This window comes from Denitraticella aggregata, from assembly GCF_048158365.1.
GTDB lineage: Bacteria > Pseudomonadota > Gammaproteobacteria > Burkholderiales > Rhodocyclaceae > Azoarcus_F.
Genome location: NZ_JBLLNL010000006.1, coordinates 57672 through 115179, shown reverse-complemented (window position 1 = coordinate 115179; position 57508 = coordinate 57672). Strand labels below are relative to the sequence as shown.

Annotated in this window: 53 protein-coding genes (2 of these 53 only partly in view); 19 read left to right on the top strand and 34 right to left on the bottom strand. The window is 63.5% G+C overall.

All coding sequences use genetic code 11. The annotated features are described in order from the left end of the window. The 3 genes from ACKVEX_RS09350 to ACKVEX_RS09340 form a co-directional block, all read right to left on the bottom strand. On the bottom strand, window positions 1–325 hold the 5' end (the start) of the coding sequence (locus tag ACKVEX_RS09350; protein ID WP_473215448.1) for an energy-coupling factor ABC transporter permease. Its footprint begins 341 nt before the window's first position; the window shows 325 of its 666 coding nt (coding positions 1–325); it begins with the start codon at window positions 323–325; the stop codon falls past the left edge of the window. Between the two features lie 31 nt (window positions 326–356). Next, window positions 357–1289 (bottom strand): electron transfer flavoprotein subunit alpha/FixB family protein, encoded by a 933-nt coding sequence (locus tag ACKVEX_RS09345; RefSeq protein ID WP_473215447.1) that lies wholly within the window; start codon window positions 1287–1289, stop codon window positions 357–359. 90 nt (window positions 1290–1379) lie between these two features. After that, the gene (locus ACKVEX_RS09340; RefSeq protein WP_473215446.1) at window positions 1380–2129 is read right to left on the bottom strand and encodes an electron transfer flavoprotein subunit beta/FixA family protein; all 750 of its coding nucleotides are present in this window, start codon (window positions 2127–2129) and stop codon (window positions 1380–1382) included. 167 nt (window positions 2130–2296) lie between these two features. Between ACKVEX_RS09340 and ACKVEX_RS09335 the strand changes: the two genes are divergently transcribed. Then, entirely contained in the window at window positions 2297–2935 is a 639-nt protein-coding gene (locus tag ACKVEX_RS09335; RefSeq protein ID WP_473215445.1) for a TetR/AcrR family transcriptional regulator, read from the top strand. Here the strand turns inward: ACKVEX_RS09335 and ACKVEX_RS09330 are convergent. The 8 genes from ACKVEX_RS09330 to ppx all read right to left on the bottom strand — a co-directional run bounded on the left by ACKVEX_RS09330 (window position 2915) and on the right by ppx (window position 11399). Further along, window positions 2915–3676, bottom strand: a complete 762-nt coding sequence (locus ACKVEX_RS09330; RefSeq protein ID WP_473215444.1) for a TatD family hydrolase — start codon at window positions 3674–3676, stop codon at window positions 2915–2917. The genes ACKVEX_RS09335 and ACKVEX_RS09330 overlap by 21 nt on opposite strands. An 84-nt stretch (window positions 3677–3760) precedes the next feature. Then, a complete protein-coding gene (locus ACKVEX_RS09325) occupies window positions 3761–4561 on the bottom strand; it encodes an enoyl-CoA hydratase (RefSeq protein ID WP_473215443.1) in 801 nt (266 codons plus the stop codon). A gap of 126 nt (window positions 4562–4687) precedes the next feature. Then, window positions 4688–6340, bottom strand: a complete 1653-nt coding sequence (locus tag ACKVEX_RS09320) for an acyl-CoA synthetase (RefSeq protein ID WP_473215442.1) — start codon at window positions 6338–6340, stop codon at window positions 4688–4690. A 52-nt stretch (window positions 6341–6392) separates the two neighbouring features. Next, window positions 6393–7013 carry an ABC-type transport auxiliary lipoprotein family protein gene (locus tag ACKVEX_RS09315; RefSeq protein ID WP_473215441.1) on the bottom strand — a complete coding sequence of 207 codons (621 nt, stop codon included), beginning with the start codon at window positions 7011–7013 and terminating at the stop codon, window positions 6393–6395. A 17-nt stretch (window positions 7014–7030) separates the two neighbouring features. Further along, window positions 7031–7984 carry an MlaD family protein gene (locus ACKVEX_RS09310; RefSeq protein ID WP_473215440.1) on the bottom strand — a complete coding sequence of 318 codons (954 nt, stop codon included), beginning with the start codon at window positions 7982–7984 and terminating at the stop codon, window positions 7031–7033. Next, window positions 7984–8766, bottom strand: coding sequence for an ABC transporter ATP-binding protein (locus ACKVEX_RS09305; protein ID WP_473215439.1), 783 nt, complete (start codon window positions 8764–8766; stop codon window positions 7984–7986). The genes ACKVEX_RS09310 and ACKVEX_RS09305 overlap by 1 nt, the downstream gene beginning before the upstream one ends. Next, window positions 8763–9884, bottom strand: coding sequence for an MlaE family ABC transporter permease (locus ACKVEX_RS09300; protein WP_473215438.1), 1122 nt, complete (start codon window positions 9882–9884; stop codon window positions 8763–8765). Before ACKVEX_RS09300 ends, ACKVEX_RS09305 begins: the two co-directional genes overlap by 4 nt. Before the next feature lie 18 nt (window positions 9885–9902). Further along, a complete protein-coding gene (gene ppx / locus ACKVEX_RS09295; RefSeq protein WP_473215437.1) occupies window positions 9903–11399 on the bottom strand; it encodes an exopolyphosphatase in 1497 nt (498 codons plus the stop codon). A 311-nt stretch (window positions 11400–11710) separates the two neighbouring features. Here ppx and ppk1 point away from each other — a divergent pair, with 311 nt between their 5' ends. Beyond that, window positions 11711–13792, top strand: coding sequence for a polyphosphate kinase 1 (gene ppk1, locus ACKVEX_RS09290; RefSeq protein ID WP_473215436.1), 2082 nt, complete (start codon window positions 11711–11713; stop codon window positions 13790–13792). A gap of 13 nt (window positions 13793–13805) precedes the next feature. On the opposite strand, the gene ACKVEX_RS09285 is transcribed toward ppk1, so the two are convergent. Further along, window positions 13806–16007 (bottom strand): RelA/SpoT family protein, encoded by a 2202-nt coding sequence (locus ACKVEX_RS09285; protein ID WP_473215435.1) that lies wholly within the window; start codon window positions 16005–16007, stop codon window positions 13806–13808. Between the two features lie 108 nt (window positions 16008–16115). Between ACKVEX_RS09285 and ACKVEX_RS09280 the strand changes: the two genes are divergently transcribed. From ACKVEX_RS09280 to ACKVEX_RS09270, 3 genes are all read left to right on the top strand, one after another. Then, a complete protein-coding gene (locus ACKVEX_RS09280) occupies window positions 16116–17015 on the top strand; it encodes a DMT family transporter (protein ID WP_473215434.1) in 900 nt (299 codons plus the stop codon). Continuing rightward, a complete protein-coding gene (locus tag ACKVEX_RS09275) occupies window positions 17008–17772 on the top strand; it encodes a M90 family metallopeptidase (RefSeq protein ID WP_473215433.1) in 765 nt (254 codons plus the stop codon). Before ACKVEX_RS09280 ends, ACKVEX_RS09275 begins: the two co-directional genes overlap by 8 nt. Window positions 17773–18063: 291 nt before the next feature. Next, window positions 18064–18504: a host attachment protein gene (locus ACKVEX_RS09270; protein WP_473215432.1), complete on the top strand. Its 441-nt coding sequence runs from the start codon at window positions 18064–18066 to the stop codon at window positions 18502–18504. 115 nt (window positions 18505–18619) lie between these two features. On the opposite strand, the gene thpR is transcribed toward ACKVEX_RS09270, so the two are convergent. Genes thpR through ispD form a run of 3 tightly spaced genes read right to left on the bottom strand, consistent with a single transcriptional unit; the run spans window position 18620 to window position 20387 of the window. Further along, window positions 18620–19183 (bottom strand): RNA 2',3'-cyclic phosphodiesterase, encoded by a 564-nt coding sequence (thpR, locus tag ACKVEX_RS09265; protein ID WP_473215431.1) that lies wholly within the window; start codon window positions 19181–19183, stop codon window positions 18620–18622. Then, the gene (gene ispF, locus ACKVEX_RS09260) at window positions 19173–19679 is read right to left on the bottom strand and encodes a 2-C-methyl-D-erythritol 2,4-cyclodiphosphate synthase (protein ID WP_473215430.1); all 507 of its coding nucleotides are present in this window, start codon (window positions 19677–19679) and stop codon (window positions 19173–19175) included. Before ispF ends, thpR begins: the two co-directional genes overlap by 11 nt. Before the next feature lie 6 nt (window positions 19680–19685). Further along, window positions 19686–20387, bottom strand: a complete 702-nt coding sequence (gene ispD / locus ACKVEX_RS09255; RefSeq protein ID WP_473215429.1) for a 2-C-methyl-D-erythritol 4-phosphate cytidylyltransferase — start codon at window positions 20385–20387, stop codon at window positions 19686–19688. Window positions 20388–20608: 221 nt separating this feature from the next. Here ispD and amrB point away from each other — a divergent pair, with 221 nt between their 5' ends. From amrB to ACKVEX_RS09195, 12 genes are all read left to right on the top strand, one after another. After that, window positions 20609–21442: an AmmeMemoRadiSam system protein B gene (amrB, locus tag ACKVEX_RS09250; protein WP_473215428.1), complete on the top strand. Its 834-nt coding sequence runs from the start codon at window positions 20609–20611 to the stop codon at window positions 21440–21442. Continuing rightward, the gene (amrA, locus tag ACKVEX_RS09245; RefSeq protein ID WP_473215427.1) at window positions 21420–22031 is read left to right on the top strand and encodes an AmmeMemoRadiSam system protein A; all 612 of its coding nucleotides are present in this window, start codon (window positions 21420–21422) and stop codon (window positions 22029–22031) included. Before amrB ends, amrA begins: the two co-directional genes overlap by 23 nt. After that, a complete protein-coding gene (gene amrS, locus ACKVEX_RS09240; RefSeq protein WP_473215426.1) occupies window positions 22028–23104 on the top strand; it encodes an AmmeMemoRadiSam system radical SAM enzyme in 1077 nt (358 codons plus the stop codon). Before amrA ends, amrS begins: the two co-directional genes overlap by 4 nt. 45 nt (window positions 23105–23149) lie before the next feature. Further along, a complete protein-coding gene (locus tag ACKVEX_RS09235; RefSeq protein WP_473215425.1) occupies window positions 23150–23785 on the top strand; it encodes a hypothetical protein in 636 nt (211 codons plus the stop codon). Window positions 23786–23882: 97 nt separating this feature from the next. Next, complete coding sequence (mfd, locus tag ACKVEX_RS09230) at window positions 23883–27359, top strand: transcription-repair coupling factor (protein WP_473215550.1); 3477 nt, start codon at window positions 23883–23885, stop codon at window positions 27357–27359. A gap of 43 nt (window positions 27360–27402) precedes the next feature. Continuing rightward, on the top strand, window positions 27403–28461 hold the full coding sequence (locus ACKVEX_RS09225) for a hypothetical protein (protein WP_473215424.1): 1059 nt from the start codon (window positions 27403–27405) through the stop codon (window positions 28459–28461). Between the two features lie 65 nt (window positions 28462–28526). Continuing rightward, a complete protein-coding gene (locus tag ACKVEX_RS09220) occupies window positions 28527–29606 on the top strand; it encodes a 3-deoxy-7-phosphoheptulonate synthase (protein ID WP_473215423.1) in 1080 nt (359 codons plus the stop codon). Then, window positions 29603–30433 carry a phosphoserine phosphatase SerB gene (gene serB, locus ACKVEX_RS09215; protein ID WP_473215422.1) on the top strand — a complete coding sequence of 277 codons (831 nt, stop codon included), beginning with the start codon at window positions 29603–29605 and terminating at the stop codon, window positions 30431–30433. Before ACKVEX_RS09220 ends, serB begins: the two co-directional genes overlap by 4 nt. A 178-nt stretch (window positions 30434–30611) precedes the next feature. Then, window positions 30612–30917 carry an RtcB family protein gene (locus ACKVEX_RS09210; RefSeq protein WP_473215421.1) on the top strand — a complete coding sequence of 102 codons (306 nt, stop codon included), beginning with the start codon at window positions 30612–30614 and terminating at the stop codon, window positions 30915–30917. 264 nt (window positions 30918–31181) lie between these two features. Further along, entirely contained in the window at window positions 31182–33413 is a 2232-nt protein-coding gene (locus tag ACKVEX_RS09205) for a Lon protease family protein (protein WP_473215420.1), read from the top strand. Further along, the gene (locus tag ACKVEX_RS09200) at window positions 33388–33996 is read left to right on the top strand and encodes an isochorismatase family protein (RefSeq protein WP_473215419.1); all 609 of its coding nucleotides are present in this window, start codon (window positions 33388–33390) and stop codon (window positions 33994–33996) included. The genes ACKVEX_RS09205 and ACKVEX_RS09200 overlap by 26 nt, the downstream gene beginning before the upstream one ends. Further along, window positions 33993–35378, top strand: coding sequence for a nicotinate phosphoribosyltransferase (locus ACKVEX_RS09195; protein WP_473215418.1), 1386 nt, complete (start codon window positions 33993–33995; stop codon window positions 35376–35378). The genes ACKVEX_RS09200 and ACKVEX_RS09195 overlap by 4 nt, the downstream gene beginning before the upstream one ends. A 300-nt stretch (window positions 35379–35678) precedes the next feature. Here ACKVEX_RS09195 and ACKVEX_RS09190 read toward each other — a convergent pair whose 3' ends face one another. From ACKVEX_RS09190 to rpsB, 19 genes are all read right to left on the bottom strand, one after another. Then, entirely contained in the window at window positions 35679–37052 is a 1374-nt protein-coding gene (locus ACKVEX_RS09190; protein WP_473215417.1) for a UbiD family decarboxylase, read from the bottom strand. A 17-nt stretch (window positions 37053–37069) separates the two neighbouring features. Beyond that, entirely contained in the window at window positions 37070–38236 is a 1167-nt protein-coding gene (locus tag ACKVEX_RS09185; RefSeq protein WP_473215416.1) for a M14 family metallopeptidase, read from the bottom strand. Window positions 38237–38291: 55 nt separating this feature from the next. After that, window positions 38292–39077, bottom strand: coding sequence for a peroxide stress protein YaaA (yaaA, locus tag ACKVEX_RS09180; RefSeq protein ID WP_473215415.1), 786 nt, complete (start codon window positions 39075–39077; stop codon window positions 38292–38294). 142 nt (window positions 39078–39219) lie between these two features. Then, the gene (locus ACKVEX_RS09175; protein WP_473215414.1) at window positions 39220–40014 is read right to left on the bottom strand and encodes a TrmH family RNA methyltransferase; all 795 of its coding nucleotides are present in this window, start codon (window positions 40012–40014) and stop codon (window positions 39220–39222) included. Window positions 40015–40035: 21 nt separating this feature from the next. Further along, complete coding sequence (gene rnhB, locus ACKVEX_RS09170; protein WP_473215413.1) at window positions 40036–40638, bottom strand: ribonuclease HII; 603 nt, start codon at window positions 40636–40638, stop codon at window positions 40036–40038. After that, entirely contained in the window at window positions 40635–41843 is a 1209-nt protein-coding gene (lpxB, locus tag ACKVEX_RS09165) for a lipid-A-disaccharide synthase (RefSeq protein WP_473215412.1), read from the bottom strand. The genes rnhB and lpxB overlap by 4 nt, the downstream gene beginning before the upstream one ends. A 3-nt stretch (window positions 41844–41846) precedes the next feature. Next, window positions 41847–42617, bottom strand: a complete 771-nt coding sequence (gene lpxA, locus ACKVEX_RS09160) for an acyl-ACP--UDP-N-acetylglucosamine O-acyltransferase (protein WP_473215411.1) — start codon at window positions 42615–42617, stop codon at window positions 41847–41849. Further along, window positions 42614–43051, bottom strand: coding sequence for a 3-hydroxyacyl-ACP dehydratase FabZ (gene fabZ / locus ACKVEX_RS09155; RefSeq protein ID WP_473215549.1), 438 nt, complete (start codon window positions 43049–43051; stop codon window positions 42614–42616). The genes lpxA and fabZ overlap by 4 nt, the downstream gene beginning before the upstream one ends. 5 nt (window positions 43052–43056) lie before the next feature. Then, window positions 43057–44079, bottom strand: a complete 1023-nt coding sequence (lpxD, locus tag ACKVEX_RS09150) for a UDP-3-O-(3-hydroxymyristoyl)glucosamine N-acyltransferase (protein ID WP_473215410.1) — start codon at window positions 44077–44079, stop codon at window positions 43057–43059. Between the two features lie 10 nt (window positions 44080–44089). Beyond that, complete coding sequence (locus ACKVEX_RS09145) at window positions 44090–44530, bottom strand: OmpH/Skp family outer membrane protein (protein WP_473215409.1); 441 nt, start codon at window positions 44528–44530, stop codon at window positions 44090–44092. 97 nt (window positions 44531–44627) lie between these two features. Next, window positions 44628–46958: an outer membrane protein assembly factor BamA gene (gene bamA, locus ACKVEX_RS09140; RefSeq protein WP_473215408.1), complete on the bottom strand. Its 2331-nt coding sequence runs from the start codon at window positions 46956–46958 to the stop codon at window positions 44628–44630. Window positions 46959–46965: 7 nt separating this feature from the next. Continuing rightward, window positions 46966–48333, bottom strand: coding sequence for an RIP metalloprotease RseP (gene rseP / locus ACKVEX_RS09135; protein WP_473215407.1), 1368 nt, complete (start codon window positions 48331–48333; stop codon window positions 46966–46968). Continuing rightward, a complete protein-coding gene (gene ispC / locus ACKVEX_RS09130) occupies window positions 48333–49532 on the bottom strand; it encodes a 1-deoxy-D-xylulose-5-phosphate reductoisomerase (protein WP_473215406.1) in 1200 nt (399 codons plus the stop codon). The genes rseP and ispC overlap by 1 nt, the downstream gene beginning before the upstream one ends. Before the next feature lie 11 nt (window positions 49533–49543). Then, complete coding sequence (locus ACKVEX_RS09125) at window positions 49544–50371, bottom strand: phosphatidate cytidylyltransferase (protein WP_473215405.1); 828 nt, start codon at window positions 50369–50371, stop codon at window positions 49544–49546. Beyond that, window positions 50364–51185 carry a polyprenyl diphosphate synthase gene (uppS, locus tag ACKVEX_RS09120; protein WP_473215404.1) on the bottom strand — a complete coding sequence of 274 codons (822 nt, stop codon included), beginning with the start codon at window positions 51183–51185 and terminating at the stop codon, window positions 50364–50366. The genes ACKVEX_RS09125 and uppS overlap by 8 nt, the downstream gene beginning before the upstream one ends. A 46-nt stretch (window positions 51186–51231) precedes the next feature. Continuing rightward, window positions 51232–51789, bottom strand: coding sequence for a ribosome recycling factor (frr, locus tag ACKVEX_RS09115; RefSeq protein ID WP_473215403.1), 558 nt, complete (start codon window positions 51787–51789; stop codon window positions 51232–51234). 10 nt (window positions 51790–51799) lie between these two features. Further along, window positions 51800–52516: a UMP kinase gene (gene pyrH / locus ACKVEX_RS09110; protein ID WP_473215402.1), complete on the bottom strand. Its 717-nt coding sequence runs from the start codon at window positions 52514–52516 to the stop codon at window positions 51800–51802. Window positions 52517–52525: 9 nt separating this feature from the next. Then, the gene (gene tsf / locus ACKVEX_RS09105) at window positions 52526–53416 is read right to left on the bottom strand and encodes a translation elongation factor Ts (RefSeq protein ID WP_473215401.1); all 891 of its coding nucleotides are present in this window, start codon (window positions 53414–53416) and stop codon (window positions 52526–52528) included. Window positions 53417–53477: 61 nt separating this feature from the next. Then, complete coding sequence (gene rpsB, locus ACKVEX_RS09100) at window positions 53478–54233, bottom strand: 30S ribosomal protein S2 (protein ID WP_473215400.1); 756 nt, start codon at window positions 54231–54233, stop codon at window positions 53478–53480. A gap of 306 nt (window positions 54234–54539) precedes the next feature. Between rpsB and map the strand changes: the two genes are divergently transcribed. Together map and ACKVEX_RS09090 are read left to right on the top strand one after the other, a co-directional pair. Then, window positions 54540–55361 (top strand): type I methionyl aminopeptidase, encoded by an 822-nt coding sequence (gene map, locus ACKVEX_RS09095; protein WP_473215399.1) that lies wholly within the window; start codon window positions 54540–54542, stop codon window positions 55359–55361. 6 nt (window positions 55362–55367) lie between these two features. Further along, window positions 55368–57508, top strand: partial view of a [protein-PII] uridylyltransferase gene (locus ACKVEX_RS09090; protein ID WP_473215398.1) — the 5' portion only. 442 nt of this gene lie beyond the right edge of the window; 2141 of the gene's 2583 nt are visible here — the first part of the coding sequence; it begins with the start codon at window positions 55368–55370; the stop codon falls past the right edge of the window.

Here is a 57508-nt window from a genome sequence, read left to right as displayed (position 1 = left end):
TCGGCCATGCCCACCACTCGATCGCACCGTTCAGCGTGATGCCCGCCAACGCAAGCGCCAGGGCGACGATCGCCAGTTGCGGTCCGAGCGCGAGTGTCGCGGCCATCGCGCCGAGTAGATGCAGATTCAGGCCGGGCATCACGCCCGCCTTCATGCTCCACATCAGGGCCAGCCCGACCGCAAAACCAAACAGAAGGTTGAGCTGCGTCGTCTGGCGCAGACGCCCCCATGGAGCCGATCGCACCTGTCTATACAACGCGACCAGCGCGACCAGCAACGAAACCCATAACCAGCTCGACGGAAACAGCGTCGCGGGCAGATTCATGGCTTTCGCCCCAGCCCAGTGAACCGGCTTCCTAGCCGACCGACGACGTCAGCTCGGGCACGGCCTCGAACAGGTCCGCGACCAGGCCGTAATCAGCGACCTGGAAGATCGGCGCTTCCGGATCCTTGTTGATCGCGACGATCACCTTGGAGTCCTTCATTCCAGCCAGATGCTGGATCGCCCCGGAAATCCCGATCGCGACATAGAGTTGCGGCGCGACGATCTTACCGGTCTGACCGACCTGGTAGTCGTTCGGCACATAGCCGGCGTCGACTGCGGCACGCGAAGCGCCCAGCGCGGCACCCAGCTTGTCGGCCAGAGGCTCGAGGAGCTGGTGGTAGTTATCGCCGCTACCCAGACCGCGACCGCCCGACACGATGATCTTCGCTCCGGCCAGCTCGGGACGTTCCGACTTGGTCAGCTCGCGCCCGACGAGCTGGCTCAGGCCCAGGTCCGGTCCGGCCTCGAGCGCCTCGACTGCGGCCGAGCCGCCCTCGCCCGCCGCCTCGAAGCCGGTGGTTCTTACCGTGATGACCTTGACCGGATCTCCGCTCTTCACGGTCGCCAACGCATTGCCGGCATAGATCGGACGCACGAAGGTATCCCCGGACTCGACGCCTACGATGTCGCTGATCTGCGCGACATCGAGCAACGCGGCCACGCGCGGCATCATGTTCTTGCCGTAGGATGTCGCCGGCGCCAGGATATGGCTGTAACCACCGGCATTTGCCGCGACCAGCGCAGCCACGTTCTCGGCGAGCTGTTGCTCGTAGTGCGCCGCATCCGCCACCTTGACCGTGGTCACGCCGGCGATCGCCGCGGCGGCCTGACCGACCGAGGCACAGCCGCTGCCGGCGACCAGCACATGGATGTCGCCGCCGAGCGCGGCCGCCGCAGTAACCGTGTTCAGGGTCGATGCCTTGATCGACTGATTGTCGTGTTCAGCAATAACAAGAATGGTCATGACGCCCTCCGCCAGGCCGTCTCAAGGAGGGTGTCCGCCCCCGTGGGGGGCAATGCAGCGGTGTAAGCCGCAAATGTGAGGGTAGTCATCTCAGATCACCTTTGCTTCGTTCTTGAGTTTCTGGACCAGTTGCGCCACATCGGGCACGCGTTCGCCCGCACTGCGCTTGGGCGGTTCGCCGACGCGGACGGTCTCCAGCCGGGGCGCGACGTCCACACCCAGGTCATCCGGCTTGAGCGTCTCGAGCGGCTTCTTCTTCGCCTTCATGATGTTGGGCAGCGTCGCATAGCGCGGCTCGTTCAGGCGCAGATCGGTGGTCACCACGGCCGGCAGGCTCATCTGGAGCGTTTCCAGACCGCCATCGATCTCGCGAGTCACCGCTACCTTGCCGTCGGACACCGCGACCTTGGACGCGAACGTGGCCTGCGGCCAGCCCATCAGCGCGGCCAGCATCTGCCCGGTCTGATTTGCATCGTCATCGATCGCCTGCTTGCCGCACACGACGATCTGCGGCTGCTCCCTGTCGCACAAGGCCTTGAGCAGTTTCGCCACCGCCAGCGGCTGGAGTTCGACATCGGTCTCGACCAGGATGCCGCGGTCTGCACCGATCGCCATCGCCGCGCGCAGCGTCTCCTGGCACTGCGTCACGCCGCAGGACACCGCGACCACTTCGGTGGCCACACCGGCCTCCCTGAGCCGGACCGCTTCCTCGACCGCGATCTCGTCGAACGGGTTCATGCTCATCTTGACATTGGCGATATCCACGCCGCTGCCGTCGCTCTTGACGCGCACCTTGACGTTGTAATCGACTACGCGTTTGACAGGTACAAGTATCTTCAAAGCCGCGCTCCTTTGATTGGAATCGTGTTGGTTGTGATTGTCGGACGATTATCGCATCGCCCGATCTGGATTGACACCTTGACCGAGGGCGGAAAAAAGCGTTCCATACCTATCGGTATGGGAGCGTACGGTAGCGTATGGCCCGTCTTTCGTCAATACTCATCCGTATGGAAAACGTCTTGAACAAGCCCAGAGTGCCACTGGACCGCGACGCCTGGATACAGGGCGCGATGGATGTCATGGCCGAGGAAGGCGTCGCCGGACTTCGTGTCGAAGTCCTGGCCAAGCGCCTGAAGGTCACCAAGGGGAGTTTCTACTGGCACTTCCATGACCGGAGGGATCTCCTGATGGCGGTCCTGGCGGTGTGGAAGGATGGCCGGATCCGGGACATCATCAAGCAGACCCGAATCCAGCACCCGGGCGAGGAACTGGATCGCATCCACCATGTGATCGACGTCTACAGCGCCGGTCGCAACCGGCGCGGGATGCTGATCGAACTCGCGGTGCGCGACTGGGCCAGACGCGACCCCGACGCCGCAGCGATCGTGGCCGAGGTTGACGACATCCGCCTGCGTTGCGCCCGCGACCTGTTCCTTGCGTGCGGCGTACCGTTCGACGAAGCGTCCAGCCGATGCATGCTGCTCTACGCCTACGTGTTCGGCATCTCCTTGATGGTGTATGACCGCTTCGACGGGGATATTGCCCGGCTCAAGCGTGACATCTCCGACCTGATCGTCCAATCCTCGAGCAATAGGAACGAGGATCGAACTCAGGACAGGGGCGGTTTAAAGCTTGCCCAGCACTGACTCTGCGTTGCGTGAGGTCACCGCCTCCACCTCTCGCTCGCTGATGCCGCGAAGCGCGGCCAGTTCGATTGCGAACCGACGCAGGTTGGCGGGCTCGTTCCGTCTGTTGGCAGCCCATGCGGGCGGGATGTCGGGCGCGTCGGTTTCCAGCACGATCGCTTCCAGCGGCAGTTCCGCCGCGAGCTGCCGGATGCGCGTCGAACCGCTGAACGTCATGGATCCACCGAAACCCAGCTTGAAACCCATCGCGATGAACATGTCCGCCTGCTGACGACTGCCATTGAACGCGTGTGCAATGCCGCCGGGCACTTCCAGCCGGCGCAATTGCTTCAGGATCGCGTCGATCGCCCGACGCACATGCAGGATGACCGGCAGGCCGAAGCGCCGGGCGAGTTTGAGCTGCTCGACGTAGTAAAAACCCTGCGTGTCCGGGTCGATATCGGTGACGAAGAAATCGAGTCCGATTTCCCCCAACGCGATGGCGCGCCCGTCGGTCAGGCGTTCGGCAAGCAGATCCAGATCACCGGCTTCCGCTTCGCCGACATAGAGCGGATGAATCCCCAGTGCATATCTGACGGAACCGTACCGGACCGCGAGCGACTCGATTCGATCGAAGCTCGCACGGTCCACGCCCGGGACTATGAACCGCCCGACGCCCGCCTTCAGGGCCGCCGTGACCAGCGCGTCACGGTCGGCATCGAACTCGACTGCATCGAGATGAATGTGTGTATCGACCAGCATCAGCGCGACCCCGATCGGGACATCCGTTACGTGTGCGTCAGAACGTTCGGCGGGACGGGGACCACCAGCACCGCGATAACCGCGTCAGCGTCCCGTCCATTCCGGCTTGCGCTTGGCCACGAAGGCGTCGATGCCCTCGGCCGCGTCGTCGATCATCATGTTGCAGGCCATCGTCTCGGCCGCGACCTGATAGGCGGCATCCATGCCCATCTCCAGTTGGCGATAGAACATCTGCTTGCCCATCTTGATCGCCAGCGGCGACTTGGCACAGATCTGTGCAGCGAGCCGGCCGACCTCTTCGTCGAGCCGTTCGAGCGGCACGACCCGATTCACCAGTCCACGGCGCTGCGCTTCGGTAGCGTCGATGAAGTCACCAGTGACCAGCATCTCGAAGGCCTCCTTGCGACCCATGTTGCGGGACAGGCCGACGCTGGGGGTGGCGCAGAACAGTCCGACATTGATCCCCGATACCGCGAAGCGGGCCACGTCGGCCGCCACAGCAAGATCGCACATCGACACCAGCTGGCATCCGGCAGCGGTGGCGATGCCATGCACCCGCGCGATCACGGGCTGCGGCATTTCGGTCAGCTTCGTCATGAACCTTCCACACAGGCGGAACAGGTCCTGCTGGAACTGCAGGTTGCGGTTGTTGCGCATTTCCTTCAGGTCATGGCCTGCACAGAAGGCCTTGCCCTCGCCGGCGAGCACCACCACGCGGACGCCACGGTCTGCGGCGATCACGTCGATCTCCGCGATAAGGGCTTCCAGCATGGCCCGTGAGAGGGAGTTAAACTGCGCCGGTCGGTTCAAGGTGAGCCGGGCTACCCCACCGTCGTCGCTTCGAAGCAGGATCGGTTCATCTGCCTGGTTCAAGACTGCACTCATGTCGTTCTCCATCTGTCTGTCGTGCGGACCCTGTTCACACATGGCCTCACTGCACCTTGCGGTCGCTGCGTCCGTCCGGTGAGCCTGCGCGTCGATCAGCCGGCCCTCCACGTCGGTGCCCGGGATTCAATCTATTGCCGCGGCCGAACGTGCCTGTTCGCGCAGCACGAACTTCTGGATCTTGCCGGTGGAGGTCTTCGGAAGAGTGGTGAACACCACCTTTTTCGGCACCTTGAAGCCGGCCAGATGCTGACGGCAGTGTGCGATCAGTTCGTCCATGGTCACGCTCGCGTCGTCGCGCAACTCGACGAAGGCGCACGGCACCTCACCCCATTTCTCGTTCGGCGTCGCGACCACTGCAGCGGCCATCACGGCCGGGTGCTTGTAGAGCGCATCCTCCACCTCGATCGACGAGATATTCTCTCCGCCGGAAATGATGATGTCCTTGGAACGATCCTTGATCTTGACGTAACCGTCAGACTGCATCACCGCAAGGTCGCCGGTGTGATACCAGCCGCCCCGGAACGCCTCCTCGGTCGCTTTCTCGTTCTTCAGATAGCCCTTCATGACCAGGTTGCCGCGGAACATGATCTCACCCATGGTCTGGCCATCGGCCGGCACGCACTCCATCGTGTCGCCGTCCATGACCGTGAGGCCTTCCTGGGCGTGGTAGCGCACGCCCTGGCGACCATTTTTGGCCACCTGTTCGGACAGCGTCAGGGTGTTCCATTCGTCATGCTTGGCACATACGGCAGCCGGACCATAGGTCTCGGTCAGACCATAGACATGCGTGATGTCGAAGCCGATCCGGGCCATGCCCTCGATGACGGCCGCCGGCGGCGGTGCGGCCGCGACCAGGCCGGAGACCTTGTGGTCGATGCCCTCGCGCCATTGTTCGGGGGCGTTCGCGAGCATGGAGTGGACGATCGGCGCGCCGCAATAATGCGTCACGCGGTGCGCCCGGATCTGCTCGAATATCAGACGCGGCTCGACGCGGCGCAGGCATACATTCACCCCTGCATTGGCGGCCATGGTCCATGGGAAGCACCAGCCATTGCAGTGGAACATCGGCAGCGTCCACAGGTAGACCGCTTGCGGTGGCATGCCCCAGGACACGATGTTGGACATCGCATTGAGATAGGCGCCGCGATGATGATAGACCACGCCCTTGGGATTGCCGGTCGTACCGGACGTGTAGTTCAACGAGATCGCGTCCCATTCGTCTTCTGGCTGGATGAAGTCGAAATCCTGCTGTCCGGTCGCAAGCAGGGCTTCGTACTCCATGCTGCCGATGCGCTCGCCCGGACCCGTGTACTCGGGATCGTCCACGTCTATGACGATCAGGTCGGAACGTCCGGTCAGCTCCAAGGCCTGTGCAACGGTGCGGGAATACTCACGGTCCGTGAGCAACACCTTCGCCTCGCCGTGATTCAGGATGAAGGCGATCGTCTCCGCATCGAGACGGGTATTGATCGTATTGAGCACGGCCCCGCTGCCAGGCACCCCGAAATGACATTCGAACATCTCGGGCGTGTTGTTCAGCACCACCGCGACCGTATCGTTCTTCCCGACACCGAGTCGTACCAGCGCCGAAGCCAGCCGCCGGCTGCGGTCGTAACACGCCCCCCAGGCGAATCTGCGCTCGCCGTGAATCACCGCGACCCGGTCCGGGTAGATGCTCGCCGAGCGCTCGATGAAGGTCAGGGGTGTCAGCGGCACATAGTTAGCCGCGTTCTTGGCGAGCCCCTGGTCGTAGGGTGATGCTGGCGTCGTCGTCATTCTCGCTCCTCGGAATCGATTGCGTGCATGGCCAGGCTGAAGGCCCCTGGCCTCAGCCCCCGCAGCGCTGGGTGAGATTCAAGCCCTGCCCAGTCGCACCGTCAAGCGTGCCCAGCCAGGTTGCGATCTCGGCCACCAGCTGGCGGCTGCCGTCGCGGTGTGCAAAGACGCCCCCGCGTGCGTCCGGGGTCGGCGCCGGCACCGTCACGACGATACGCCGGCTCGCCAGCACGGTCTCCTCGCGCGGGGCAATCAACGCGACGCGCGCATGCACTTCTGCCTGGCTCTGCCCGGAAGATGCGAAGGCCTGCACGAACTCGTCCAGATCGACCCGGAGACGACAGGCGCCACTGCCGGATCGCCCCGCGCCGAGCCGGGCAGTGAGCAACCGTTGCAACATCTCGGATGGATGGCCGGCCCAGCGACTCTCCGCAAAGACCTCGCGACTGGCGGGTGCGACATAATCGAGTCGGTAGTGCATTGCACTGTTGGCCAGCCAGGTCGGCGCACGCACCTCGACGATGCCGGGAACGAGCGGAGACTCCAGCGGTGGTTCGGATGCCACTGGCCCGAAATCGTAGACCATGAATGCCGTGGGTGCGGTCACCAGGCTGGTGCATGCCGCGAGCAGCAAAGTACTCAGCGCCGCCACAGCGGTTCGAAACTTCATCATGCCGAATCTCGACTCCATCATCTCTGAACCTGAAAACCGGCCTCACCAGGGCCCGGCCTGCGTTCGCTGCGCCCGGTGATCAACATCTGCGGCGTTGCATCGATCTCGTCGATCAGGCGTCCGAGCCGCGCGGAAGTATCGGTCAATTCGATCAGCAGGCTGTTGAGCTGCGGCAGGGTCACGTCCATGACCGTGTCGCCGGTCGCCTGAGCGAGATCGTCGACGTTCCCGAGCACCGCATCGAGGCGAACCAGCAATGCCCGGATTTCGCTCGCCATCGGTCTGGTCTCGCGGCTGACGTCCTCCAGGTTCGCAAGGATGGCGGTCAATCTGTCCAGATTCTGCTTGCTCATCAGCTGGCTCATCGTGTCCCGCAGCGCGGCCAGCAGTTCGGGCGCCTCCTGGAAGGTCCGGTCAACGCCCTGCGCAGCCGACTCCAGCGTCGCGAGCATGCCCCTGAAACGCCCGAGGTTCTCGTCATCGAAGAATGTCCCGACCCGATCAGACAGTTCCCTGAAGCGCTGCATCGCGTCCATCGCGGTGTCGCTCAACTGGTCGATCAGGCCGGCCTCCAGCGCGATCCGCGGCGGACGGCCGTCCACCGCGCTCAGCGGTGTCGGATCCAGACCACGGTCGTCCAGTTGAATGAACGCCAGTCCAGTCACGCCCTGATAGCCGAGGCTCGCCCGCGTACCGCGCGTCACCGGCAGATCCGCGTTGATGCCGATCGACACGACGATGGTGCGCGGGTCGTCCGGATCGATGCGGATGCTGTTGACCTTGCCTGCCGAAATCCCGCGGAAGCGCACCACCGCCTGAGGATTGAGTCCGCCGACGCTTCCGGTCGAGACGAGGTGATAGGTTCGCAACTCCTCGCGCGTGTCCGAAAACCACCATAAAGCGAACACGACCGCTGCGCCCAGAAGCAGCGCGAACAGACCGGCAGCGAGCGCATGGGCGCGGTTTTCCATCAGCTGACATCTCCCGAATGGGCGGCGAGCGCGCGTTGGCCCTGTTTGCCGCCGAAAAAGCGTTGAATGAACGGATGATCGACCGTCATCGTCTGTTCGAGTGTCGCATAGCTGACGATCGTACGATCGGCCAGGACCGCAATTTTCGTCGACAGCGCCGCAAGCGTATCCACATCGTGCGTGACCAGCACCACGGTCAGTGACAGTCTGGCCTGCAGTGCGCGAATAAGTTCGACGAATGCAGCACTACGGTCAGGATCGAGCCCGGCCGTCGGTTCGTCGAGCAACAGCAGTTCCGGTTCCAGCGCGAGGGCGCGCGCCAGTGCGACCCGCTTGATCATGCCGCCCGACAGCTCGGCCGGCATCAATATCGCATGCTCGGGTTCGAGTTCGACCATCGCCATCTTCTGTGCGACGATATCAATCACTTCGTCCTTGCGAGCGACACCCAGCTCGCGCAACGGAAAACCAATGTTCTCGGCCACGTTCAGCGCGGAGAACAGCGCCCCCTGCTGGAACAGCACGCCGAAGCGCCGCCGCCTAGCGCGCTGCTCCCGGATGGAGCCCGAAAACAACGGTTCGCCAAAAAGTATGACCGAACCTGCCTGCGGCCGGGTCAGGCCGATGATGTGGCGCAGCAGGGTCGTCTTGCCGCTGCCCGATCCGCCCATCAAGGACACCATCTCACCGGTATTCACCGTCAGGCTCAAGCCGTCATGGACGGTCGTGCGTCCGAAGCGCGTCACGATGCCGTCAAGCTCGATGATCGGCACGCCGCTCATATCGGCAGTCCGATCGATCGGGTCGCTATCGCGAACACCGCGTCGGCCAGGATGACCACCGTGATCGACACGACCACCGCCGCGGTGGTGTTGGCCGACAGGCTCTCGGTATTCGGACGTACGCGCAGGCCGAAATGGCACGCGATCAATGCGATCAGCAGGCCGAATACCAGACCCTTGGTCAATCCGATGTAGAGGTTCGCGGTGGGCACCGCCCGCGGCAGCGCGTCGATGAAGAACAGCATCGACAGATCCATCTGTACCCACGCGGCCAGCATGCCGCCGAACAGGGCCATGCCCGAGGTCCACAGCACGAGCAGCGGCATCGCGATCGACAGCGCGATCACCTTGGGCAGGACCAGTCTCAGCGTGCGCGAAATGCCCATCGCCGACAGTGCGTCGATCTCTTCGGTGACACGCATGACGCCGAGCTGGGCAGTCATTGCAGAACCCGAGCGTCCGGCCACCAGAATCGACACCAGCACCGGTCCGAGCTCCCTGATGATGCCGAGCCCGAGGATATCCACGATGAAGATGTCCGCCCCGAAGGCCTGCAACTGCAGTGCCGACAGATAGGACAACACCACGCCGATCAGGAAGCCCACCAGCGCAGCTACAGGCATCGCCTTCACACCCATCTTGAACAGGTTGGCCGAGATCTCCTTCAAGGGTGTGTCGGCCGGATGCTTGAACAAATAGAGCACGTCCAGCCAGAGCTGACCGACCAGCCGCACAAGGTCGAAAAAGTGGTTGAACAGTCCGATCATGCCGGCGCCGATCGCGGCGACCATGTCCCCCGGGCGGTAGGGCGCCGGACTGGGCAGCGAAACGGCGGACGCACGCGCCACGTCCTCGATGACGCTGCGGTGCGCTTCAGCGAGACTCAGCCGATCCGGCCAGGCACGACCCCATGCATGCCACAGCATGATGGCTCCGAAGCTGTCGAGACGGTTGATGCCGTCGAGTCGCCAACGGGTCGTCGGTCCCGTCCGCGACAGGGCGGTACGCAGCTTCTCGAGATCCGGTTCGAGCGAGCGGATGGTCCAGTCCCCTGCCAGCACCACCGTTGCGGCATTGTCCCGGTCTGCTCCGATCGAAGGCGCCTGCTCAGACACCATGCGGTCCGACGCGCCGATTCACTTCGTCGCCCCCTCGCTGAGTTCGATGACCAGGTCGCGATCGACCGACTGCCACTGGCGCTGCTCCTCCGCAAGCGCAGCGGCGGTCAGCGGCAGCTTCTTGAGCCAGCCCTGACGCAGCAGAACCGCGAAACCGTTGTTCTTGTGGACGATCGATATCGGCGGCATACCCCGTCCGTCCCGAGCCCGGTGCAGGATGTAGGCGAGCCGCAGGCATGCGATCAGCATCCAGTCCGGGCTGTGCTCATCGATCGTCGAGACGCGGGCCAGCTTGCCGCGATGCGCGAGCACGATGCGCGCGAGTCGAGCCTGATCCATGCGCGAGAACCCCGGCATGTCCGCATTCGCCAGAATATAGGCACTATGCTTATGATAGCTGGAATGTGCGACCGAGACCCCGATCTCGTGCAGCATCGCAGCCCAGTTCAGGAACAGACGATCGGGATGGTCGCACACGGCCGCCTCCGGTTCGACGCACTCGAGCAGATGACAGGCGGTACGGGCGACGGCCGCGGCATGTGCGCGCTCGATCTGATAGCGGGCCATGAAGGAAGACACCGTCGCATCCCGCAAGTCATGGTGATGGTAGCGGCCCAGCAGGTCGTAGAGCACGCCAAGCCGCAACGCGCCCTCGGAAAAGACCATGCGCTCGAGTTCGAACTCCCTGAAGACAGCCGACATGATCGCAAAACCACCGAGCATCACCGGCAGCCGGTCACCCTTGAGACCGGCCAGTGCGAGCCGGTCCAGCCGACCCGCCTGCAACAGAATGATCCTGAGCCGTTCAAGTCCGTCACGGGTGATGCCGCCATCGGACAGACCGTTCTGCTCCAGCAGGTCGACGATCGCCTTGGCGGAGCCGCTCGAGCCCACCGCCTCCTCCCAGCCGAGCCTGCGATAGGCATGCGCAATGCCCTGCAGCTCGCGCCGTGCGGCAAGCTCGGCCCCCTTCAACGCCTGTTTGTCGATACGACCATCCGGGAAATATCTCAGGCTGTAGGTCACGCAGCCCATGTACAGCGATTCGAGCGCCATCGGCTCGAAGCTCTTGCCGATGATGAACTCGGTCGAGCCACCACCTATATCCACCACCAGTTGCTGGCGATGCGGGTCGGGCAGTGAATGCGCGACCCCGACATAGATCAGGCGCGCCTCCTCACGGCCGGCGATCACCTCGATCGGCACGCCGAGCGCAGCTTCCGCCTGAATCAGGAACTCCGGCGCATTCTTCGCGACCCGCAGCGTGTTTGTCGCCACCGCGCGCACAGAGTCGGGCGCGAAACCCCGGATACGTTCGTTGAAACGCCGCAGCGCGTCCAGGGCGCGCTGCTGTGACGCGACGTCTAGCAGTTTATCCCCCGACAATCCTGCCGCCAGGCGTACCGGCTCCTTGATGCCGTCCAATGGATAGATCTGATCGTTCACGATGCGTCCGACCTGAAGACGAAAGCTGTTGGAACCAAGATCGATCGCTGCGATCAGTTCATGCTTCATGAGGGAGCGTGGCGACGTACGCCGGGTCAAGGTGAGCCGCATTCTAGCATTCGACACGCCAACGATCTTCCCCGGGGCAGCACGCTGGGCGACGCAATCAGCAGCGGGCAGCGGATACCGATGACGTCCCACGATCAGCAGTGGCCTCCCGGCTAGGGATTCGTTAATCTGGTAATCGTAGGCTGCGACGACACCAGATCGTGCAGGACCGTCACCTGGTCGCGAAAGGCAAGGCCGGTATGCATGTTTTAATGAGATCGCAATACATTTGATACAGCATCCGCGGTTACCCCGGACGCCGAGAGAAGCCGATGAGAACAGAACGAAAACAACAGGACTATCCGACCGACCATTTCATCAACCGGGAACTCTCGCTGCTGGGTTTCCAGCGACGCGTGCTTGCACAGGCGGCCGACAAGAACGTGCCGCTGCTGGAGCGCCTGCGTTTCCTGTGCATCGTGTCGAGCAACCTGGACGAATTCTTCGAGATCCGGGTTTCCGGTATCAAGGAGCAGATCCGCCTGGGCAGTCTTATTGCGGGCTCCGACGGTCTGGCGCCGGTCGAGTTGCTGGAACGCGTCAGCAAGGAGGTGCACTCCATCATCGCCGAGCAGTATGAATTGCTCAACGATGACATCCTGCCGGCGCTTGAGGCAGAAGGCATCGCCTTCCTGCGCCGCGGCGCATGGACCGAGGCGCAGGCCGCCTGGATACACCAGTACTTCCAGCGCGAGGTGAGCCCGGTACTGACCCCCATCGGTCTGGATCCGGCCCACCCGTTTCCGCGGGTGCTGAACAAGAGCCTGAACTTCGCGATCGAGCTCGAAGGCCGAGACGCCTTCGGACGCGATTCCGGCGCCGCGATCGTGCAGGCGCCGCGGGCGCTGCCGCGCGTGATCCGGCTGCCGCGCGACATCTGTCAGCGCGAATACAGCTTCGTGTTCCTGTCGTCGGTGCTCCATGCCCATGTGGCAGAACTTTTTTCCGGCATGACCGTGCTCGGATGCTACCAGTTCCGGGTGACGCGCAATTCCGACCTGTTCGTGGACGAGGAGGAGGTCAAGGACCTGCGCACGTCGCTCAAGGGCGAACTGCAGCAAAGGCACTTCGGTGACGCGGTTCGTCTGGAGGTCGCCGACACCTGCTCCGAGAAGATGGAGGCCTTCTTGCTGCAGCACTTCATGCTCGCGAGGCGGGACCTCTACCGGACCCCGGGGATCGTGAATCTGGTACGACTCATGCAGGTCCCGGATTGGGTCGCGCGACCCGACCTGAGCTATCCGTCCTTCCTCCCCGGCGTCCCCAAGGGGCTGGAGAAAAAACGCGACGTCTTCGCCGCGATCCGCAAGCAGGACATCCTGCTGCACCACCCTTTCCAGAGCTTCAATCCGGTCATCCAGCTGTTGCGCGCAGCCGCGGACGATCCACAGGTGCTCGCGATCAAGATGACCGTTTATCGCACCGGCACCGACTCGGTGCTGATGGAGCACCTCGCCCGTGCCGCACAGAAGGGCAAGGAGGTCACGGTCGTGCTCGAACTGATGGCGCGCTTCGACGAGGAAGCGAACATCACGCTGGCCAACCGTCTGGAAGAAGTGGGCGTCCACGTCGTGTACGGTGTGTTCGGGTACAAGACCCATGCCAAGATGCTGATGTTCGTCAGGCGCGAGGAGGGCCAGTTGCGCCGCTACGTCCATCTCGGCACCGGCAACTATCATCCCCGCACCACGCGCTTCTATACCGACTTCGGCCTTCTGACCTGCAACGAGGAGATCGGCGAGGACGTCGCCGAGGTCTTCAAGCAACTCACCGGCCTCGGCACCGCGACGACGCTGCGCCACCTGTGGCAGGCGCCGTTCACGCTGCACCCGAACGTCGTCGCGGGCATCAAGGCCGAGGCGGCCTCGGCTGCGGCCGGGCGCAAGAGCCGCATCATTGCCAAGATGAACGCGCTGCTCGAACCGGAGGTCATCGAAGCGCTGTACGAGGCCTCACGGGCCGGCGTCAGCATCGATCTGATCATCCGCGGACCGTGCGCACTCAAGCCGGGCGTGGTCGGACTGTCGGAGAATATCCGGGTGCGATCCATCGTCGGCCGCTTCCTGGAGCACCACCGGATCTTCTATTTCTACGCCGATGGCGAGGAGAAGATGTATCTGTCGAGCGCCGACTGGATGGACCGCAACTTCTTCCGGCGTATCGAGATCGCTTTCCCGGTGCTCGACCCGCGCCTCAGGCGCCGGGTGATGCGCGAGGGTTTGCGCGCCTACATCGGCGACAATGCACAGTCCTGGGACATGCTCGAGGACGGACGCTATCGCCGACGCTCGTCACGCAGCACGCGTCGCTCGGCCCAGGCGCTGCTGTTGTCGGATCTGGCCGGGTCGAGTTGAGAGAAGCGACCCCTCAGCGCCGCCGAGCATCGACCACATCCGGGACCTCGCGGATCAAGGTGGTCGCGCGCCGGATCTGCGCCCCGCCATTGACCTCCATCGTGAACCGCATGTAGGCCTTGCCCTTCTTGGTCAGCGTATTGACCGCAACCACGTTGAGCTTCTCGCGCGACAGGACTTCCGAGATATCGCGCAACAGCCCCTGGCGATCGGCCGCCTCGACCTCGATGTCGACCGGAAACACCGAGCCTGAACCCTCGAAAGCACTCCCTCCCCACTCGGCCTCGATGACCCGTTCCGGCTCCTTTGCCACCAGGCGCTGAAAATCCGGGCAATCGGTGCGGTGTATCGACACGCCCCGGCCCCGCGTCACGAAGCCCTGGATCGCATCCGGCGGCGCCGGCTTGCAGCAGCGGCTCAGCGATGTCATCAATTTGCCGACGCCGACCACCAGCACCTTGTCGCTGCTGTCGCCCGATCGGCTCCGACCGACGACGAACTCGGGTTCCGCGACCGGCGTCTCCGGCCCGACCCCGTCCCGCAGTGCATTCTGCACCGCGCGCGGACCGACCTCGCCGCGGCCGGCCGCGACAAAGAGGGCGTCCGCGTTGCGAAACCCGAGCCGGGCCGCGAGGTCCTCGGTGTTGGCCTGCGACTGTCCCTCGCGCTGCATCTCGCGCGTGACGAAGCTGCGTCCCCGCACGAGCAGTTCGTTCTCCTCGAGTTGGCTGAAATACTGCTTGATCTTGTTGCGCGCACGGCTGGTCGCGACATAGCCCAGCTGCGGATTCAACCAGTCGCGCGACGGCCCTCCCTCCTTGGCTGCGGTAATGTCGACCGTCTGACCATTCTCCAGTCGGGTATTGAGCGGCACGAGATGACCATCCACCTTGGCACCGCGGCAGTGATGACCGAGATCGGTATGGACCCGGTAGGCGAAATCCACCGGCGTCGCGCCCTGTGGCAGGTCGATGACCCGGCCCTGCGGCGTCAGCAGATAGATCGTGTCGTCCAGTGACGCGCGTCGAAACTGTTCTATCCAGTCGGCAGAATCCGCAATCTCGTCACGCCATGACAGCAGGCTGCGCAACAACGCGATCTTTTCGTCATATTCAGCGCCGTGACCCGTACCTTCCTTGTAGCGCCAGTGTGCAGCCACACCGAGCTCGGCGTGACGATGCATGTCGCGGGTGCGAATCTGGACCTCGACCGAACGCCCGTCGCCGGCCAGGACGGCAGTGTGAAGCGACTGGTAGTTGTTGCCCTTGGGCTTGATGATGTAGTCGTCGTACTCTTCCGGAATCGCCTTCCAAAGCCGATTCACGATGTCCAGTACCGTGTAGCAGTCCTCCACCCTGTCCACCAGCACCCTCACTGCGCGGATGTCGTATAGCTGCGAGAAATCGAGCTTCTTGGCCCGCATCTTGTTGTAGATACTGTAGATGTGCTTTGGCCGACCCTGCACCTCGCCCTTCAGACCGGCGGCGGCCAGTTCGCGCTCCAGGGTCTCGATCGTATCCTGGATGAAGGCTTCGCGCTCGGACCGGCGTTCATCGAGCATCTTCGCGATCCGTCGATAGGTATCCGGTTCGAGAAAGCGAAACGACAAGTCCTCGAGCTCCCATTTCAGCTGCCACACACCCAGCCGATTCGCCAGCGGCGCGTAGATGTCCAGGCTCTCGCGCGCGACATCGACCCGCATGTCGATCGGGTTCTCGGTGAAATAGCGCAGGGTCTGCGTGCGCGATGCAAGGCGCAACAGCACCACGCGAATGTCCGCCACCATGGCCAGCAGCATCTTGCGCAGCACCTCGGTCTGGGCGCGAATCTCGGGTGCAGTGGCCCGTGCGGTCATGCGGGTCAGCAGCCGCAGTCCGTTGAGCTTCTTCAGCCCGTCGACCAGATCGGCGGACACCGCGCCGAAGCGCGCGGGGATCACTTCCTGCGTCTGATCCATGTACTCAACGGCCCCGAAAAGCAGCGCAGCGACCCGGCTGTCGGCATCGAGCTTCAGCGACGCACAGATCAGCGCCATCCCCAGCGCATGGGTCCACACCGACTCGCCGGTCCCGAGCACATGCCCCTCGTAGACTTCTTCGGCGAGCGTCAGGGCGTCGGCGATGCGCTTCTGCTCGTCGACACTCATCCCCTCCGCCAGCAGTTCGAGCGGCGGTGCGGCGTCATCGATGGATACGGCGTGTGTGACGGAGACCATGGGCCGATTATCCCATATCCGTGCGAACGGGATCCGGTCCGAAGAGACCGACTTTGCGCACCGTCACTGCGGTAACATCCATGCCTCGACCATCGACAGAATCCGACCGTGCGGCCGTTCCTGACCCACCCCAACCCCTACCTGCTGCTGACCCTGACGGTGCTGTTCTGGTCGGGAAACATGGTCATTGCGCGGGGCGTGCACGAGGCCGTTCCACCGATCGCACTCGCCTTCTGGCGCTGGCTGATCGCGCTCGGGCTGGTGTTGCCCTTTGCCCTGCGCCATGTCAAGTCCCAGTGGCCGGAACTTCGCCGCAGCTGGCGTACGCTGGCGCTGCTCGGTTTGCTCAGTGTCGGCGGCTACAACACCTTCGTCTATATCGCGCTTCAATCGACGACCGCGACCAATGCGACGATGCTCAATTCCTTCATTCCGGTCGCCACGATCGGGTTCGCGTTCCTGCTGCTCGGCAAGCGGCTGAGCCGGGTCGAGGCATTCGGCGCGCTGCTGTCACTGCTCGGCGTGATGACCATCGTGGCGCGGGGCGACATCACTACCCTGCTCGGGCTCAGCCTGAACACCGGTGACCTGTGGATGCTGCTTGCGGTGCTGACCTGGGGCCTGTACACGGTCGGTCTGCAATGGCGGCCGGCGGGTATTCATCCGATGCTGATGCTCGCCGCGCTGACCGTGGTCGGGCTTACCGCCCTGGCTCCGTTCTATGCCTGGGAGCTCGGGCAGGGGCGACAGATCGAGCCCGGGACCGCAACCCTGGTCGCGATCGCCTACATCGGTATCTTTCCCGGCTTTCTGGGTTACGTCTTCTACAATGCGGGCGTTGCAGCCGTCGGCCCGAACCGAAGCGCGCTGTTCATCCACCTGATGCCGGTATTCGGCACGATTCTGGCCGTGCTCTTTCTGGCGGAACGTCCATCGTGGTTTCACTTCGCCGGTATCTTCATGGTGTTCGCTGGAATTTTCCTGACCACGCGCAAACCGCATGCTTGATCGATTGCGCAACTGGCTTCGAAGGCGCAGGCTCGCACGTGTCCAGGTCCCGGCGCGCATGTGGGACGAAGTCGAGGCGCGTCTGCCCTTCCTGAATCATCTGGAACGCGACGACCGGGCCAGATTGCGGCTGCTGGCGCGCGAATTTCTGGCCGAAAAGGAGTTTCACGGCGCGCACGGCATGGCCGTGGGCGACGCGATGCGGCTGTCGATCGCGCTTCAGGCCTGCCTGCCGATTCTCAACATCGGCTTGCGTGCGTACCGGAGCTGGGTCGGCGTGATCGTCTATCCTGGCGATTTCATCGTCCCGCGCAGCCGGCTCGACGAAGACGGTGTCGTACATGAGTACGAAGACGAGGTGCTGGGCGAGGCCTGGGAACAGGGTCCGGTGCTGTTGTCATGGCAGGACGAAGGGACCCAGCCGGTCGGCATGAACGTGGTCATCCACGAGTTCGCGCACAAGCTCGACATGTCCAACGGCGAAGCCGACGGCTTTCCGCCGCTCCCTCCACACATGTCCAGACAGGATTGGGCCTCGGCCTTCAGCGACGCCTATGCGCGACTGTGCGAGCAGTTCGACCGGGGCGAACCCACCGCACTCGACCCATACGCGACCGAGCATCCCGCGGAGTTCTTCGCGGTGGCCTCGGAGTCCTTTTTCGAGACGCCGGCCGTGTTGCGCGCCGCATTCCCGCGCGTCTACGAGCAGCTTTGCCTGTTCTACGGCCTCGATCCCGTCCGACGGTCGTCGCTCTGACCCCACGCCCGACGACCGTCGGACGGGATCGAGGCCTTGGTGTCTCGGCACAGCGACCATTTGCCAGCCGGTGCTTCCCGGTCTAAGCTGGAAACACTGCCTGCGCAGGACGGAGGGTCGCCACACCTGTTCGAGAGAAGGATGGACTGCAGTTCCGGGAACAACTGTGGAATGCAGGCATGACCGGGCATTTGCCCGATCGGTCGTGGCATGCATGCCGACGCCACGTGCCCCTCGATGAACGGGTCACGACGGACCTCCGGATCATCAACGCTCGCTCGGAGGTATACGATGGCTATTACCTGGATTCTGGTTGCCAATGCCAGCCTTGCCCGGCTCTACGAAAATCTCGGCCCCAACAAGGGCCTCAAGCTGATCAAGGAACTGATCCACCCTGAAAGCCGATTTAAGAATTCCGAACTCGTAACCGATCGACCCGGCGCCATGGCGTCGGTCGGCAACGGTCACGGTGCCAAGCAGCCCCAGACCCAGCCAAAAGAGCATGAAGCCCGAGTATTTGCCCAGGAACTGGCCCAGGAACTCTATCATGGCCGAACCCGGAACGCATTCGGGAGAGCCGTCGTGGTGGCGCCGCCCGCCTTCATGGGACTGCTCAATACTGTCCTAGACCATCCGACCGCGCAACTGATCACCGACCGATTCGAAAAGGATTACACCAAGTCCACCGAGCCACAGCTCAAGGAGCGCCTCGGCGCCTGCCTGCTCCTGTAATGGGTGATCGGCCATTGTCAGCCAATTTGATTGCTCTGAATCGAAAGGGCAAGAACCGAAACCGGGTCGAAACCCTGTCTCGCTTTCCCCGCGAGACACCCGCCCTTCAGATCAGTCAACCTGGCCGAATCGGGCAAGGCCGAACGCCGGACCAGCGACCGAGCACTTCGTAATGCGCCCCATCGGCCATTCTGCGCGATGCGACCAGCACGAACGAGCGGACCGGCCAGGGCAGCGGTGCGATCGTCTGGCGCACCGCAGGCAGGACCGATCTGCGTAACAGCGTCAGATGCGGCACGAAACGACGATGCTCGTGCGCGAATCCCGCATCGTCCAGCCTGGCGCTCAACGAGCCCGCCAGCGACAGCAGCGCATCCGGTGTTTCACTGGCACCGATCCACGTGATGCGCTTTCTCGGCCAGCAGTCGATGACATTCAGCTGGAGTTCGAAGGGGTCGAACTCGATGCCGTCGGCAACCGCCTTCAGCGCCCCGATGCGCGCCAACGCAACGTCGCCGAGGAAGACCAGCGTCAGGTGCAGAGTGTCCGTTTGCATCAGGCGCACGTCCGGACCGATGCGAAACCGGCGTCCGCAGGCGTGAAGGCGGCGGGCCAGCGGGACATCCGGCCACAGCGCGAAAAAGACACGCAAGGACCCGGCCCGCGTGTCAGCCGTCATCCCGGGTGCTGGCGATCAGCACGACCACCTGTGCTGCGATGCCCTCGCCCCGTCCGGTGAAGCCGAGCTTCTCGGTGGTCTTGCCCTTGATGTTCACGCATTCACGGTCGATACCGAGATCCTGCGCGATGTTCGCCGCCATCATCGGTACATGCGGCAGGATGCGCGGCGCCCTGCAGATCACGGTCGCGTCGACATTGACCACTCCGAATCCCATTTGAGTCACCGCGGCGAAGGCATTGCGCAACAGGATCCGGCTGTCGGCGCCCGCGTGAGCCGGATCGGTGTCCGGAAACATCCGCCCGATGTCGCCGAGCCCGGCCGCGCCCAGCAATGCATCGGTGAGCGCATGCAGTAACACATCTGCATCCGAATGACCGAGCAGGCCCGAGGAAAACGGAATCCGTACGCCGCCGATGATCAATGCGCGCCCCGGAACCAGCGCATGCACGTCGAAGCCCTGCCCGACCCGAATCCCGATGCTCCATGCCTTCATCAATCCTCACGCCTCCCGATTACGCAGAATCCATTCGGCCAGATGCATGTCGAGCGGATAGGTCACCTTCAGATTGGTCGCATCCGACAGCACCAGACGTGGATGCAGCCCGGCCGCTTCGATCGCGCTCGCCTCGTCGGTGACGTCGCGCGCCGCTTCGAGGGCGCGCCGCAGCATCACGTAACGGAACATCTGTGGGGTCTGCGCCTGCCACAGCCGCTCCCGCGGCACGGTCTTGCTGACATGACCCCGTTCGTCCGCGAGCTTGAGCGTATCGGCCACCGGCACCGCGAGCAGGCCGCCCACCTCCTCGTGCGCGACCTCGCGAATCAGCTTCTCGACATGCCACGGTGCGATACAGGGCCTGGCCGCATCGTGCACCAGAATCCAGTCCGACTGTTCGACATCCGCCGCAATCGCACGCAAACCACCTAGCACGCTGTCGGCACGGGTGGCGCCGCCACAGAACAGCGGAAGCATCTTGTCGCCCAGGCCGCGCCAGTCATGTTTGCGCCACTCGAGGTCATCGACCGACAGCACGACGAACACCTTGTCGATGTCGGGCAAGGCACACAATACCGACAACGCGTGGTGGATCAGCGGACGTCCGAGCAGTGGAAGGTATTGCTTGGGTTTCTCGGAGCGCATCCGGCTACCCGAGCCGGCAGCGGGGACGATCGCGAAATGTCTGGGGTGAAAGGCCTGCATGCGCCGGATATTAACCTGAAGCGCACCCGTAGAGCCGGGTCCATGCATGGCCTTGCACGACCACGCGTCACGACCGGGCACAACCCCGTGGGAGGACGCGCGGTTCGGCATGCTCGCAGGCTACTTGCGTGCGGCACAAAGCGCCTATACTTGGATCATGCGGAACGTCCCTGATTCGGGCCCGCAAGGGAACGTCAACACCGTCGTGGAGATCGACACCCATGGCCACCGCTTCAATACGCCCGGCCGCCGTGGCGGGCATGTTCTACCCCGCCGACCCCCGCGTGCTGCAGAACCTGGTAAATGAACTGCTCGCTCTGGCTGCAAGCGACGGGGCGGTCGACAGCAACGCTCCGAAGGTGCTGGTCGTGCCGCATGCCGGCTACATCTACTCCGGCGCCATCGCGGCCCAGGGCTACGCGCGCCTTGCGCGCCTGCGTCACCGGATCGAGCGCGTCGTCCTGCTCGGACCGGCCCACCGCGTGCCGGTGCGCAGTTTCGCGCTACCCGCCGCACAGAGCTTCAGCACCCCACTGGGCGTCGTGCCGCTGGACCAGGGCGCATGGCGTACGCTGCAACGGCGCGACGACGTGGTCGTGGATGATCGGCCGCATGCCTTCGAGCACTGCCTCGAGGTTCAGTTGCCGTTTCTGCAGACCATGCTCGATCGCTTCGAACTGGTGCCCTTGCTGGTGGGCGACGCCCCGCCGGAGGCGGTGGCCGACTTACTGTCAGTCCTGTGGGGCGGTGACGAAACGCTGATCGTGATCAGTTCGGACCTGTCTCATTACCATCGCTACGACGAAGCGCGCTCGATCGACCGCGGCACCATCGCCGACATCATGAAGCTGCGCAGTACGCTGGACCCCGAGCAGGCCTGTGGCGCGCGACCGTTGAACGGTCTGCTGCGTCTGGCCGCCTCGCGCGGGCTCAGGCCGCAACTGATCGATCTGCGCAATTCCGGAGATACCGCCGGCGACCGCAGCAGTGTCGTCGGCTATGCGAGCCTCGCCTTCTGTCAGGAGTCGGATCATGACGCTGCCCTCAGACACTGAAATCGGCCCCGAACTGCTGACCCGTGCGCGCGCGGCGATCGCGCAGCACCTTGGTCGCCTGGTACCGACTCCGGAGCGCACACCCCGCTGGCTGTCCGAGCGGGCAGCATGCTTCGTCACGCTGAAAAAGGACGGGGATCTGCGCGGCTGCGTCGGCAGTATCCGGGCGCAACGATCCCTGGGCGAGGATCTGGACATCAATGCGGTCGCGGCCGCCGCGCGGGATCCACGCTTTCCGCCGGTCACCGCAGATGAGCTGCCGGACCTGGAGATCGAGGTGTCACTGCTGTCCGAACCCGAGTTCGTCGAGTTCAAGGACGAGGCGGAGCTTGCGCGCAAGCTCCGCCCGGGACAGGATGGCGTCATCCTGTTTTCCGGCTGCCGCAGTGCGACCTTCCTGCCACAGGTATGGGAGCAGTTGCCGGATCCAGCCGCATTCCTGGCTGCACTCAAGCACAAGGCGGGGCTGGCTGCGGACCGACCCGCACCCAACCTGATGGCCGCAACCTACACCGTCCGCAAATGGTCGGAGTCCGACGCGGCTGCGACCTTGAATGCCCGGCACACCACCGAGCAGGTTCCGACATGACCCATCACCCGGCGAATTACTGGCACACGCTCGACGATGGACGCATCCAGTGCGATCTGTGCCCGCGTTACTGCCACCTTAACGACGGCCAGCGTGGGGCCTGTTTCGTGCGCCAACGCGAAAGCGACACGCTGGTGCTGACCACCTACGGTCGAAGCTCGGGCTTCTGCATCGACCCGATCGAGAAGAAACCGCTGAACCATTTCTATCCGGGCTCGAGCGTGTTCTCCTTCGGCACGGCCGGCTGCAACCTGGCGTGCAAGTTCTGCCAGAACTGGGACATCTCGAAGTCCCGCGACATGGACAGCCTGATGGAGGCCGCATCCCCGGAGGAGATCGCGCGTACCGCGGCGCATCACGGCTGCAGGAGCATCGCCTTCACCTACAACGATCCGGTGATCTTCGCCGAGTACGCGATCGACTGCGCGCGCGCTGCGCATGCACAGGGGCTGAAGACCGTGGCGGTGACTGCGGGCTACATCACCGGGCTTGCACGGGGCGACTTCTTCGCCGACATGGACGCCGTGAATGTCGACCTCAAGGGCTTCACCGACGACTTTTACGTCCGTCTGTGCGGCGCGCACCTCCAGCCCGTGCTCGATACCCTGCAATGGCTGGTCCATGAGACCGACGTATGGGTCGAGATCACCACGCTGCTGATTCCCGGCCAGAACGACTCGGACGAAGAGATCACCGCGCTCACGCGCTGGATCGCCAGCACGCTTGGCACCGAAGTACCGCTGCATTTCAGTGCCTTCCATCCGGACTTCAAGATGTCGGACATCCCCGCTACACCCCGGTCCACGCTGACCCGCGCCCGGGGCATCGCCCTCGCTCAGGGCTTGAAACATGTCTATACCGGAAACGTTCATGACCGCGACGGCGACACCACGCGATGCACCGGATGCGGCGAAGTGCTGATCGTGCGCGACTGGTACGAAATTCTCGATTACCGGCTAGACGTCAGCGGCAAATGTCCGCGCTGCGGGACGTCGCTGGCAGGCCGATTCGGCGATTATTCGACCGCGTTCGGCTCCAGGCGGATACCGGTATCCATTCATCGGGTGAGCTGAGCGCGAGCGCGCGCGACGCGAACATGCAGGGTTGAGATGCGATGTATGGCATGCGATTCGCATATTCTGACGACAGGTTCGACGCATGATCGAGGCGCTCGATCGGCGCTCTCCGTCCTGTGCGCGATCGCGGCAAGCGCGCTGCTGAGCGCGTGCACGACCGTCGTGATCCCGCCGGAGGATCCGCCCAGGCCCGTCAGCATCTTCATCCTCGACCACGGCCGGCACACCAGTCTCGTTCTTCCGACCGACGAGGGCGGCGCGACGCGCTATTCATACGGCGACTGGAACTATTATGTGCTCGATCGGACCGGCTTCGGCAGCGGCCTGCGGGCCCTGCTGTGGCCGACCCGGGCCGCACTCGGGCGGCAGCACCTCCTTCATCCGCCGCGCCCGGACACGCTCAAGCTGCAGACCGGCCTCATGATCTCCGCAGCCCATGAACTCGTCGTCGACGCCGACGCGGTCCGGCACCTGCGGCAGGATCTGGACAGTATGTTCGAGGCGGCCGCGGACGCGCTTTTTCCCGGCGTCGTCAATCCGTCCGTCTTCATCGAACACCCGACGCCCTACAGCCTGAATCACAACTCCAACCGGGTGGTCGGCGACTGGCTGGAGCGGCTCGGCTGCACCGTCGTCGGCCAACCCATCCTGTCGGGCTGGCTCGTCGAAACGAGATGACCTGGAATCGGCCAGTCTGGCGGCGAGACATTGACTGAAGCCATCCGTGTAAAGAAGTAGGATAATGCGCGTCCCTTCAGCGCTGCATCGTTCCTACATGTCTCCGGCCCTGAATTGCCTGCTTCCCGTCGTCTCCTCATTGCGGCTGCCCGCCTCCGGCGAGCGCATCGCGCTGCAGGGCCTGGTCGGCTCGTCCGATGCAATAGCGGTCGCGCAACTGGCCGCGCACGGAAAGCCGCTTCTGCTCGTCTGCGCCAATCCGATAGACGCACAGCGACTCCACGAGGAACTGGGCTGGGTCGCCCCGGAGCTGCGCGCGCACATGCTTCCGGACTGGGAAACCCTGCCCTACGACAGTTTCTCGCCGCACCAGGATCTGATCTCGGAGCGTCTGTCCACGCTGTACTCGCTGACCCGGGCCGAAACCGACGTCGTGCTCGTTCCGGCCTCCACCGCGCTCTACCGCATGGCGCCGCCGGCCTTCATGGCGGCCTACACCTTCTTTCTGAAGCAGGGCGAGACGCTGGACATCGAGCGCCTGCGCAACCAGATGGCGATGGCGGGCTATGCGCATGTCGCCCAGGTGGTGAGCCCAGGCGAGTTCTCGGTGCGTGGCGGGCTGATCGACCTGTTCCCGATGGGCGCCACCCTGCCCTACCGGATCGACCTCTTCGACGACGAGATCGAGAGCATCAGGACTTTCGACCCGGACACCCAGCGAACCGTGTTTCCGGTCCCCGAGATCCGTCTGCTGCCGGCGCGGGAGTTTCCGCTGGACGAGGCCGGTCGGACCCGTTTCAGGAGCCGTTTCCGGGAGACCTTCGAAGGTGACCCGTCCAGGGTGGCGCTGTACAAGGATGTCTCCAACGGCATCGCGCCGGCCGGTATCGAGTACTTCCTGCCCCTGTTCTTCGACCACACCGCCACACTGTTCGATTACCTGCCCGCCGATGCGGTGGTCGTCCTGCATCATGACGTACCGGCCGCCATCGACGAGTTCTGGCGGGACACCCGTTCCCGCTACGATCTGCTCAAAGGAGACCGTAGTCGGCCGGTGCTGCCGCCCGAGGATCTGTTCCTCGGTCAGGAGGATTTCTACGTCGCGCTGAAGCAGCGTCCCCGAGTCGCGATCGAGGCGCACACGGAGCCGCCCGAGCCGCGCGCGGCCAGCGCGGAGGTGCTGTCGCTGCCGGAGGTCGCGGTCGATCGCAAGGCCACCGACCCCTTGCATCGGCTCAAGGCGTATCTGGACGGCGACTGGTGCAAAGCCGGTGGACGGGTGCTGGTGCTGGCCGAATCGGCCGGGCGCCGCGAGACCATGGCCGAGTACTTTTCCGACTACGGTCTGATGCTGCCGACCGCAAGCGACCTGTCCGGGTTTCTGTCCTCGGATGCGGTCGTCGGACTTGCGGTCGGTCCGCTGGCGACCGGTTTCCAGCTTCCCGCAGCGAAGCTCGCAATCATCACCGAAACCGAGCTCTACGCATTGACCGCAAGAGCCCGGGCGCGTCGCGACAATCGCAAGGCCGCGACGATGGAAGGCTGGTTGCGCGATCTGTCCGAACTGAAGCCGGGCGATCCAGTCGTTCACGTGTCGCATGGTGTGGGCCGTTACATCGGTCTGATCCACATGGACCTGGGCGAGGGAGACACCGAATTCCTACATCTCGAATACGCCAACGGCGACAAGCTCTACGTGCCGGTGGCCCAGCTGCATGTGATCACCCGCTACGCCGGCGCGGACCCCGAGGCGGTCGGCCTGCACCGGCTCGGATCGGGCCAGTGGGAAAAGGCCAAGAAGAAGGCTGCGCTGCAGGTCAGGGATACCGCGGCCGAACTGCTCGCACTGTATGCGAAGCGTGCGACCCGCCCCGGCCATCGCTTCGACTTCAAGCAGCACGACCTGGAGGCCTTCGCGGAGGGCTTCGGTTTCGAAACGACGCCCGATCAGCAGGCCGCGATCGACGCGGCGGTCGAGGACATGAGGAGCGGCCGGCCCATGGACAGGCTGGTCTGTGGCGACGTCGGATTCGGCAAGACCGAGGTCGCGCTGCGCGCCGCCTTCGTCGCGGTCGCGGACGGCAAGCAGGTCGCGATCCTTACGCCGACCACGCTGCTCGCCGAGCAGCACTGGCAGACCTTTTCAGATCGCTTTGCGGACTGGCCGGTCAAGGTCGCCGAGCTGTCACGATTCAAGTCGACCAGGGAACAGGCCGAGGCGCTCAAGCTGCTCGCCAATGGCAAGGTCGACATCATCATCGGTACCCACCGACTGTTGCAGAAGGACGTGCAGTTCAAGCGCCTGGGGCTGGTGATCATCGACGAGGAGCATCGCTTCGGCGTGCGCCAGAAGGAAGCCCTGAAATCGCTGCGCAGCGAGGTCGACATCCTCACGCTGACCGCCACCCCGATTCCGCGCACGCTGGGACTGGCGCTGGAAGGACTGCGCGAGTTCTCCGTGATCGCGACCGCGCCGCAAAAACGCCTGTCGATCAAGACCTTCGTGCAGCGCTACAGCCGCGGCATCATCCGGGAGGCGGTGCTGCGCGAGTTCAAGCGCGGCGGTCAGGTGTATTTCCTGCACAACGAAGTCGAGACCATCGAGAACATGCGCAATGCCCTGACCGAACTGCTGCCGGAGGCACGCATCGCGGTGGGACACGGACAGTTACCCGAGCGCGAACTCGAGCGGGTGATGCGCGATTTCACCCAACAACGCGCGAACCTGCTGCTCTGCACCACGATCATCGAGACCGGTATCGACATCCCCACCGCGAACACCATCCTCATCAACCGGGCCGACCGATTCGGCCTCGCCCAGCTCCACCAGCTGCGCGGGCGGGTCGGACGCAGCCACCACCAGGCCTACGCCTACCTGCTGACCCACCCGGACGCGAAGCCGACCGCGAGTGCGCAGAAACGACTGGAGGCGATCACGATGATGGAAGACCTGGGCGCCGGTTTCTATCTGGCGATGCACGATCTGGAGATCCGCGGTGCGGGCGAAGTGCTTGGCGAGAACCAGTCGGGCGAGATCCAGCAGATCGGCTTCTCGCTCTACACCGAGATGCTGAAACGCGCGGTGCGTGATCTGCAGGCCGGCAAGGAAACCGATCTCACCCAGCCGCTGGACGTGGTGTCGGAGATCAATCTGCACAGCCCGGCGCTATTGCCGAGCGACTACTGTCCGGACGTGCAGGAACGGCTGACGCTTTACAAACGGCTCGCAAACTGCGAAGCGGAAGACGCGCTGCGCGAGTTGCAGGAAGAACTGGTCGATCGATTCGGCGACATGCCGGTACAGACCCAGACGCTGATCGAAACCCACCGCCTGCGCCTGCTGGTCAAGCCCTTCGGCGTGAACAAGCTCGATGCCACCGAGGCACAGCTCACGATCCAGTTCGCCGCCGATGCGCCCATCGATCCGGCCAAGGTGATCTTCCTGATCCAGAAGGACAAGCACACCCGCATGTCCGGTCCGGACAAGCTGATCCGGCGAGCCGATCTGCCGGAGATCAAACAACGGGTTCAGGCCGCGCGGGAACTGTTGCACGCGGTCCGGGCCGACCCCTGAAAACACGGACGGACCCACCAAGGACATCCACGGAGGCGAGACGATGGACAACTACTCCCGGCCGATCGAGGAGCGCATCGAATGGCTGTTCGAACATGCGCGCCGGCACTCCGAGGAATTCAGCAGTCCGGAAACTTGGCTGGCCCAGAAGCGCTATCTGGCCGAACATCCGACCGCGATCTCGGTGCTGAAATGCATGGATGGCCGGATCAACCTGTCGGTCGCGACCAGCACGCCGGTCGGCATTATCCAGCCCTTCCGCAATCTGGGCGGGCGTTTCGACCTGGGCTGGCCGCATCTGGGCGAAGTGTTCTCGCATCATATCCAGGACGTGATCGACGCGGGCCGTCGCGCGCTCACGCTGATCACCTATCACTACTCCAAGGGCGACCCGCGCCGCGGATGCGCCGGCTTCGACTACGACACCGAGGCCGCGATTCGCCATACTCATGAGGTCAAGGCGCAGTTCGAGTACGCATTCGGCAGCGGGCATGGCACCGTGTATCCGGTCGTATGCGGATTCGAGACCGACGAGGATGCGCTGATGCTGCACGGCGTCGACGGCAGCCGGCTCGACCTCGCGCAACTTCCTCAGCGCGAATGGCGTTCGCTGCCGATCCTGCTCGAGCGCCTGTTCCCCGACATGGCCGCCCAGGTCCGTGTGGATCTGCTGCCGCTGGTGCGCGGCAATCTCGCCCATATCCAGCGCATCAAGGAAACCAAGCGCGAGATCGACATCGAGCACCGTGAGTGGATGCTGTGCATCGGACGCGGTTTCGACTGGCTGCATCTGCCCAACCGTGCGCTGATCATCGGCCCGTACAGCCCGAACCTGTCCGATCCGATCCGCAAGGCGGCCATCATCATCAAGGCCAACATGCGACAGGGACGGATTCCGGATGACGGGTTCCTGCTGCTCGCGACGGTGCCCTACCACGAAATCGGCATGGAGCGCGCCCGCGCAGTGCTCAAGAGCCGCTTCATGTGCCGATTCGCGGCCGACGTGATCCGCGACGAATTTCCGGAGTTCGCCACCCGGATGCATGTTCGCACCGCCGTGCTCGACTGGCGTTCGCGCGCGCTCGAACCGGTCGCGGACTGAGCCACGAACTGCCGCCGGCTTCGGGGTACAATTCGCCCTCCTTGCTGCACTGCGGAGCCAATAAGATGCCTGTCGCCCAGACCGAAAACCTGAACATCCTCGCCGCCGACCCGATGCCCTCCCCGGAGGAGATCAAGGCGCGCGTTCCGCTGTCCGAGAAAGCGGCCGCGACCGTCCTGAACGGCCGCAAGGCGCTCGCCGACATCCTCGATCGCAGGAGCGACCGCATCTTCGTGGTGCTTGGACCGTGTTCGATTCACGATCCCGAGGCCGGCCTGGATTATGCCCGTCGGCTCAAGCGCCTGGCCGACGAGGTCTCCGACCGTATCCTGCTGGTGATGCGGGTCTATTTCGAGAAGCCGCGCACCTCCACCGGCTGGAAGGGCTTCATCAACGACCCCTACATGGACGACTCGTTCCGGATCGATCAGGGTATGGAGAAGGCCCGCCGCTTTCTGCTCGCTGTGAACGAGATCGGTCTGTCAGCCGCGACCGAGGCCCTCGATCCGATCGGTCCGCAGTACTACGGCGACCTGATCGCATGGACCGCGATCGGTGCCCGCACGTCCGAAAGCCAGACCCACCGCGAGATGTCGTCCGGGCTGTCGTCCCCGGTCGGCTTCAAGAACGCGACCGACGGCGATCTCGACGTCGCGATCAACGCGATCCTGTCCGCGTCACATCCTCACAGCTTCCTCGGCATCAACCCCAAGGGCCAGACCGCCATCCTGCGCACCCGCGGCAATCGCTATGGTCACGTGGTGCTGCGCGGCGGCGCCGGCCGACCGAACTACGACACGGTGTCGGTCTCGCTGGCCGAGCAGGCGCTCGCCAAAGCCAAGCTGCCTGCCAACATCGTCGTCGACTGCTCGCATGCGAACTCATGGAAGAAGCCGGAGCTGCAGCCACTGGTCATGAAGGATGTCATGCATCAGATCCGCGAGGGCAACCGGTCGATCGTCGGCATCATGGTCGAGAGCTTCATCGAGGCCGGCAACCAGCCGATCCCGAAGGACTTGTCACAGTTGCGCTATGGTTGCTCGGTGACCGATGCATGCGTCGGCTGGGACACCACCGAATCGATGATTCGCAGCGCCCACGGCGTCCTCAGTGAGCTCCCGTCTCCGCGGAGTCACAACGCATGAATCTGGTCGTGCAGGGCGACGACGTCGATAGCGTCGCCCTGAAATCGCTTGCCAAGGCAACCCGGGCCAGCGCAATCGAACAGATCACACCGCAGGCCTTCCGCCTGGTCGACGCACGGTCTGCCGACACGATCGCCGACGACTGTGCGCGGGCCGGCCTCGACTGGGCCTGGGTCACACCGGGCCAGCGCCTTTCGGACTTTGGCCTGTTCGTGACCGACATGGACTCCACCCTGATCAACATCGAGTGCATCGACGAGGTCGCCGACCTGCATGGGCTCAAGCATGAAGTCGCCGCCATCACCGAAGTGGCGATGCGTGGCGAGATCGACTTCAGTCAGTCATTGACCCGTCGAGTCGGCCTGCTCGCCGGTTTGCCCGAACAGGCCCTGGAAGAAGTCTATGCCCATCGGCTCGCGCTGAATCCGGGCGCTGAGCGGCTGATCCGACAGATCAGGAAGGCGGGCCTGCACACCGTGCTGGTGTCGGGCGGTTTTACCTACTTCACCGAACGCTTGCAAGCACGTCTCGGCTTCGACCAGTCCTTTGCAAACCAGTTGGAGATCGTCGACGGGAAACTGACCGGGCGCATTTTCGGTGCCATCGTCGATGGCGCTGCCAAAGCCGCCCATCTGGTGCGCACTCGTGACGCGTTGGGGCTTCGACCTGAACAGGTCATCGTCGCCGGAGATGGCGCAAATGATCTGCCGATGTTCAAGGCGGCCGGATTCGGTGTCGCGTACCGCGCCAAACCCGTGCTTCGGGCCGCGGCGCACTGCTGCCTGGATCACGTCGGACTGGACGGCATCCTGAACCTGTTCGAATGAACCGGCTCGCGTACTCGACGGTCGCACTGAAAAAGGCCGCATGAACGCAGGCTGGGAGCATTTCGAGCATGAAGCCGACCGCCGTGCGCCGGATGTTGTCCAGCCGCTTCGGCGTGCGCATCGAAGGCGCCGAACTGCGTGCGAGCGCGTGGGGCAACCGGTGCTGATCGGCGGTTCGATGGGTACCGGTTCATACATCCTGGCAGGTTCGGCGAGCTCCGAGGTTCGCGCGCTCTCGTCGGCATGTCATGGCGCCGGCCGGGCGATGAGCCGGAACCAGGCGCAACGGACCTGGCGTGGACGGGAGGTCGTCGACGCGCTGGCGGCGCGCGACATTCTGGTGCGCAGCCCGTCCGAACGGGAGATCGCCGAGAAAGCCCCGGGGGCATATAAGAACGTGTCGGCGGTGGTCGATGCCGCAGACGCCGAGGGGCTCGCGCGCAAGGTCGCCGGTCTCGAACCGGTGATCTGCATCGAGGGCTGAGGCCATGGCCCTGTTCACCGACCGTCGTGACCCTGCCCGACAACTTGCCGATACACTGCCGCGGTATCGCGACCGCCGAGCGCTGATTCTTGCGATACCGCGTGTAGCCGTGGAAACAGCATCCGGACCCGGCTGACGCGGGCGACGGTATCGCTGCGGGGAGCTGCATCCGCGACCGCGCGGTTGCGCACGAATCTAGCCAAAAGCGACGCTGTCCTGTTTAATGAAGGTCAATCGAACCCGTTCAGTCAAGGCAAGCTCGACATGGCAGACTTACACGCGCTCGCGTCGACAGAGCTCTTCACCCCTTGCGATACGTCTGGCTTCGAATTCGAGACGACCGACCAGATCGCGGACGGCAGGGAGGACGAGATCTTCGGCCAGGATCGTGCCGTCGACGCGGTGCGCTTCGGTATCGGCATCGACGCACCCGGCTACAACCTCTTCGTCCTCGGTGTGCCCGGCAGCAATCGTCACGGCGTCGTGCGCCGCCTGCTCGAGACGCATGCGCAGAGCCGGCCGGCCGCGGCCGACTGGTGTTATGTCTACAACTTCGCGGAACCGGCCAAACCATCGGCAATCAGTTTGCCGCCGGGTCTCGGTACGCAGCTGCGGAGCGACATGCAGGGATTCGCGGCCGAGCTAGGCCAGGCGATCGCGGCCGCGTTCGAAAGCGAGGAGCATCGTGGCCAGATCGAGGACATACAGGAGGAGTACAAGGATCGCGAGGAACAAGCGCTACAGGAACTGGGGACGAATGCCGCCGCCAGAAACGTCGCGTTCATGCGGACGCCGAGAGGTTTCGTCTTCCTGCCGATGAAGGACGGCGAGACCCTGGAGCCGAAGCAGTATGCCGATCTGCCCGAAGAGGAACGTACGCGGATCGACGCGTCGATCGACGAACTGCGTGAGCGCCTGCGCAAAATCCTGCACGAGCAGCCGAGATGGCGGCGCGCGATGCAGACCCGCCTCGGCGAGGTCAGTCGGGAGACGATCAGGCTGGCGGTAGGCCACCTGATCGAGGAGCTCAAGGAGCGTTACACGAGTCACCCTGTAGCCCTGGGATTTCTCGACGCGGTGCTGGACGATGTGGTGCAGATGGGCGAGGCCTTGCGCGAGCAGGCGAACTCCGCAGAATCCGCCGTCCTCGCGAGAGACTCGGGTTCGGTGACCGTGCGCTACCAGATCAACCTGCTCGTCGAACGCGCTGCGAACGCGGCGGCTCCATTGGAGTTCGAGGACAATCCGACCTATCCGAATCTGGTCGGGCGCGTCGATCACATCGCCCACATGGGCACGCTGGTCACCAACTTCACGCTGATCCGCGCGGGAGCACTGCACCGGGCAAACGGCGGCTACCTGCTGCTCGATGCGGACAAACTGCTCGTTCAGCCCTTCGCATGGGACGGCCTCAAACGCGCGCTCAAGTCCGGGCAGATCCGCATGGAGTCGCTCGCGCAGGCTTTCGGCTGGTCGAGTGCCCTGCCCCTGGAACCCGAGCCGATTCCGCTGTCGGTCAAGGTCGTGTTGTTCGGGCAACGCATCCACTACTATCTGCTCAAGGCTTACGATCCGGAATTCAAGGAGCTTTTCAAGATCGCTGCAGACTTCGAAAGTGAGATCGAGCGCAGCACCGACAACATCCATCGATTCGCGCTTATGGTCGCCACGCTCGTCCGGGAGCAGGGCCTCAAGCCCTTCGACCGCGGTTCGGTCGCGCGCCTGGTCGAACACAGCGCACGGCTGGCCGCAGACGCCGGGCGGCTGTCTACCCGCACCCGGGATATCGCCGATCTGCTCAGGGAGTCCGATCATTGCGCCGACCGGGCTGGCCAGTCGGTCGTCACGCGCGAGCATGTCGACGAGGCGCTCGCGGCACGCATTCGACGCGCAGACCGGCTTCGTGACTCGGTACACGATGCGGTCTTGCGAGACACGGTGCTGATCTCGACCAGCGGGGTCGAGTGCGGTCAGATCAACGGTCTCGCGGTGATGGACCTCGGTGATTTCATGTTTGCGCGTCCGGTGCGGATCTCGGCGACTGCCCGCATCGGAGGCGGCGACGTAATCGACATCGAGCGCAAGGCCGAACTGGGTGGCGCGACCCACTCCAAGGGCGTCATGATCCTGTCCGCCTATTTCGCATCGCGCTATTCGCAGGACAGGCCACAATCGCTGTCGGCGACCCTGGTCTTCGAGCAGTCCTACGGACCGGTGGAGGGCGACAGCGCTTCGCTGGCAGAGCTTTGCGCACTGCTGTCGGCACCCCCGACCAGGACGGCAAGCTGCCAGCCGACAGCATCAACAACCGGGTCGAGGCCAGGCTGGCCCGCTTCTCGGCGATTCGAAGAGAGTATGGCGCGGCTGCGAAGACGTTCCCCCAGGACGATGAGGCATACGGCAATCGGAAGCCCTTCCCGGCGACCGCAGCCGAAGCGTCTCGGCCGAACACGACAGAGGCTGGAAAAGCATGACCGAGATCAAACATACCCCTGACCCCGGACCGGGGGATGCACTCGTGATCGTCGACGTGCAGAACGATTTTCTGCCCGGCGGGCGCCTGGCCGTGCCGGAGGGTGACCGGGTGGTTCCGGTTCTGACCCGTGTGGCAAGCGCATTCGCGGCCCGCGGCTTGCCGGTATTCGCAACACGTGACTGGCATCCTGCCGAACATTGCTCCTTTGTTGAGCGCGGGGGTCCTTGGCCGCCGCACTGCATCGCCGGGACGCCCGGCGCTGCCTTCGCGGCTGGTCTGAAGTTGCCGGCCGCGACGGTGGTCGTGTCCAAGGCGACCACGGCCGACCGAGACGCATACTCGGGCTTCGAACACACCGAGCTCGATATGCTGCTGCGACGGTCCGGCACGAAACGACTCTTCGTCGGCGGTCTCGCGACCGACTACTGCGTGCTGAACACGGTCAGAGACGCACGCACCCTCGGCTACGACGTCGTGCTCCTGACCGATGCAATACGTGCGGTCGACGTCCAGCCCGGCGACGGCGACCAGGCACTCGCCGAGATGGTGCAGTTCGGTGCGCGCCCCGCCTGCGGCGCCGACCTGGAGGACATGCAGACATGAATGTCACCTCCGACCCCTATGCATGCGAGAGCGCGCTGCTCACCGACCTGTACGAACTGACGATGATGCAGGCGTACTACGATAACGACATGCACGATACCGCCGTGTTCGAATTCTTCGTGCGCAGGCTACCGGAGCGGCGAAACTTCCTGATCGCCGCTGGTCTCGAGCAGGTCGTCGATTATCTGGAGGGACTGCGGTTCGAATCGCACGAACTCGAGTGGCTCGCAGCCTGCGGGCGGTTTCGGCCCGACTTCGTCAACTGGCTCGGTCAGCAACGATTCATCGTAGACGTCGATGCGATGCCCGAGGGCACGGTCTTCTTCGCCGACGAACCCATCCTGCGCGTCGTCGCACCGCTTCCGGTCGCACAGTTCGTCGAATCGCGCATCATCAACCTGCTGCAGTTCCAGTGCATGGTTGCATCCAAGGCCGCACGCTGCGTGCTGGCCGCGCGGGGCAAGCTGCTGGTCGATTTCGGCCTGCGACGGTCGCACGGGGCCGAAGCCGGACTCCTCTCGGCTCGGGCGAGCTATCTCGCCGGTTTCGGCGGGACCGCGACGGTCCTGGCGGGAATGCGCTGGGACATTCCGCTCTACGGCACGATGGCGCATTCCTTCATCCAGGCACACGACAGCGAATCGACCGCCTTCGAGCAGTTTGCCCGCTCGCATCCGGCTGCCAACACGATGCTGATCGACACCTACGACACCGAAGCTGGCGCGGCGTCATTGGCCGGTCTTGCGAAGCGTCTGCGCCGTGATGGCATCGAGATTCAGGCGGTCCGTCTGGACAGCGGCGATCTCGGTGACCATGCGCGCAAGGTGCGCAGCATCCTTGACGCAGACGGCCTCAAGCAGGCGCACATCTTTGCGAGCGGCAACCTGGACGAAGAGACCATCGAACGGCTGGTGGCCGAGGGGGCACCGATCGACGGATTCGGCGTCGGCACCCGCATGAACACGTCAGCCGACCAACCTTATCTCGATTGTGCGTACAAGCTTCAGGAGTACGCCGGCATCGCGCGGCGCAAACGCTCCGAAGGCAAGGCCACCTTCCCGGGGCGCAAACAGGTCTTTCGGAGCCGCGACCCCCAAGGCCGTTTTTGTGGTGACCTGCTGACCACTGCGGACGACCACCAGCCAGGCGAATCGCTGTTGGAGCCGGTCATGCGTTCGGGCCTGCGTATCGGGTCGCCACCTTCGCTGCAAGCAATTCGCGCCCGCGTCGCCGAACAACTCGCCGCACTGCCCGCCGCGCTTCGCGACCTCACGCCAGCCCCATCGCCGTACCCGGTAGTCATCGGCGAGTCCCTGCAGGCACTGATCCGGACGGTGGATGCCCGAGCCGGGTCGCAAGCCCGACGCCCTGACCAGCCCTGAACCCATCGGCATGATTCCGGCCCACTGCGCCCACCGGGACGCACATCCTCGTTCGATGACGCGCATCAGGATAAAATTCGCTGCGTGTCGATCCACGAGATGGCAGAGCGCAAGAGACTAGGAGGCTGTCGGACTTGAGCGATCGTCACGAGCCGAGTGGGAAAGCGAGGACAGATCTGGTCGATTTTGAGGCGCATAGTGGTGCTATGCAACGAAAAATCGGGCAGATATGGACCGCTTCTCCCACCGGCGCAGTAGATCAGCCTTAAGTCCGACAGCCTCCTAGGCCATTGAACCGCCCTAAGAGCGCACCTCCGGAACCATGATATCGAGGCCCTCGAGGTGGATCTCGCGCATTTTTGCCCGGTCGAAGTTCGGCGTGTGCGGAAAGGGTCGCGTCGCGTCGAAACCGATCTTCGTCCCCAGGTAGCCGGGAAAGGTCGGATTGAGTCCGTGACCGAAGACGTTCTCGATCACGATGACGCCGTGCTTCGGATCTAGTCGGGTCGCCATCGCCCATTCGACGTCCCCCGGATCGCGGATATCGACGTCCTCGTCCACGACGGTGACCATCTTAAGCGGCGGGAAGGCGGCGAAGGCTGCCATCAACGCCTGCTTGCTCCATCCGGCGCGCTTCTGCGTCATCTGCACGACGGCGTGATAGAAACCACAGCCGCCGTGCGAGAAATACACGTCGCGAACACCGGGTACCTGCTTCCTGAGCAGCGCCAGCACGTTCGCCTCGCCGAGCAGGCCGACCGAGTTGAATACCTCGACCCCGGACAGGATCGTATGAAAGACCGGATCGCGACGGCGGTGGATACGCTTGATCCGCACCAGCGGACGTGGCGCCACGGTGGCGTAGTACCCGGTCACCTCGGCGAACGGGCCCTCGTCGTGTACCTCGCCGGGCACCATCTCGCATTCGAACGCGAACATTGCGTCAGCGACCATCTCGACATTGGAGGTCGTACCGGACACGAGATCGAGCGGTCGACCGTGGAACTGGCTCGCGATACCCAGTTCGTCCGTATCGATGGGTGCCGCTTCGGCGGGGGCGGCGGCCGCGAAATGCAGGCCGGGCCCGACACCCACATTGAGCGTGAACGCCAGGGGTTGTCCCAGGGCGGCAGCCTTGTGCAGATAGGCCTCGAGATGACGGCCGGCATCGATGTTGATCGCCAGCCGGTCGCTGGCCACGACCATGAAACGCTGGATCGAGGCATTGCGGACACCCGTCTCCGGATCCTTGGCGATGACCACTGCGGCGTCGAAATAGGGCCCGCCATCCTTGTCCGCATGAATCGGGATGGGCAGCTTGTACAGATCCACGACGCTTTCGGTCACTTCCAGCACGGGACCCTCATCGATCACGACCGGCGGCATGGGGGCCTGCTGCCAATCCTGGATGCACTTCGAAACATACTGCGGCAACTCGGCTTCCGGACGGCCGAGAATGCAGGAGAGCAGATCACGCGACCAATATAGGCCGATGAAGACCGGATAGCGGCTGCCCCGGACCTTCTCGAACAGCACCGCCTGCGGGCCGCGCTCGAACTTCGCCGCTATGCCCGCGAGCTCGTAGGCCGGATCGACCTCCGAGCGCACGCGCACCAGCCGTCCGCAGCGATCGAGCGTCTCGATGATTGCACCGAGGTCGGCAACGACAGGCAAGCTTGAACGTCTCGCACTCATGGCGCCTCCCCCGACCCCGACCCGACTTCACCCGGCCAGCAGCGCTCGAGGTGAGACAGGATTGCGTTGAGAATTGCACCACCGAGACGCTTGCTGCGCGCGCCATTCCAGCCTACCTGTGCGTCGGGCAGGTTCGCGTTGTCCTTGAACGGCATCTCCAGCGTCAGGGACAGGCATCCGAATCGATGCGCCACCCATTTGCTTGCGAGTTTCAATACCGCCTCGCGAAAGTGTCCCGCCGCATAGCCGTGCTCGGTCTGGAAGTCGGGGCTGACCGCGCTCAGCGATGCGATGAAGGCGGTCTGTGCTTTCAGCGCGGCCACCGGCAGGCCCGGCACGTCGTCCGCGCTCGCCAGAAACACGTAGGGCAGCGATTCGTCACCATGGATGTCCAGGAACAGGTCGCATCCGGTTCCTTCGATCGCATTGCGGACCAGGAAGACCTCCGGACTGTATTGCGAATCCGGTTCTCTCCACTCCCGGTTCAGGTTCCTGCCGGCCGCGTTGGTGCGCAGATTACCGAGCACTGCTCCGTCCGGATTCATGTTCGGCACGACATGGAGGATCGCACGCTCGCGAATGCGGCGTGCAACCGGGTCGGCGTAATCGAGCAGGCGCTCGAGCAACCCCTCGATGAACCACTCCGCCATGGTTTCGCCCGGATGCTGGCGGGCGATGATCCACACCGATTTCCGCTCCGGCGCCGGGCGCCCGATCACGACACGATCGAGATCACGCCCCTGCACGCTCGTACCCAGGCTGTCCACCTGAGCAAATGGAGACATGTCCGCCCAGCCGAGCAGGTCGAGGTGGCGTTCATGAGAGTATGGTTCGAAGTACGCGTAATAGACGCTGTTTCGTTCCGGCGTGTGCTCGACGACCAGTTCTCCGTTCTCGTAGCGTGTGCTCGTGACCCGGAACCAGTTACGCCGGTCGTACGATGCGACGCAGCGATAGCCCTCCCAACCGTCGGCATAGGTCGCAGTCGAGGCATTCTCGAACACCATGCGGACCCGCTGGCCGGCCGCATCCTGAAGGCGGAAATGAAACCATTGACGGATGTCTGCGGCGTTGTCGTTTCGCAGCCGCAGGCGGATGTTGTCCGCATCGGCAAGGCTGACGACCTCGATACTGCCCGAGTCGAAACTGTGACTGATTCTCACCACTTCTCCCTGATTCGTTACATGCCTTTCCGCTGACCAAGGGCCCCCAAGGGCTTCAGCTCACACGCCGGCGAAACACCATGCGGCCGACGTCCGAGGCGTCCGGGGCGAAGCGATACCCCTCGGCATCGAAACCCTGAAGGGCTTCGACATCCGCCACCTTGCGCTGAATTGCATAGCGACTCATCAGACCGCGCGCACGCTTGGCATAGAAGCTGATGATCTTGTAGCCCCCGTTCTTCCAGTCTTCGAACACCGGTGACACGACCGAGCCGCGTAATGCGGCCGGCTTCACCGACTTGAAGTACTCCTCCGACGCGAGGTTGACCAGCACTGGTACCAGTCCGGTCCCGCGCTCGACATCCAGCAGCGCGTTCAGGGCTTCAGTGAGCCTGTCGCCCCAGTAAGCGTAGAGATTGCCCCCCCGCCGATTAGGCAGACGTGTCCCCATTTCCAGCCGATAGGGCTGCATCAGGTCCAGTGGCCGCAGCAGGCCATAGAGCCCCGACAGGATACGCAGATGCCCCTGGGCCCAGTCCAGGTCTTCGGGCGAGAGACTGGCTGCGTCCAGCCCCTCGTACACGTCGCCATTGAACGCCAGAACCGCCTGCTTCGCATTGGCCTGCGTGAAGGGTCTGGACCAACTTTCGTAGCGGGCGGCATTGAGGCTTGCAAGCGGGTCGGACAGCTTCATCAATCCGGCGATTTCCGCCGGCGACAATTTCCGCAGGATGCTCACCAGTGGCTCGGCCTCGTCGAGAAAATCGGGCTGCGTGAAGCGATCGGTGGTCGGCGGCGTGTCGAAATCGAGCGCCTTTGCCGGAGAGATGACGAAGATCATGATGGTTTACGGTGTGTTTCCGGTCAGTGAGACGGTATCGGTTTCAGATGGTAGCAAATCCGGCGCACGACCGGACCGGCGCACGACCGGACCGGCGCACGACGCACGTCGGTCCGTCCGGCGGCCGCGAGCGTGATCGCGGTCAGCCTGGGGCCGCACGAAGCTGTCGGACCTGTTCGAACAGGCAGATTGCCGCCGCGGCCGCGACGTTCAGTGACTCGATGGCCCCCGGCATCGGAATGGTGACCCGTTCGGTGGCGACCTCCATCAGCTCCGCCGACAGCCCCGTACCTTCGGCGCCGAACAACCATGCGATCGGGCCGTGCAGGTCCAGTTCGTAGAGCGGACGCGCCGTCTCACCGAGGCCGGTCGCCAGGATCCGGCCGGGATACCCCGTCAGCAGAGCGAGTGCATCGGCCTGCTCCCGAATCTTCAGCCGGAAATGCGCGCCCATGCCGGCACGCAGCACCCGCGGGGACCAGGCCTGCGCGCATCCGTCGGTCAGGATTGCATGCTCCAGTCCGGCCGCACACGCGGTGCGCAACAGCGTGCCGAGGTTACCCGGATCCTGCACGCGATCGAGCACGATAACGGACGCACCGTCGCCGAAGGTGGCTTCCGATCCGGGCGGCAGAGCCATCACCGCGATCACGCCGGAAGGAGCATCCACCGGACTCAGTTGAGCAAAAAGCCGGTCCGGCAGACAGTAAGTGGGCACGTCGGAACAGGTTTCGAGCAATTGGTGGATTTCGGTGCGAAGCACGCCCTGCTCGGACACGATGAGCTCGACCGGAACCACCTTCGCGTCTAGCGCCGATGCCACCAGGTGAGGACCGTCAAGCACCGTCTGACCGATCCTGCGTCGATCACGGGCCGAATGCGACAGCGCCCACACCCGCTTGAACAGCGGGTTGTCGCGGGAACTGATCGACCTCATCGCGCGACCGTCACGAGTCGATCAGAACAGGGTTCGACCGGCGCACAGCAACGCCCGCACCGGGCCGAAGCTGCGACGGTAGCAGGCGATGACGCCATGCACTCGCAGCGCCTCGAGGTGGGCAGCGGTCGGATAGCCCTTGTGCTGCGCGAATCCGTACTCGGGGTGTCGCGCATCGAGCAAGGCCAGCTGGGCATCCCGGGCGGTCTTGGCGAGAATCGACGCCGCCGAGATCGCCGGCACGGTCGCATCGCCCTTGATCACGGCCTCGCACGGCACCGCAAGCTCGGGGCAGCGATTGCCATCGATGCGGACCAGGGACGGGCTCACCGACAAGGCCTCGACCGCACGCTTCATCGCGAGCATCGTCGCATGCAGGATGTTGAGCCTGTCGATCTCCTCGACGCTGGCCTCGGCGATCGCCCAGCTCAGCGCCTGCGCACGAATCGCGGCGGCGAGCTGGTCACGCCTGCGTTCGCTGAGTTTCTTCGAGTCGGTGAGGCCTGCGATCGGGCGAGCGGGATCGAGAATCACCGCGGCCGCAACCACCGGTCCGCACAGCGGTCCCCGGCCGGCCTCGTCCACGCCGGCGATCCAGCCGGTGATCGGCATCCGCATCGTCATCGACCCGCCTCCGCTGTCCCCGGATACGATACGCCATCGGACCCGGACGAAGGGGACGAGGGTGCGACGCCGAGATACGGCAGTATCGCAGCGGCCGCCTTCTCCGCTGTGTTCTGACGCAGGCTGCGATGCAGGCGATTGAACTGCAACACGAGCTCGTCGCGCGCGACCCGGTCGGTCAGCCACGCATCGAGCGCGTTGGCCAGCGCCTGCGGCGTAGCCGCATCCTGCAGCAGTTCCGGTACCACCATCTCGTTCGAAAGGATGTTCGGCAGACCGACCCACGGGAGATAGGCCATGCGCTTCATCAGACGATACTGCCACACGCCCATTCGATAACTGATCACCATCGGGCGCTTCAGCAGGGCCGCCTCGAGGCTGGCGGTGCCGCTCGCAACCAGCACCACGTCGGACGCCGTCATCGCATCGACCGCATGCCCGAACAGCACGCGCAGCGGCAGATCCTCGGCCTGGATCTCCTTCATGAGCCGATCGAAGATCTGCCGGGTTTCGCGCGTCGCAAGCGGCACCAGAAACCCGATATTGTCGTATCGCGCGGCAAGCAGCCGCGCAGTTTCAAGGTAGATGCCAGCGAGGTTGCGAACTTCGGATTCGCGGCTACCCGGCAGCATCGCGACGATCACCGCCTCCGGATGAATCTGCAGGCGCGCGCGTGCAGCCAGCCGATCCGGAAACATCGGGAAGGTGTCCGCCAGAGGATGACCGACAAAGGTCGCGGGGATCCCCACCTTGTCGTAGAGCGGTTTCTCGAACGGAAAGAGGCACAACATGTGCGACACCGAACGGGCGATCTTCTCCATCCGTCCCCCGCGCCAGGCCCAGATCGATGGACTGACGAAATGAATCGCTGGCACACTCGAATCCCTGACGTGGCGCTCCAGCCACAGATTGAAGTCGGGCGCATCGACACCGATGAACGCGGCGGGCCGGTCGCTCAGCATGCGTTTGAGCAGTCTTCTGCGAATCCCGGACAGCTCGCGATAACGCTTGAGCGCATCGACATAGCCATGCACCGCCAACCGCTCGCTTGGCCACAGGGCGTCGAAACCTTCCTGCTCCATGAGTGGTCCGCCGATTCCGTAGAACACCGCGTCCGGGACGTGTTGCCGCAATGCGCGAATCAGATGACTGGCCAGCAAATCGCCGGAGCTCTCGCCGGCGACCATCGCAATGCGGATCGTCATGGGTCAGCGGACGATACCGCGTCCGGAATCCGCGATGAAGGTGGAGAACGGTCCGAGCTCCGCACACTGGACCGCCATCTGCGCGATCTGTTGCCGCGCTTCGTCCAGCGTCAGGCCGGATCGATAAAGGGTTCGATAAGCGCGCTTGATCGTGGCGATGCCATCCGCGGAATAACCCCTCCGACGCAGCCCTTCGGAGTTGATGCCCCGTGGCGAAGCCGGATTTCCTGCCACGGTCACGAAGGGCGGGAGATCCTGAAGCAAGACCGTCCCGACGCCGCAGAATGAATGCGCACCGACACGCACGAACTGATGCACGCCGGTGAACCCGCCCAGGATCGCCCAGTCGCCAATATGCACATGCCCGGCCAGCGTCGCATTGTTGGCGAAGATGGTGTTGTTCCCGACCTGGCAATCATGGGCGACGTGTACATAGGCCATGATCCAGTTGTCGTTGCCGATGCGGGTCACGCCGACATCCTGGCTCGTTCCGACGTTGAAGGAGCAATACTCGCGGATGGTGTTACGATCACCGATCTCGAGTCGGGTCGGTTCATCGTCGTACTTCTTGTCCTGAGGCACCGCGCCGATCGAGCAGAACTGGAAGATCTCGTTGGCGCAACCGATACGCGTGTGCCCCTCGATCACGACATGCGGTCCGATGCGGGTGTCGTCACCGATCTCGACATCCGGGCCGATGATCGAATAGGGACCGATGGCCACGTTGCGACCGAGTCGTGCGTCCGGATGGACGATCGCGGTCGCGTGAATCATGGCAGGGTCTTGAGCGCGCACATCAGTTCGGCTTCGGCAGCAACCTCGCCGTCCACACGTGCGACCGCCTCGTACTTCCAGATATTGCGCATCTTGCGCGCGATGGTGACCTCCATCATCAACTGGTCGCCCGGGCCCACCGGGCGCTTGAAGCGGGCCTTGTCGATGCCGGCAAAATACACGATGGAATTTTCGTCGGGCCTGTGTCCCACCGTCTTGAATGACAGAACGGCCGCGGCCTGGGCCATGGCCTCGAGAATGAGCACGCCAGGCATCACCGGCCGGTGCGGGAAGTGCCCCGGAAAGAAAGGCTCGTTGATCGTCACGTTCTTCAGCGCAAGCAAACGCTTGCCCTCTTCGAACTCGACGATTCGGTCGACCAGCAGAAACGGGTATCGGTGCGGAAGATACTGCAGGATTTCGTTGATATCCATCATCATCAAGGCTTCTCGGGCGGTTCCGTGCGTTTCTCGAGGGCGCGGAGCCGCTCCACGAGGGCGTTCAGATGACGCAGATGCGCAAAGTTCTTTATCCATTCGGCATGCGTCTGGACTGGCAGACTGGCCGTGTAGGTGCCTGGCCGCGTGACGGACTTGGTTAGCTTGGTACCGGCCGAGATCACGACATCGTCGGTGACGCTGAGGTGGCCGATTACGCCGACCTGCCCGGCCAGCATGCAACGCGCACCGATATGCGTGCTGCCGGCAATGCCGACGCAACCAGCGATCGCCGTCATTTCGCCAATGTGTACGTTGTGTGCGATCTGAACGAGATTGTCGATCTTCGCCCCGTCACGAATCACCGTGTCGTCGAGCGCGCCGCGGTCGATTGTCGTGTTGGCCCCGATTTCGACGTCGTCGCCGATCAATACCCGTCCGATCTGCGGAATCTTCACCCAATTGCCATCGGGTTCGCGCGCAAAACCGAAGCCGTCGGACCCGATCACGGCACCGGAGTGGATCAGGCAATTGCGACCGATCACGCAGTGATCGTAGACGCTCACGCGCGAATGTAGTCGCGTTCCTGCCCCGATCGAGACACCCGCTCCGACGTAGCACCCGGCGCCGATGATGACGTCCTCACCGAGCTGCACACCCACGTCGATCACCGCGCCCGCGCCTACGGCGGCTGAGGTCGGAATCTCACTGTCCACGACGGCGGACGCATGAACGCCCGCTGCTGGACGTCGGGGAGGATTGAGCAGTTGCGCCACCCGCGCGAAGTAGAGATAAGGATCTTTGGTGAGGATGCGCGGTCGGTCGACCATATCCTTGAAGTCGGGCGTGATAACGACCACCCCCGCCCGGCAATCCTTCATTCGCGACAGATACTTGCGATCAGCCACAAACGCGAGATCGGTTTCCTCGGCGTTTTCGACACTGGCAATCCGCGACACGACAGACGCGGGGTTTCCGATCAGCTCCCCGCCGAATCGGGCGACCAGTTCATCGAGACGAACCATCGTCGAAGGCTCAGCGACTTGCGCTCAGAAGTTTCATCACTTTCTCGGTGATGTCGATCCCCGGACTGGCATACACCGCCTCCTGCAGAATCAGATCGTATTTCTCGGCTTCGGCCACCTGCTTGATGGCGCTGTTGGCGCGATCCAGCACCGTTGCGAGTTCCTCGTTGCGACGCTGGTTGAGGTCTTCACGAAACTCGCGCTGCTTGCGCTGAAAGTCCCGATTGAGATCATTCATCGTGCGCTCCTTGTTGCGCCGCTCGCTCTCGGCCATCGTCAGCGCGTTGCGTTCGAGATCCTGCTGCAGGGCCTGCAGCTCGCGCGCAATGCGTTGAAGTTCCTGGTCACGCTGCTCGAATTCCTTCTCGAGCCGTTGCTGTGCCCTTACCGCAGGCGTTGCCTCCCGCATCAGTCGGTCGGAGTCGACAAAACCGATCTTCGACTGAGCCATTGATGCGCTCGCACCCATGCTCAGAATGACAGCGACAAGGACGGGGAAAACACTCATTTTCACTTAAACCTCCAAGGTGTCGGCCAGGCCGACACGATCAAAACACGGAACCCAACTGGAACTGGAATCTTTCGATTTCGTCGCCAGACTTGTCATTCAACGGCTGTGCAAAGCTGAACTTCAGCGGCCCGATCGGAGAAGTCCAAGCCAGTCCTATACCGCTACTGTAACGCAACTCGGAGAAGTCGAGATCATCACCCGCCCCCCACACCCAGCCGGAGTCGAGGAAGACGGACAGACGGAATGACCGATCCTGGCCTGAACCCGGCATCGGAAAGTGGTACTCCGCGTTTGCGACGAAGCGACGGTCTCCCCCGAGACTCTCGAGATCCCCGTCGTTGTTGAGGAACCTCGGTCCGAGCGAACTTTGCTCGAAGCCTCTCACGGAACTGATGCCGCCAGCAAAGAAGTTCTTGTAGAACGGCAGGGGCTTGTCGCTGTAACCGTCGGCCCAGCCGACTTCGGCGTTCAGCATCAATGCGTCGTCACGCCTGAAAGGGATCCAGTGCTGGAGCTGGTATGACGCTTTCAGGAATCGCAGGTCACCCACCGGTAGCGCCGACTCGGCGAAAACCCGCTGGAACGAACCTGCGCGCGGATAGATGAGGCTGTCACGGGTATCGCGCGACCAGCCAGCTGTCGCCAACACACTGTCGACCGTGACGTCACCCACCCCCTCGTCGCCCCGTCGCCCGCTGCATCCGAAGTCCTTGCAGAAATCCTTGTACTGCTTCGGACTGTCAGGAAAAGTGGTGATCTCGGTTCGGTCGATTCCCAGGCCGAAATTGATGCGATCGTCTTCGGTGATGGGATAGCCGAGCCGAATGCCGGCACCCGTGGATGTCTGCTCGAAGCGCGAGACAGTCGAAACATCGGATGGATCGAAAGTCCGATGATAGATGTCGTAGCCGATACTCACCCCATCCACGGTGAAATACGGATCGGTGAATGACAGCGCGAAGGTCCGACCAGACTTCGAGGTATCCAGCGCAAGGGTGAGTGCCTTGCCGGAGCCGAACAGGTTCTGTTGCGTAATCGAGCCCGACAGAACCACACTCTCCGCGCTGGAAAAGCCGGCACCCAGCATCAGGCTGCCAGTCGGTCGCTCCTTGACCGTGAAATTGACATCCACCTGGTCGGTCGCACCGACGACGGCTGGGGTCTCCACGGCGACTTCGTCGAAAAAGCCAAGACGATCCACGCGGGAGCGGGACGCGTTGATCTTTTCGGCGTCATACCAGGCGCCTTCCATCTGCCGCATCTCGCGCCGGACCACTTCATCGCGCGTCTTGGTGTTGCCGCCCACGTTGATCCTGCGGACATAAACGCGACGGCCCGGGTCCACATAGATCGTGAATGCGACCTCGCGGGTCTCCGTATCGATCTCGGGAGCGGCATTGACGTTCGCGAATGCATAACCTTCATTGCCGAGGCGGTCGACCACCGCGGAGGTGGTGGCCGTCAGGTCCGAGCGTGAAAACACGTCGCCTGGCCGAAGCTTTAGCAGGGCCAGGTACTCCTCTTCCGGCAACACGAGATCGCCCGCGAAACGCAGCTCCGACACGGTGTACTTCTCACCTTCGGTGATATTGAGGGTGATGTAGATGTCACGCCTGTTCGGCGTGATCGATACCTGGGTGGAGTCGATATTGAAGTCCAGATAGCCGCGATCGAGGTAGAACGAGCGCATGTTCTCCAGGTCGGCCGCGAGCTTCTGGCGCGAATACTGATCGTTCTTCGTATACCACGTCAGCCACCCGGGCGTGCGCAGCTGGAAGAGTCCTTGCAGCGTCGAATCCTTGAATGCCTCGTTGCCGACGATGTTGATCTGGCGGATCCTTGCGACGCCGCCTTCGTCGACGGTGAAGTTGATCCCCACCCGATTTCGCTCGAGCGGGGTCACTGTGGTGACGACATCGGCAGCATATTTGCCGCGGCTCAAATACATGCGCTTCAGTTCCTGCTCGGCGCGGTCGAGCACGGCCCGGTCGAAGATACGCGCCTCGGCCAGGCCCACTTGGCGCAAACCGTCCTTCAGTGCCGTCTGGTCGAACTCCTTGACTCCGGAAAAAGTGATGTCAGCCACGGCTGGACGCTCATCCACCAGCACCACGATGACCTCGTCCTCGACCTCGATGCGGACGTCGCTAAAGAACCCGGTCGCGAACAGACCACGAATCGCGTCTGCGGCCTGCGATTCGGTGAAGGTTTCCCCCACGCGCACCGGCAGGTAGTTGAACACGGTACCGGCCTCGGTCCTCTGGATGCCCTCGACCCGTATGTCCTTGACCACGAACGGCTCGAACGCGAAAGCCGGCGCAGCAACAAAAAGGGCTGCCACCAGCCCCGTCAGGAGTATTCGTTTCATCCAGGAATCAACCAGAAATTAGTCGCGTGATATCGTTGTAAAAGGCGAAAGCCATCAGCATGACCAGCGCGACCAGACCGATCTGCTGCCCTATCTCCATGACCCGTTCAGAGACCGGTCCGCCCTTGATAACCTCGATCGTATAATACAGTAAATGCCCTCCATCCAGCACCGGGATGGGGAGCAGGTTCAGCACACCGAGGCTGATGCTGATCAACGCGACGAATCCCAGATAGTGCGTCCAGCCGAGCTTCGCCGTCTGGCCCGCGTAGTCCGCAATCGTCACCGGACCGGAGATGTTCTTCCACGAAACGTCGCCGCTGATCATTCGTCCGATCATCTTCAGCGTCAGCACACTGGTGTCCCAGGTCTTCGTCATCGCCTTGCCAATACTCTCCAGCGGGCCGTAGCGTACGGTGGAGAACATCGCCGAGCGACCCTCGACCGGCTCGGCCACCGAGATGCCGATTCGCCCGATCCGCTCGCCGCGGTCCTCGGTTGCCTCCGGCGTCAGTTCGGTGGTGATCAAGACCCCGCCACGACGAATCTCGGCGACGACCGGCATGTCCGGGCGTTGCCGCACATGTTCGACCAGTTCGACCCAGGAGTCGATTCCCACGCCATCGAGTGCGATGAACTCGTCTCCCGACCGCACTCCGGCCTTGTCGGCGGCACTGCCGGCCATCACCTGCCCCACTGCCGGCGCGATATGCGGGCGCCACGGACGCAGACCGATGCGCTGGATCAGGTCGGTCTGACCATCGTCTACACGGATCCCGTCGAAATCCAGCTGGCGGAAGGTTTCGACATTGTCGCTGGTGCGGACCCGGAGCATCACCGCCTTTCCGTCAAGCGCATGCCTCAACAAGGACCAGCGCAGTTCCGACCAGCTCCGGATCGATTCATCATTGACCGAGACGACCAGATCGCCGTCCTGGATGCCACTCGTGGCAGCGAGCGTACCGACCGCCTCGGTCAATGCTAGCCGAGGCTTGAGCTCTTCGGTTCCGGTCGCGAACAGACCCCAGTAGACCACGATGGCGAGCAGAAAGTTGGCGAGTGGCCCGGCCGCGACGATCGCAAAGCGCCGCCACACCGACTGACGGTTGAAGGAACGCGGCAGGTCCTGCTGTGGCACCGCCCCCTCGCGCTCGTCCAGCATCTTGACGTACCCGCCCAGCGGAAAGGCCGCAACGACCCATTCGGTGCGGTCGGGGCCGATAGTCCACCTGAGCAGCGGGCGCCCAAAACCGACCGAAAAACGCAGCACCTTCACACCGCACCAGCGGGCGACCAGATAGTGACCGAGTTCGTGGAAGAAGATCAGGACGCCGAGGGCGAGAACGAACGGAACGATGTACTCGAGTAGATTCATCAGTGCTGCCGGAAAAGAATTTCATTGCGCGCGATTTCGCGCGCGCCTGCATCGGTCGCCACGATGGCTTCGACGGATTCGACCGACATTCCGTGCGCGCGTTCAAGCGTCACAGCGATCACATCCGCAATCCGCATGAATCCGAGTCGCCCGGCCAGGAACGCCGCCACCGCCTCCTCATTGGCTGCATTCAGCACTGCCGCGGCCGCCCCGCCGGCCCGCAGCGCCTGGAAGGCGAGTGAAAGACAAGGAAACCGCAACAGATCAGGACGCTCGAAAGTCAGCCGGGCGATATCGAACAGATCCAGCGACGCGACCCCTGCCCCGATCCGCTCAGGATAGGCGAGCGCATGCGCGATCGGTGTGCGCATGTCCGGGTTTCCGAGCTGTGCGACGACCGATCCGTCGACATATTCGACCATCGAATGCACGACACTCTGGGGGTGGATCACGACGTCGATCCGATCGGCCGGCGCACCGAACAACCAGTGCGCCTCGATGACCTCCAGCCCCTTGTTCATCATCGTTGCGGAATCGACCGATATCTTGCGACCCATGACCCAGTTCGGATGCGCGCAGGCCTGGTCCGGCGTGACCGAATCCAGCGCCTCGACCGGCATGCTGCGGAATGGGCCTCCGGACGCCGTCAACAGGATACGACGCACACCCGAGCGATCCAGGCTTCGGTCGAAATCATGGGGCAAGGCCTGGAAGACTGCGTTGTGCTCACTGTCTATCGGCAGCAGTTGCGCCCCATGCTCGCGCACCGTCTGCATGAACAGCGCGCCCGCGAGCACCAGCGCCTCCTTGTTTGCCAGCAGGACCCGCTTTCCGGCCCGTGCGGCGGCGAGGGTCGGCATCAGCCCGGCCGCACCCACGATCGCCGCCATGACCGTGTCGACGTCGGGATGCGCCGCCATGTCGCTCAGCGCCGACACGCCCGACAAAACCTCGGTGCTGCAGCCGACCGCGTCGAACCTGCTGCGCAACGCCTCGGCGTCGCGCTCGAGCGCGACCACCGCATACCGCGGGCAAAAACGCACGCACAGGTCGAAAAGTCGATCGACCTGTGCGTGCGCGGTCAGCGCAAAGGCCTCGAACCGTTCCGGATGCATCGAAATGACATCCAGCGTGCTGGCGCCGATCGAACCCGTTGCCCCCAGCACGACGATACGGTTGCGCTTACGGTCGTGTTTCATTCACGTCACCTTCAGATCAACGACCAGAGCACCGCCAAGCCGGTCAATGGTAGGGTCGAGGTCAGGCTGTCGATCCGGTCAAGAATGCCGCCATGCCCGGGAAGCAGGCTGCCGCTGTCCTTGAGGCCGGCCTGGCGCTTCAGCAGAGATTCGAACAGATCGCCGATGATGCTGACCGCGGTGAAGAGGAGCAGCCCGGGCAACACCCAAGCCAATGCCGGTCCAGCCAGCAGTTCCGGATTCGCAGCCCACAGAAGCAGAAGACCGACGATGGTGACGCCCAGCATCCCCCCGACCGCCCCCTCCCAGGTCTTGCCGGGACTGATCGTCGGTGCGAGCTTGTGTCGCCCGAACGAGCGCCCCGCAAAATAGGCCGCGATGTCGGCCACCCAGACCAGCGCCATCACGCCCAGCAAGAGCAGGGCATCGATCATGCGAAAATGCGCGAGCGCCAGCGCAGGTGGAAGAAGCACCACACAACCGGTCGCGAGCGCGAGTGCGGGCCGTTCGACTTGCCATTTTCCATGGAGCCACACAGGCACGAGCAGCAGCCAGAATGCAGCGCCTGCCAGATAGGCGACCAGGAGCACGCCACGAGCGCCGCCCCCCTGGCCGGCAAGGCCTGCCAGCCATCCCAGACCGAAACATGATGCACCGATCGCGATGGCAAACACGACCCGCAGCGACTTGTCGACGCACGCGAGTCCGCCCCACTCCCACGCGCCACCCGCACAGACCAGCGCCACCAGTGCCAGCCACGCGGGCTGGGGCAGGTAGAACAGTGCGAGGCCGAAACCCGCGAGCAGCACAATCGCGGTCAGAACCCGCTGCTTAAGCATGTCGCCCCGTTCGACGCACCGGAGCCGGATCTCTCACGCCATCCCCGGTGGTCTTCCGGTTTTGACCCAGTTGCTCGCTGGTACGGCCGAAGCGCCGCTCGCGCGCCGCATAGGAACGGATGGCGACATCCAGAGCGGTCTCATCGAAGTCGGGCCACAAGGTATCGGTAAAATAAAGCTCGGTGTACGCGAGCTGCCACAGCAGAAAATTGCTGATACGCTGCTCGCCGCCGGTTCGAATGAACAGGTCCGGCTCCGGCCCGTAGTTCATTGCCAGTTCTGCGCTCAGTTCCGCTTCGGTGAAATCGGCATGTCGCTCCGGATACCTGGAGAGCATTCTGTTCATTGCCTGGAGGATATCCCATCGACCACCGTAATTGGCTGCAATTGTCAGGGTCAGCCGGTCGTTTCCGGAGGTGAGCATTTCCGTATGGCGGATCCGTTCGACCAGTTGCGGGTCGAGCCGTCCCTGATCCCCGATGACGCGGAAACGTATGCGGTTCTCGTGCAACCTGTCGATCTCCTTTTGCAGCGAGCGCAGGAAGAGCTGCATCAGGAATGAGACCTCGTCCGGCGGTCTGCGCCAGTTTTCGGAGCTGAAGGCGAACAGCGTGAGATGGGTCACCCCCCTTTCCATGCAGGCGCGAATGACGGTCCGCACCGACTCCACCCCGCGACGATGGCCGGCGACCCGCGGCAGAAAACGCTTGCGCGCCCAGCGACCGTTGCCATCCATGATGATCGCGATATGGCGCGGCACGGCTGCTACGTCCGGGACTTCACGGGTGGAACTGGTGAAGGGCGCATCCGCCATGATTCGTCTCCGTCGGGTGACCGGGTTCGAGAGCCGACCCGACGGATCAGATCTGCATCAGCTCTTGTTCTTTCTCGGCCAACATGCGATCGATCTCGCCGACGTACTTGTCGGTCAGCTTCTGGATCGCGTCCTGTCCACGACGCTCGTCATCCTCGGAGATCACCTTGTCCTTGACCCCATCCTTGAGTTGCTGGTTGGCATCCCTGCGAAGATTGCGCACCGCCACCTTCGCGGTCTCCCCTTCGTGACGGACCACCTTGGTCAGATCGCGCCGCCGCTCCTCGGTCAACGCCGGCATCGGCACGCGGATGATCTCGCCCTGATTCGATGGATTCAGTCCCAGGTCGCTGTCGCGGATCGCCTTCTCCACCTTGGAGAACATCGGCTTTTCCCAGGGTTGAACGCCGATCGTGCGCGCATCGATCAGCGTCACGTTGGCGACCTGATTGACCGGAACCATGCTGCCATAGTACTCGACCATCACATGATCGAGTATCCCGGTATGGGCACGCCCGGTGCGCACCTTCGCCAGATCGGCCTTCAGAACGTCGACCGACTTCTGCATCTTCTGCTCGGTCGTGGTGTTGAGTTCGGAAATCATGGTCGAATCCTCAGGAATGGACCAGCGTGCCCTCGTCCTCACCCAGTACCACGCGCTTGAGCGCCCCGGGCTTGAATATCGAGAACACATTGATCGGAAGTTTCTGATCGCGGCAAAGCGCAAACGCGGTCGAGTCGAGCACCGCCAGATTGCGCCCGATCGCCTCGTCGAAGCTGATCCGGTGGTAGCGCTGCGCGTCCGGATCCTTTTTTGGATCCGCGCTGTACACTCCGTCCACCTTGGTGGCCTTGAGCACGATCTGCGCACCCATCTCCGAGCCGCGCAGAGCCGCCGCGGTGTCGGTGGTGAAGAACGGATTGCCGGTTCCAGCCGCAAATATCACGATGCGCCCTTCTTCCAGGTGGCGTATCGCGCGTCCGCGGATGTAGGGCTCGACGACCTGGTCGATGCGCAGCGCCGACTGCACCCGTGCCTCGAGCCCGGCACGCTTCATCGCATCAGACAACGCCATCGCATTCATCACGGTGGCCAGCATGCCCATGTAGTCGGCGGTCGCCCGGTCCATGCCGGACGACGCACCCTTCATGCCACGGAAGATGTTGCCACCCCCGATCACGACTCCGACCTGCACGCCCAGCTCGGTCACCTCCGCGATCTCCGACACGATGCGGGCGACCACACCCTCGTTGATACCGTAGGCGTCCTCGCCCATCAGGGCTTCACCGGACAGTTTGAGCATGATGCGCGTGTAGGCGGCGGCCGTCATGACGACTCCCTACTTTTGCGCAGCAGCGGCAGCCTGCTCGGCCACCTCCGCGGCAAAGTCGCTCACCTTCTTCTCGATACCTTCGCCGACGATGTACAGCACGAAACCGGCAACCGAGGCGCTCCTGGCCTTGAGCAGCGCATCGATGGTCTGCTTGTCGTCCTTCACGAAGGGCTGGCCCAGCAGCGTGACTTCCTTCAGGAACTTCTGGACGGTGCCATCGGCGATCTTGTCCAGCATCGCGTCCGGCTTGCCCGCTTCGCGCGCCTTCTCGATCGCGATGCGGCGTTCGGCCTCGATCAGATCCTGCGACACGCCGGATGCATCGAGCGACTTCGGCTTGGAGGCCGCGATATGCATGGCCAGATCCTTGCCCAGTTGTTCGTCGCCGCCGACTACATCGACAAGCACGCCGATCCGGGCGCCCGCGTGCACATAGTTCGCAACCTGCCCCTTGGCTTCGATGCGCGCGAAACGACGGATGCTCATGTTCTCGCCGATCTTGCCGATCAGCGCGGTGCGAATCGCCTCGACGCTCTGCCCGCCAATCTCCAGCGCCGACAAGGCAGCCACGTCGGACGGACTCTTCTGTGCGACCAGCTCGGCCAGCTGTGCGGCCAAGCCGATGAAATCGTCGTTCTTCGCGACGAAGTCGGTCTCGCAGTTCAGTTCGACCATCGCGGCCAGCTTGCCGTCACCCGAAAGATAGGTGCCGACGATGCCTTCGGCGGTCACGCGGGTTGCGGCCTTGGACGCCTTGTTGCCGAGCTTGACACGGAGAATCTCCTCGGCCTTGGCCAGGTCACCGTCCGCTTCGGTCAGTGCCTTCTTGCATTCCATCATCGGCGCGTCGGTCTTCTCGCGCAGTTCCTTGACCATGCTTGCGGTAATTGCCGCCATGCTGACTCCTGTATTGCTGTTTTCTTGATTCAACGTCCGGGGCCGCGCCCCGGACGGACACTCAGACCTGCTCGTCGCTGGATTCTTCCTGGACCTCGACAAATTCGTCACTGCCGGCAGCGACCATGTCCTGCAATGCCATGCTGCGGCCCTCGAGCACCGCATCGGCCACACCACGCGCGTACAGGCGGATCGCACGCGAGGAGTCGTCGTTACCCGGCACCACGTAATCCACGCCTTCCGGGGAATGGTTCGTATCGACGATGGCCACCACCGGAATGCCCAGCTTCTGGGCTTCGGTGATCGCGATCTTGTGGTAACCCACATCGATGATGAAGATCGCGTCGGGCAGGCCGCCCATGTCCTTGATGCCGCCGATGCTCTTCTGCAGCTTTCCCATTTCGCGGGACGCCATCAGCGCCTCCTTCTTGGAAAGGCGGTCGAAGGAACCGTCTTCGGCCATCACTTCCATTTCCTTCAGGCGCTTGATCGACTGCTTGACCGTCTTGAAGTTGGTCAGCATGCCGCCCAGCCAGCGCTCATCGACAAACGGCATTCCGGCGCGCCGCGCCTCTTCGGCAACGATCTCACGGGCCTGGCGTTTGGTGCCGACGAACAGTACGGTGCCGCGATTGGCAGACAGCTTGCGGATGTAGTCCATGGCTTCGAGATACTTGACCATGGTCTTTTCGAGGTTGACGATATGAATCTTGTTACGCTGACCGAAAATGTAAGGGGCCATGCGAGGATTCCAGAAACGGGTCTGGTGACCGAAGTGCACGCCCGCCTCGAGCATCTGGCGCATTGTTACCGACATGTAGTACTCCAATATTTCAAAGGGTTTGACCTCCGCCCGGCATGATTGCCTGCGCAATCCGAACCACGGTCGGCGAGCCTGCCGGAAACTCCTGAAATGACGCCTCAGTCGAACCCGTCAGCCGCACCGTTCACCGCAGACCCTTCCGGAACATTGCCTGGCGTGTGGATTTTGCCCGCCAACTTGAAGCGGACAAGCCTGCGATTATAGCTTCAGAGGCCGTGTATACTCAAGGCTGAGAACCGGTAGCAGCGCAACCGAAAACCGCCACCAAGAACCCAATCTATCCGACCCCACAAGACCACGATGAGCATCAAAGCAAAAACTCCTGAAGAGATCGAGAAAATGCGTGTCGCGGGCAGGCTTGCCTCCGAGGTGCTCGATCATGTCACCCCGTTCGTACAGCCCGGCGTGACCACCGAAGAACTGGATCGGCTCTGTCACGACTACATGGTGAACGTGCAGCACACCATCCCCGCACCGCTGAATTATGCGCCGCCTGGATACACCCCATATCCGAAGTCGATCTGCTCCTCGGTCAATCATCAGGTCTGCCACGGGATTCCGGGCCCCAAGGCGTTGAAGAGGGGGGACATCGTCAACCTCGACATCACGGTCATCAAGGACGGCTACCACGGCGATACCAGCCGCATGTTCCTGGTGGGTGGCGAGGCGGGCACGAGCATCCTCGCGAAGCGTCTTTGCCATGTCACGTTCGAATGTCTGTGGATCGGCATCGCGGCAGTGCGGCCGGGGGCACGGCTCGGCGATATCGGCCATGCAATCCAGAAACACGCCGAGGGCAGCGGGTTCTCCGTCGTTCGGGAGTTCTGCGGCCATGGAATCGGCGCCCGCTTCCACGAGGATCCCCAGGTGCTGCATTACGGCAAACCGGGGACCGGTGTCGAGCTCGTCCCCGGCATGACCTTCACCATCGAACCGATGATCAATGCCGGCAAGGCGGCGATTTCGGAACTGCCGGACGGCTGGACCATCGTCACCAAGGATCGTAGCCTGTCTGCGCAGTTCGAGCACACCATTCTGGTGACCGACGGCGGCGCGGAGGTCCTGACCCGCTCGGCCGACTGCCCGCCTCCACCGGCCGCGTTTGCCCATCTGTTCGGCTAAGCGACGATGACGGTGTCCGGCCGCATCTCCTTCGAGCATGGGCTGATCGCGCAGGCGCGCGAGCGCCTCGCCGCGGGCACGGCCGAGATCCGGTCCGCCTATGAGGCGCGCCCATCGACGTCCAAGATGCTGAAGGGGCGGGCAGCGCTGGTCGACAGTGTGATCGTCGAACTGTGGCAGGCCCTGGGGCTGCCGGAGGACGCGGCGCTGATCGCGGTTGGCGGCTACGGGCGTGGCGAGCTGTTCCCACATTCCGACGTCGACCTGATGATCCTGCTGCACGAACCGGCCGACCGGGACACTCAGACGAGGGTGTCCGATCTGATCGGGGCCCTGTGGGATGTCGGGCTCGAGATCGGACAGAGCGTGAGGACACTGGACGAATGCATCAGTGCTGCCACCGAGGACGTCACGATACAGACGAACCTGCTCGAAGCTCGCCTGCTGTACGGCAACCGCGCGTTGTTCGACGCATTCGCCGAACGCTTGCGCGAGACCCTGGACGTACGCGCGTTCTTCAAGGCCAAGAAGCTCGAGCAGGAGCAGCGCTACGCCCGCTTCAACGACACCCCCTACTCGCTGGAGCCGAACTGCAAGGAAAGCCCGGGCGGTCTGCGGGACCTGCAGATGCTGGGCTGGATCGCGAGGGCCGCGGGCCTCGGCAAGAACTGGCGCGAGCTGGCGAGGAAGCGGCTGATCACCGGCGAGGAAGCGAGCGACCTGCGTAGCATCGAGCGCTTCCTGCAGCACATCCGGATACGGCTGCACTATCTCACCGAACGCGGCGAGGACAGGTTGCTGTTCGATTACCAGGAGAACCTGGCGCAGCGCATGGGCGTCAATGCGACCGCGGCCAAGCGGGCCTCCGAGGTGATGATGCAGCGCTATTACCTCACCGCGAAGAAGCTCACTCAGATCAATACGATTCTGCTGCAGAACTACGGCACGGTCATTTTCCCGGACCGCGGCGGCGCTGCGATCGTCATCAACGAGCGCTTCCAGGCCGTGCGCGAACTGCTCGATGTCCGCCATGACTGGATATTCGAACGCCATCCGTCCGCGCTGCTGGAATGCTTCCTGCTGCTGCAGCAGCGCTCCGAACTCAAGGGCATGACTGCACGCACGCTGAGGACGCTGTGGCTCAATCGCAACCGGATCAATGCCGCCTTCAGGGCCAACCCGGTCAACAAGGCCATGTTCATGCAGATCCTGCAGCAGAAGCGCGGTATCGTGCACGAGTTCCGGCGGATGAACCAGTACGGCATCCTGAGCCGCTATATCGCGCCCTGGCGCCGGATCGTTTGCCAGATGCAGCATGACCTGTTCCATGTCTATACGGTCGATCAGCACATCCTGATGGTCCTGCGCAATGTGCGGCGCTTCACGATGGGCAAGCATGCGCACGAATACCCGCTGATGACGCGCCTGATCCTCGGGTTCGAACGTCACTGGCTGCTCTACATCGCCGCGCTGTTTCACGACATCGCCAAGGGCCGTGGCGGCGACCACTCCAAGCTTGGCATGATCGATGCGCGCGTGTTCTGCGAACAGCATGGTCTGGACCCGGAAGACCGGGATCTGGTCGTATGGCTGGTCGAGCATCACCTGGCGATGTCGCACGTTGCACAAAAGCAGGACACCTCCGACCCCGAGGTGGTCCAGCGCTTCGCCGAGCACGTCCATACCGAGCGACGCCTGACTGCGCTCTACCTGCTCACGCATGCGGACATACGCGGCACCAGCCCCAAGGTCTGGAACGGCTGGCGAGGCAAATTGCTCGAGGATCTGTTCTTCGCCACGCAGCGCCTGTTGCGTGGCGCGACCCCGCAGCAGGCGCTCGGACTGGACGACCGACAGGAAGACGCCCGCCGCCTGTTACGCTACTACGGTCTGCGCCCGGGCATCGAAGAGACGCTGTGGAACCAGCTCGATGCCGTGTATTTCATGCGCAACTCGGCCGAAGAGATCGCGTGGCATACGCGCGTTCTCTACTATCGTACCGAGTCCGACGTTCCGGTCATCAAGGCCAGGGTCTCCGAAGAGGACCAGGGTCTGCAGGTGATGGTGTTCACGCGCGACCAGAAGGATCTGTTCGTACGCCTGACCGGCTACTTCGGTCGGCGTGGTCTCTCCATTCTGGACGCAAA

Coding starts and splice junctions, on each gene's coding strand:
- bamA (WP_473215408.1), bottom strand. CDS start 46,958: ATGAAACGAATACTCCTGACGGGGCTGGTGGCAGCCCTTTTTGTTGCT.
- ACKVEX_RS09325 (WP_473215443.1), bottom strand. CDS start 4,561: ATGAGTGCAGTCTTGAACCAGGCAGATGAACCGATCCTGCTTCGAAGC.
- ACKVEX_RS09275 (WP_473215433.1), top strand. CDS start 17,008: ATGCTTGATCGATTGCGCAACTGGCTTCGAAGGCGCAGGCTCGCACGT.
- ispD (WP_473215429.1), bottom strand. CDS start 20,387: ATGCAGGCCTTTCACCCCAGACATTTCGCGATCGTCCCCGCTGCCGGC.
- mfd (WP_473215550.1), top strand. CDS start 23,883: ATGTCTCCGGCCCTGAATTGCCTGCTTCCCGTCGTCTCCTCATTGCGG.
- ACKVEX_RS09225 (WP_473215424.1), top strand. CDS start 27,403: ATGGACAACTACTCCCGGCCGATCGAGGAGCGCATCGAATGGCTGTTC.
- uppS (WP_473215404.1), bottom strand. CDS start 51,185: ATGGCGGATGCGCCCTTCACCAGTTCCACCCGTGAAGTCCCGGACGTA.
- ACKVEX_RS09125 (WP_473215405.1), bottom strand. CDS start 50,371: ATGCTTAAGCAGCGGGTTCTGACCGCGATTGTGCTGCTCGCGGGTTTC.
- ACKVEX_RS09205 (WP_473215420.1), top strand. CDS start 31,182: ATGGCAGACTTACACGCGCTCGCGTCGACAGAGCTCTTCACCCCTTGC.
- ACKVEX_RS09235 (WP_473215425.1), top strand. CDS start 23,150: ATGGCATGCGATTCGCATATTCTGACGACAGGTTCGACGCATGATCGA.
- ispC (WP_473215406.1), bottom strand. CDS start 49,532: ATGAAACACGACCGTAAGCGCAACCGTATCGTCGTGCTGGGGGCAACG.
- ACKVEX_RS09285 (WP_473215435.1), bottom strand. CDS start 16,007: ATGGTCTCCGTCACACACGCCGTATCCATCGATGACGCCGCACCGCCG.
- ACKVEX_RS09210 (WP_473215421.1), top strand. CDS start 30,612: ATGGGTACCGGTTCATACATCCTGGCAGGTTCGGCGAGCTCCGAGGTT.
- lpxD (WP_473215410.1), bottom strand. CDS start 44,079: ATGGTTCGTCTCGATGAACTGGTCGCCCGATTCGGCGGGGAGCTGATC.
- amrB (WP_473215428.1), top strand. CDS start 20,609: ATGGCCACCGCTTCAATACGCCCGGCCGCCGTGGCGGGCATGTTCTAC.
- ACKVEX_RS09200 (WP_473215419.1), top strand. CDS start 33,388: ATGACCGAGATCAAACATACCCCTGACCCCGGACCGGGGGATGCACTC.
- ACKVEX_RS09335 (WP_473215445.1), top strand. CDS start 2,297: ATGGAAAACGTCTTGAACAAGCCCAGAGTGCCACTGGACCGCGACGCC.
- fabZ (WP_473215549.1), bottom strand. CDS start 43,051: ATGGATATCAACGAAATCCTGCAGTATCTTCCGCACCGATACCCGTTT.
- ACKVEX_RS09320 (WP_473215442.1), bottom strand. CDS start 6,340: ATGACGACGACGCCAGCATCACCCTACGACCAGGGGCTCGCCAAGAAC.
- serB (WP_473215422.1), top strand. CDS start 29,603: ATGAATCTGGTCGTGCAGGGCGACGACGTCGATAGCGTCGCCCTGAAA.
- lpxA (WP_473215411.1), bottom strand. CDS start 42,617: ATGATTCACGCGACCGCGATCGTCCATCCGGACGCACGACTCGGTCGC.
- rseP (WP_473215407.1), bottom strand. CDS start 48,333: ATGAATCTACTCGAGTACATCGTTCCGTTCGTTCTCGCCCTCGGCGTC.
- rnhB (WP_473215413.1), bottom strand. CDS start 40,638: ATGACGATGCGGATGCCGATCACCGGCTGGATCGCCGGCGTGGACGAG.
- ACKVEX_RS09145 (WP_473215409.1), bottom strand. CDS start 44,530: ATGGCTCAGTCGAAGATCGGTTTTGTCGACTCCGACCGACTGATGCGG.
- ACKVEX_RS09305 (WP_473215439.1), bottom strand. CDS start 8,766: ATGAGCGGCGTGCCGATCATCGAGCTTGACGGCATCGTGACGCGCTTC.
- ppk1 (WP_473215436.1), top strand. CDS start 11,711: ATGAGAACAGAACGAAAACAACAGGACTATCCGACCGACCATTTCATC.
- ACKVEX_RS09220 (WP_473215423.1), top strand. CDS start 28,527: ATGCCTGTCGCCCAGACCGAAAACCTGAACATCCTCGCCGCCGACCCG.
- ACKVEX_RS09175 (WP_473215414.1), bottom strand. CDS start 40,014: ATGAGGTCGATCAGTTCCCGCGACAACCCGCTGTTCAAGCGGGTGTGG.
- thpR (WP_473215431.1), bottom strand. CDS start 19,183: ATGACGGCTGACACGCGGGCCGGGTCCTTGCGTGTCTTTTTCGCGCTG.
- ACKVEX_RS09310 (WP_473215440.1), bottom strand. CDS start 7,984: ATGGAAAACCGCGCCCATGCGCTCGCTGCCGGTCTGTTCGCGCTGCTT.
- ispF (WP_473215430.1), bottom strand. CDS start 19,679: ATGAAGGCATGGAGCATCGGGATTCGGGTCGGGCAGGGCTTCGACGTG.
- lpxB (WP_473215412.1), bottom strand. CDS start 41,843: ATGACGATCCGCATTGCGATGGTCGCCGGCGAGAGCTCCGGCGATTTG.
- ACKVEX_RS09345 (WP_473215447.1), bottom strand. CDS start 1,289: ATGACCATTCTTGTTATTGCTGAACACGACAATCAGTCGATCAAGGCA.
- amrS (WP_473215426.1), top strand. CDS start 22,028: ATGACCCATCACCCGGCGAATTACTGGCACACGCTCGACGATGGACGC.
- ACKVEX_RS09330 (WP_473215444.1), bottom strand. CDS start 3,676: ATGCTGGTCGATACACACATTCATCTCGATGCAGTCGAGTTCGATGCC.
- amrA (WP_473215427.1), top strand. CDS start 21,420: ATGACGCTGCCCTCAGACACTGAAATCGGCCCCGAACTGCTGACCCGT.
- ACKVEX_RS09315 (WP_473215441.1), bottom strand. CDS start 7,013: ATGATGAAGTTTCGAACCGCTGTGGCGGCGCTGAGTACTTTGCTGCTC.
- ACKVEX_RS09300 (WP_473215438.1), bottom strand. CDS start 9,884: ATGGTGTCTGAGCAGGCGCCTTCGATCGGAGCAGACCGGGACAATGCC.
- ppx (WP_473215437.1), bottom strand. CDS start 11,399: ATGAAGCATGAACTGATCGCAGCGATCGATCTTGGTTCCAACAGCTTT.
- tsf (WP_473215401.1), bottom strand. CDS start 53,416: ATGGCGGCAATTACCGCAAGCATGGTCAAGGAACTGCGCGAGAAGACC.
- ACKVEX_RS09270 (WP_473215432.1), top strand. CDS start 18,064: ATGGCTATTACCTGGATTCTGGTTGCCAATGCCAGCCTTGCCCGGCTC.
- yaaA (WP_473215415.1), bottom strand. CDS start 39,077: ATGATCTTCGTCATCTCTCCGGCAAAGGCGCTCGATTTCGACACGCCG.
- frr (WP_473215403.1), bottom strand. CDS start 51,789: ATGATTTCCGAACTCAACACCACGACCGAGCAGAAGATGCAGAAGTCG.
- ACKVEX_RS09195 (WP_473215418.1), top strand. CDS start 33,993: ATGAATGTCACCTCCGACCCCTATGCATGCGAGAGCGCGCTGCTCACC.
- map (WP_473215399.1), top strand. CDS start 54,540: ATGAGCATCAAAGCAAAAACTCCTGAAGAGATCGAGAAAATGCGTGTC.
- rpsB (WP_473215400.1), bottom strand. CDS start 54,233: ATGTCGGTAACAATGCGCCAGATGCTCGAGGCGGGCGTGCACTTCGGT.
- pyrH (WP_473215402.1), bottom strand. CDS start 52,516: ATGACGGCCGCCGCCTACACGCGCATCATGCTCAAACTGTCCGGTGAA.